This is a genomic window from Aeromonas sp. MR7 (genome assembly GCF_963899385.1).
GTDB lineage: Bacteria > Pseudomonadota > Gammaproteobacteria > Enterobacterales > Aeromonadaceae > Aeromonas > Aeromonas bestiarum.
Genome location: NZ_CAWQXH010000011.1, coordinates 1258232 through 1315902, shown reverse-complemented (window position 1 = coordinate 1315902; position 57671 = coordinate 1258232). Strand labels below are relative to the sequence as shown.

Genomic DNA, 57671 nt, shown 5'->3' with positions numbered 1-57671 from the left:
GCGGGACAATCAGGGGGAGATCATCAAGCGCAACAAGCAGGCCAAACGGCTGGAGGCCCGTTATCTGGCCGAGCTCAGCCTGCCATCGTCCCAGGTGCAGGGGGCGGAAGGAACCTTGTCCCTCGGAGATCAGGTGTTCTCCTACGCCCAGATCCCGCTGCAACTGGGCAAGCAGACACAGGCCGGGGATCTGATCGCGCTGTCCGATATCAGCGCCCTGCGCGAGCGCACCCGCTTGCTGCGCCAGGCCGAGCGTCGCCTGCGTGCCCTCACCAATACGGTGCCCGGGGTCGTCATTCAGTTCATCCTGCAGCAGGGCGGTACAGCGCAGGTCGAGTTCATCAGCCGCGGCAGTTACGAGCTGCTGGGGCTGGCCAGCCAGCAGATCCGCCGCGATCCCGACAGCGCGCTCAGCCGGCTGCTGCATCAGGACAGGCGCGAGATGCGGCTGCCCATGCTGGCCATGTTGCAGGCGGGGCAGCCCTTCTCCTACGCGCTGCGCTATGCCCACCCGGACAAGGGGACGCGGTGGCTGCAGTTCTATGGTCGGGGTCGCAGCCAGCCGGAAGGGGGGTGGCGCGTTTACGGTGTGGTGCAGGATGTGACCGCCCGAGTCGAGCAGGAACATGCCTTGCAGGCTTCCCATGAGCGGGCCGAGCAGGCCGTGCTGGCCAAGGGGCGCTTTCTTGCGGCGGTGAGCCACGAGATCCGTACCCCCATGAATGCCATCCTGGGGCTGCTGGAGTGGCTCGATCACACCCCACTGTCGGCGGAGCAGCGCTCTGCGCTCTCCCATGTCAGACAGGCGGGGGACGAGCTGCTCGGCCTGCTCAACGATGTGCTCGATTTCAGTCGCAACGAGAACCGGCAGCTGGCGCTCTCTCCCCAGCCGACCGATCTGGTGGATTTGTGCGAGCACGTGGCGGCGGTGCACTGGTCCAAGGCCCGCTCCAAGCGGTTGCAACTGCGGCTGGATATCGATCATCGCCTGCCCGCACAGGTGGAGCTGGATCCCCACAGGGTGCAGCAGGTGCTGCATAACCTGCTCGCCAACGCCATCAAGTTCAGCCCCGTCGGTGAGGTGGTGCTGTGGGCCCGCCGTGAAGATAACCGCCTGCTGTGCGGTGTGGATGATGAAGGGCCCGGCATCAGTAACGATCTGCTGCCTCGCCTGTTCCTGCCCTTCGAACAGGGAGGAGAGGAGGGCCAGCCCAGGGCTCAGGGCACAGGACTGGGGCTGGCCATCAGCCGTCAGCTGATGGAGCAGATGGGCGGCGAGATCCGGGTCGAGCCGCGTCCCCTCGGGGGCAGCCGCTTCACCTGCACCTTGCCGTTGGTGCTGCTGCACGAGGCGCCGCGCTGGCAACCGAGAGTGACCAGCGTCAACATCCAGTTGAACGATACGGAGCGTGCCTATCTCATGCCCTGGCTTGGCGAGCTCGGCCTGAGGGAGGATCCCGCCGGTCCCCTGCTGCGCGCCGCCGAAGATGAACAGGGCCTGCGTTACTGGGACTGGCAGGGCGAGCCCTGGGTGCCAGGCGCTGTGGTCAGCCTGTTGCAGCCCAGGCTGGTGTCCTCTGCCGAGGAGGCGATGAGCCTGCCGGGACAGGGGATGCGGGTGCTGCTGGTCGAAGATCACGAGGTGAATCGGGTGTTGATCAGCATGCAACTGACCCAGCTAGGTGCCCAGGTACTGAGTGCGGCCAATGGCCAGCTGGCGCTCGACATCTTGCAGCACGAGACGGTGGATCTGGTGTTGACCGATCTGCAGATGCCGGTGATGGATGGGGCCCAGCTGTGTCAGCAGTTGCGTGATTCGGCGCGCTGGCAGCATCTGCCGGCCTACGTGATCACCGCCGATCTCAGCGAGCAGGCGGCGCAGCGACTGGCCAGCTGCGGTTGCCGGGGACATCTGGACAAGCCCCTGCTGCTTAAGGATCTGGCCAACTTGCTGCGCAGCCTGCCGACCTCAGCTGACACACTCACCTCGCAGCCCAAGGCACCAGAGGAGAGCCTGGCGCCGGAATGGCTGGACCAGATGCTGCCGCTGCTGAGCGCTGAGCTTGTCACCCTCTATCTGGAGGCCACTCGCCAGGATCTGGCCGACATTGAGCACTGCATCACACAAGGGGATGAGATGGCGCTCGATGCGGCTTTACACAAGGTGAAGGGGGCCGCCAAAATGGTGGGGGCCACCCCGCTTATCCAGGTGATCGAGCAGTGGCAACGGGATCCACGGCAACCCCTGATATCCCCGCTGCGGCACGCTCTGGATGAAGTGTGCCGGCGATTGGGTGAGAGAGTCTGACATGATCATCACAGATGAAGAGTTATTGGCGTTGCTGGATCCGGAAGAGACGCAAGAGCGTTTCTTCTACCCAGTGACCATCTATGCGCTGGATGGGGTCGCCTATCGGGCGGCCCAGGCGGTCAGCCTGCCCGAATTTGCGACCCTGCGCCGCACCAAACCCGATGCCTGCTGGCACTGGGAGGGGTTGTTTGCCGCCGGTGCCATTGCCCTGTTTGATCCTGCCTCGCACGCTGGCGCCGACTATCTGCCGCAACTGATGGCGCAGGGGGAGGGCATCTATCGGCTCTCGGATGACTGGCTGGCTGGCGTGCATGGCCGTTACCAGCAGTGGCAACACTGGCTGGCCGGGATGCGGATCTTGTTGCTGGAGGACCATCCGTTTCAGGGGGCCCACATTCAGCAGGAGATCCAGGGATTGGGGCTCTCCTGTCAATGGGTGCAGGATGGCAATACCTGTATCCAGGCGCTGGCGGAGGGGAAGGTCACACTGCTCATCAGCGATCTCAGTCTGGTGGAGCAGGATGCCATCAGCCTGTTGATGAGCCAGCCCCAGTACCAGCAAAGCGGCTTGCCCATCATATTGCTGTCGGCGCACGATCAGACCCTGATAGACGGTGCCCGGCGCCTGCTGCATGACGCCGGTTTCAACGTGGTGGCGGCCCTGGCCAAGCCCCTGTTGACCGACGATCTGCTGCGCTTGCTCAAGGTGCTTTATCTGGGGCCCCAGCGGCAACAGCGGCTCAGTGGCCAGCGCCGTACCATTCGTACCTGGCAGGGGGAGGAGAAGGGGCTGCTGGGGCTTATCTCGGATCCCCCCTCCAGGCTGCCCGTCTGGCTGGCGGTGACCGGTTTGCCACCACGCTGGGAGCTGGTACGGGAGTGGCTGGGCAGGCAGGGGCGAGACGCCGGCGAGCTGACCCTGGTCATTCACCGTCGCGACCATCTGCTCAGTCAGGCGGAGCGGTTTGCCCTGGTGTTGCAGGCCAGTCTGGCCGGCGCCAGGCTCGCCTTGCTGCTCGACAGCGATCAGCATATGCCGTTCGATCTGCTGGAGCGGATGCCCCTGCAGCACCTGCTGCTGGGGCAGAGTCTGCTGCCCGGGCTGGAGGCCATGACGCCGGACTCCCTGCTGGGGCGCTTCATCAACCGGGCCAGGGAGCTCGGCATCGCCCTCTATCTGGATGACCCCTTCAACCTGCTCGATAACGAGTTGTGGCGCGATCGCGGCATGACGGGGCGCTGGTAACCCGTGCCTCGCTATCTCTGCTGGCCTCCCGACGAGGCGCGCTTGCGCCGCAGTCTGGCCGGCTGGCTGCATCCCACCTCGCGGGCATCCTTGCCGCTGATGATGGAAGTGGGGGGCGTTCCCTGCCGGCTGCAAGAGCTGGCGGGGGCCGATCCCGAATCTATCAAGGCGGCTTATGAGGCGTTGAGCGAGCAGAGCATTTACTTGCGTTTCATGCGGGCCAAGCAGCCCCCCACCGCCGATCAGCTCGCCTTCTTTCTCGATTACCCCAGAGCGTCCCAGATAGGCTTGCTGCTCACCGATGGTCTGGGGCGGCCGCTGGCCCAGGCCCAGTCCATCCGGCGGCGGCTGCACCCGGATCGGGCCGAGTTCTCCTGCCTGGTAGCGGATCACTTCCAGCACAGGGGGGCGGGGCGGCGCATCCTGCTGGCACTGGCGCTGCTGGCGCGCGCCGAAGGCATTCGGGAGTGGACGGCCGAGGTGCTGGCCCAGAATCGCCCCATGCTGGCACTCCTGCGCGGGCTGGGGCTGCCGCTCACCCTGGTGACGGGGCGGGAGCTGGTGTTTGTCCGGCTCGATCTGAGCGTGCTCGATACCCTGTGACGGGGGTATCCTAATAAGACCAAGGGCGAATAGGCCTGTTTTTCACCCTGTGCTAAGGTCAGCCTTGTATGCGGACAGAGGGAATCCATCATGGTGCAGTCAGCTAAACACATCGTCATCCTTACCGGCGCCGGGATCTCTGCCGAATCCGGCATCAAGACCTTCCGGGCCTGCGACGGTCTGTGGGAAGAGCACAAGGTGGAGGATGTGGCGACCCCGGAAGGGTACGCGCGGGATCCCGCCCTGGTGCAAGGCTTCTACAACTCGCGCCGCCATCAGCTGCAACAACCGCAGATCCACCCCAACCCGGCCCACTATGCGCTGGCTCGCCTCGAACGCCTGCTGCCGGGCACAGTCACCCTGGTGACCCAGAATATCGACAACCTGCACGAGTGTGCGGGCAGCAAGAACCTCATCCACATGCACGGGGAGCTGCTCAAGGCCCGCTGTCCCGAGTCGGGCCAGGTGATCGAGTGGCGCGGCGATCTGCATCAGGATGAGCTCTGCTCCTGCTGCCAGTTTCCCCAGCCACTGCGCCCGCATGTAGTCTGGTTTGGCGAGATGCCGCTGGGGCTGGATCGCATCTACGGCGCACTGGCCCAGTGCGACCTCTTCATCTCCATCGGTACCTCGGGTGCCGTCTATCCCGCCGCCGGTTTCGTGCATGAGGCCGGGTTGAACGGTGCTCATACCATAGAGCTCAATCTGGAACCGAGCGAGGTGGGCAGCCAGTTTGACGAGAAACGCTATGGACCTGCCTCCCTGCTGGTGCCCGCCTTCGTTGACGAGTTGCTGCAACGCTGCGGTGTGCATCAACCCAAACAGATAGACGGTCACAACTGGATGGAGATGCGCGGATCCTGAGCAACTGTGCCATGTCACAGTTGCAATGACTTGGTGAAATCGCCACACTGGCAACCCAAATATGGGACGCAGTTGGCGCAAATCATCATGACCACAGTGAAGCAATGGATCGCTTTTTTCCTCCTGATGCTGGCCAGCGCCAGCACATTGGCATCTCCCCCCCTGATGACGCTGGTGCTGCCCAACGGCAAGCAGCTCATGCTCGATGACGCGGCGCTGGCCGCCCTGCCACAAACCGAGTTCACCACCACCACGCCCTGGACTCAGGGCTCGCACCATTATCGTGGTCCGACCCTGGCGGCCGTACTCGCGGCGCAGGGAATTCTGAGTGCCAGCAAGATTGCCGTCTCGGCCCTCAACGGCTATCAGCAGGTGGTGGACCTGGCCCTGTTTGACGGTGTGCCCCTGACTCTGGTGCGCCACGAGGATGACAAGCCGCTGACCCGGCGCAACAAGGGGCCGCTCTGGCTGCTGATCCCGTTTTCCAGCCACCCCAAGCTGGACATTCCCCCCATTCATAACTGCATGGTCTGGCAGGTGACCCGCATCGAGATCATCGACTGATGGGTCGTCAGCGCCATAACCTGCTGCTGGTCTCGATCACCTTGCTGTTTCTGTTCTCCTCGGGTTGCGGGCTCTATCTGCAACACCGCCAGGAGCAGCTGGTCGATACCTTCTATCGCAACATCCACTGGAACATCAGCCAGGTGATGCTGGAGTCCCAGCGTTTCCTCTATGAGTTGCGTCTCTATCGGGCCGGGCAACTGGAGATGGAGACCCTGAGCCTCAATTACGATCTGTTGTGGAACCGGCTGGATATCTTCCTTATCAGCAGTGAAACCGCCGAGGCGCGTGAGCGTCACGGGCTGGGCAAGGCGTTGGCCGGGCTGTTCGAACAGATAAAGCGGCTCGAACCCCAGATACAGGCCGGGCAACTGCGAGAAGGGGCCGAGCTCGAACAACTGCAGAGCCAGATTGCCGAGCAGACCCACCAGATTGAGCAGATTGGCGATCAGATCCTCTCCGGCCAGGAGCGGGAAGCTTCGGTCAACCAGATCCGCAGCAGCCTGTTCTGGCTGCAGATCTGGCAACTGATCCTGCTGGTGACCGGTGGTGTGCTGGTGTTTGCCCTCATTCGTGCCAACTTGCAGAACCGGCGTCTCTCCCTGCTCGATCCCCTGACCCGGCTCGGCAATCGCCGCGCCTTGCAGGAACAGTTGGCACGCTCGCTGGACTCTTCCCATGCCCTGGCGCTGGTGGTGCTCGATCTGAAACGCTTCAAACAGGTCAACGATCTGCTCGGCTATCAGGTGGGAGACAGATTGCTGCAAACGGTGGCGGACAAACTGCAGCAAGCCCATGGTGGTCATGCCTACCGGTTGGGTGGGGATGAGTTTGCGGTGATCCTGACCGCCGGGCGGGAGAGCATGGCGGCGCAGATCCAGGCGTTGATGAGCCTGCTTCATTTCGAGTTTGTGACCCGGGAGAGCAGTTTCGAACTGGCGTGCCGGTTGGGGGTTGCCCAGGTGCAGGAGGAACCGGATCCCAAACGGCTGCTGGATCAGGCCATTTTGGCTCTCAATCAGGCCAAGCGCGATGCCGATGGGGATCTCGCCTGGTTCGAGCCCGGGATGCAGCTGCAGTTGCAACTGACCCAGCGTCAGCTGCACCAGTTGCGGGACTGGCTGGCAAACGTGGCGCCTTCCCCTCTGGTGGTCGATACCCATCGGTTCGGCAGCGAGAGCGGCGCTGCGGTGACAGGTTTGTCATTGCGCTGGCAGGAGACGCTGACGCCCTGCGAGATGGGCTGGTTGCAGGAGGGCGGCATACTGGGGCCCGTGATCGCGCGGCTGCTGCAAGAGCATGATCAGCCTGCCGGCGGTGAGCCGCAGCCACTGCTGATCGCGCTCACGCATCAGGCTCAGCTGGCCCATGTGCTGGCCTATCTGCCCGCGTTGGCCCATGTCGAACCCATACTGCTGCTGCCAAGCCTGCAGCAGGATGCCGCCCTGCTGGCCAAGCTGAACCAGTGCGCCTGTACCCTGGCGCTCCGAGACATTGGCAGCAGTACGCCGGACTTGCTGGCGGCGGGCTGGCCACTGCGTTATTGGCTGCCGGTGGCGTCGGCGCACGCCGGTCTGCTGGCGCCGCTGGCGCAGCGACTGGGCGTGATACGCCTGGCCCCGATTGCGCAGGCTGAGCGGCAGCAGGCCTGACTGGCAGCAATAAAAAGGGCGACCCAGGGGTCGCCCTTTTTGCATGATGTGTTTAGAAAATCAGGGAGCGGGGAAGGGGGCGCAGGATTGTCTGATCACCAAGTCAGGATCGACAGTGATCAGGTGATTATCCACCGCCACACCGTTGATCCGCGCCAGCAGCCGGGTGACGGCGAGGCGACCCAGCTCCTCCTTGGGCTGATTGATGGTGGTGAGCGGCGGTGACAGGTATTGCGCCAGCGCCACATTGTCATAGCCGACGATGGAGAGATCCTGCGGTATGTTCAAGCCCGCCTGATGGGCGGCACTGATGGCCCCCATGGCCATCATGTCGTTGAAGATGAAGAGGGCGCTCGGCCGTTTGGGTTGGGCCAGCAGCCGCTGCATGGCACTGAAACCACTGGCGCAGTCAAAGTCGCCCTCCTGGATCCAGGCCGGATTGATGGGCAGCCCCGCTTCCTGCATCGCCTGTTCGAAGCCGGACTGGCGCTGATTGGCGGGGGCGCGGCTGTGGGGACCCGTGATGCAGCCTATGTCGGTGTGACCTAGCGCCAGCAGGTGGCGAGTGGCCAGGTAGCCGCCGCGATGGGAGTTGTCGGCGATGAGATCCACGTCCTTGCTCTCCATGCCCCAGTCCATCACCACCACCGGCAGGCTCTTGAGCCAGTCGAGCTGGTTGAACACCTCCTGCTGCCCCTCGCTGCACATGATAAGCAGGCCGTCGACCCGCTTGCGCAGCATCATCTTGAGGTAGGAGAGGGCGGTTTCGGCCTGCCCCTCTGTGTTGCCCAGCATCAGGTTGTAGCCCTGCTCGAAGCAGTAGCGCTCCACCCCGCGCACCACCTCGGCGAAGAAGGGGTTGCTGGAGGTGGTGACCAGCATGCCGATGCTGTTGGTCTCCTTCACCTTGAGGCTGCGGGCCACCAGGCTGGGGGCATAGTTGAGATCGCGCATGGCGGCGAAGACCCGCTCCCGGGTCTCCTCGGCCACGAAGCGGGTCTCGTTGATGACGTGGGAAACTGTGGTGGTAGAGACCTGGGCCCGCGCCGCCACCTCCTTGATATTGGCCATCAGTGCCCCTGCGCAGTCTGGGCTAGCAGGAAGGTCTCGACCTCCTGCTTGCTCGGGATCGAGCTCTGGGCGCCGAACTTGGTGACAGAGAGCGCGGCCGCACCGTGGGCAAAGCGCACCGCGGCCTTGAAATCGGCGCCGGCCAGCTCGGCGGCCAGCAGGGCACCGTTGAAGGTGTCGCCTGCGGCCGTGGTGTCCACTGCCTCGACCCGAAAGCCCGGGATCAGTTGCTGCTGCCGGGCGTTGCTGCAATAGACCCCTTGGGAGCCCAGGGTGATCATCACATCGCTGATCCCCATCTGGTGGAAGCGGGCCGCCGCCTGAGCCGCGCTGGCCTCGTCGGTCACCTTGACGCCGGTCAGCAGCTCGGCTTCGGTCTGGTTGGGGGTGATGAGATCCACCAGCGCCAGCAGTTCGCTAGAGAGCGGCTGGGCGGGCGCCGGATTGAGCACCACCCGGGTGCCGTGGGCACGAGCCAGTCTGGCGGCTTCAAACACGCTCTCCAGCGGCACTTCCAGCTGCAACAGCAGGGTGTGGGCATCGGTAATCAGGGTTTCATGGCGCTTGACCATGGCAGGGGAGAGGGCGCCATTGGCTTCGGCGGAGATGCCTATGCTGTTCTCCCCCTCGTCGCTCACATAGATGATGGCGATGCCGGTGGGAAGCTGCTCGTCGAGCTCCACCGCGCTGACGTCTATGCCGTCCTGGGCAAAGCCCTGGCGCATCTGCTGGCCGATGGCGTCATCGCCGATGCGGGCGATAAAGGCGACGGGGGCGCCGAGGCGCGCGGCGGCAACCGCCTGATTGGCGCCTTTGCCACCGGGGACGACTTGATAGCTGTGGCCGGTCAGGGTTTCACCGGGGCGAGGAAAGTGGGGAACGCGCAGCACATGGTCTGCATTGACACTGCCCAGAACAACGAGACGATTCATTCTTATCACCCTTGATTTGGAACATCTTGGCTTGAGTGGGCCCAAGCCAAGCGGCACGATTAATCGAAGACAGGAGGTAAAGGGGGAGGCGAACCTCCCCCCGTCAGCTTACTTGCTGACCACTTGCAGCGGGACCGGAATGGATTTTTCCACCGGCTGGCCCTTGAGCACCTTGTCGGCGGTTTCCACGCCGATGGCACCGATCAGCGCCGGCTGCTGGGCCACGGTGGCGGCCAGTTTACCCTTGGCCACGGCGGCCTTGCCATCGTCAGTGCCGTCGAAACCGACGATCATCACCTCTTTGCCGGCGGCTTGCACGGCGCGGATGGCACCCAGCGCCATCTCGTCGTTCTGGGCGAACACGGCCTGCACGGTCGGGTGGGCGGCCAGCAGGTTCTCCATGACGTTCAGACCCTTGGTGCGGTCAAAGTCGGCGGGCTGGGAGGCCAGCACTTCCAGCTTGTTGGCGGCCACGGCCAGGGCGAAACCTTCGCCACGGTCGCGGGCAGCCGAGGTACCGGCGATCCCTTCCAGCTGAATGACCTTGGCACCTGCCCCCAGTTTCTGGGTGATGAAATCACCGGCCAGCTTGCCGCCGGCCACGTTGTCGGAGGCGATGTGGGCCTTGACGTCACCCTGGGCCGCGCCGCGGTCCAGGGTCAGCACTGGGATGTTGGCCTTGTTGGCCAGGCGGATGGCGTTGCCCACTGCCTCGGAATCGGTCGGGTTGATCAGGATGGCATTGACCTTGCGTACGGTGAGATCTTCCATGTTGGAGAGCTCCTTGGCCGGGTCATTCTGGGAGTCCAGCACCACCAGCTCGTAGCCAAGCTCCTTGGCCTTGGCTTCGGCCCCCTCTTTCATGGTGACGAAGAAGGGGTTGTTGAGGGTGGAGACCACCATGGCCAGAGTGTGATCGGCGGCCTGGGCGGTGCCCAGCACGGACATGATGGCGGCAGCGAGCAGGGTATTGAGCTTTTTCATCATTTCATTCCTTGTGTGTGCTTACTTGCTTTTGTTATCGATCATCACGGCGAGCAAGATCACGCTGGCCTTGGCGATCATCTGGTAATAGGACGAGACGTCGAGCAGGTTGAGGGCATTGTTGAGGAAGCCGATGATGAGAGCCCCGATCAGGGTTCCCATGATGCGGCCCTTGCCCCCCATCAGACTGGTACCCCCCAGCACCACGGCGGCGATGGCATCCAGCTCGTACCCCATGCCGGCGGTCGGCTGGGCCGAGGAGAGGCGGGAGGTGACGATGAGCCCGGCCAGTGCCGACAGCATGCCGCACAGACCATACACCGCCAGCTTCACCCTGGCCACATTGATGCCGGAGAGGCGGGTGGCCGACTCGTTGCCGCCCAGGGCGTAGATGTAACGGCCGAGGCGGGTGTGGTTGAGCATGAACCAGGCCAGCAGGAAGACGATGGCCATCAGCCAGATGGGCACAGGCAGGCCGAGCAGGTAGCCGGTACCCAGCCAGGCGAAGTGATCGGCGCCGTCACTGAAACCGGTGGAGATGGGACGTCCCTCGGTATAGACCATGGTCACGCCGCGCAGGGCCGTCATGGTCACCAGGGTGGCGATGAAGGCCTGTACCTTGCCCTTGGCGATGATGAGACCGCTGACGCCGCCGAGCAGGGCACCGGCTCCCAGGGTGAGGGGCACCACCAGCCAGATGGGCAGCTCCATGGCCACCATGGTTGCCGCCAGGGCGCCGCACAGGGCCAGCACGGAGCCGACCGAGAGATCGATGCCGGCGGTGAGGATGACCAGCGTCATGCCGACCGCAATTATGGCGTTGACCGAGGTCTGGCGCAGTATGTTGAGCAGGTTGTCGGCGGTGAAGAAGTTGGGGCTTAAGGCCGAGACCACGCCGATCAGCACCAGGAGGGCGACCAGGGATTTGTTCTCGATCCACCAGGCCTTGCTCATGATGCCGCGGCGGGGAAGGGTTTGGGTTGTCATTGGGAGGCCTCTTGCTCTGATTGCCACTGTTTACCGACTGCCGCCGCCATCAGTTTCTCCTGATTGGCGTCTGCGGACATGAATTCTGCGCTGATGCGCCCTTCGTGCATCACCATGATGCGATCGCTCATGCCGAGCACTTCCGGCATCTCGGAGGAGACCAGGATGATGCTCATCCCCTCCTTCTTGAACTGGTTGATGAGCTGGTAGATCTCCTTCTTGGCCCCCACGTCGACGCCGCGGGTCGGCTCATCCAGGATCAACACCTTGGGCCGTGTTAGCAGTCCCTTGGCGATGGCGACCTTCTGTTGGTTGCCGCCGGAGAGCAGTTTTATCAGCTGATCCTGACTCGGGGTCTTGATGTTGAACAGCCGCACATAGTCGCTCACCGCCTGACGTTCGGCCTTGCCGTCAATCTTGCCGTGGCGGATGAACTCGCCGAGGGCGCACAGACTCATGTTTTCGCGCACCGACAGCTCCAGCACTAGGCCATCGCCCTTGCGATCCTCTGAGATGTAGGCGATACCGGATGCCAGCCCATCGGCGGGGCTGCGCGGCACCATGACCTTGCCATCGACTTCGACCGCACCTGCGCTGATGGGGCTGGCGCCGTAGATAAGCTTCATCAGCTCGGTACGGCCGGAACCCATCAGGCCGCTGAAACCCAGAATTTCCCCCTGACGCAGGGAGAAGCTCACCCCGCGCACGCCGGGGCCGGCCAGATCTTTCACTTGCAGGCTGACGGGGCCGAGCTCTCGTTGCAGACGGGGATACTGCTCTTCCAGCCGCCGACCCACCATCATTTCGATGATCCTGTCTTCATCGAGCTCGTTCACCGCCTTCTCGCCGATCCACTTGCCATCGCGCAGCACGGTAACCCGGTCGCAGATCTGGAAGATCTCCTTGAGACGGTGGGAGATGTAGACGATGCCGCAGCCCTGCTGACGCAGCTCACGGATCACCACAAACAGCTGTTCGGTTTCGGTGTCGGTCAGTGCATCCGTGGGTTCATCCATGATGATGACGCTGGCATCGAACGACAGTGCCTTGGCGATCTCCACCATCTGCTGTTCGCCAATGGAGAGATCCCCGAGCCTTGTATCCGGCCCGTGTTTGACGCCGAGACGGGCCAGCAGGCCGCTGGCGCGCTCGCGCAGCTGGCGGTGGTCTATGCTGCCAAAACGGGTACGCGGTTCGCGGCCGAGGAAGATATTGGCGGCAATCGACAACTCAGGCAGCAGGTTCAGCTCCTGGTGGATGATGCTGATCCCCTGATCCTGGGAGTCGCGCGGGCCCTTGAAGTGGACCGGCTGGCCGCGATAACTGACGCTGCCCGCATCGGCCTGATAGATGCCGGTCAGCACCTTCATCAGGGTGGACTTGCCGGCGCCATTTTCGCCGAGCAGGGCCATCACCTGACCCGGATAGACCTTGAGGCCAGCCTCATCGAGGGCGCGTACACCGGGGAAGGTCTTGACGATCCCGGTGAGCTCCAGAATGGGCGAAATGGGCGAGGAGGAGGTTGTGCTCATTTGCAGCTTCCTTGAAGAGGCTTAAAACGCCACACCGGCGCAGAGAATAATGTTGGCGTAGGGGGTGACCTCGCCGCTGCGCACGATCGCCTTGCTCTGGCGGGAGCGGGTCTTGAACGCCTCGTGCAGGCAGTATTCGATGGTGATGGGCTTGCCTTGGGCAGCGGCGTGCGCCTCCAGCTGATCGACCAGCGCCTGATGGGCGGCGGGGCTGATCAGTTTTATCTCGCTCGCCATGATCACCTTCTCCACCACCAGATCGGTGAGCAGGGCGGTCAGCACGGTTGTAAGGCTGGGGGTGCCCGCCATCAGCGCCAGATCGATGCGCTCCGGCCCCGCCGCAATGGGCAGGCCCGCGTCGCAGACGGTGATCTCGTCGGTGTGACCCATCCGTGCCACCAGGGCACTCAGGGGAGCATTGAGCAGCTTGCCTCGTTTCATACAGCACCTCGGCAGACTCGCGTCCGCATATCTGATGTTCATCTAGGCAACCGGTTACGCAACCGGTTGCGTCATGTGGGAAAGATAGGCCCTAAGGCCCGCGCGATCCACAGTGAGATGGCAGAAATGTGAAAACGATCTCAATGCGGGGGATGGAGAGAGGGAAAAGGGTGCCAGACAGAGCACTGGCACCCGCAGATACCGGGCTAGAGGGCGAGGGCTTGCTGCACGCCGGGGCGTGCCAGCATCTGTTGATAGTGGGCCGCTACCCTGGGGAACTCGCCGATGGCCACGCCATCGCTCTCGAGCCAGCTGGCCACTACGAACAGATAGATGTCGGCCAGGCTGAAACACTCTCCCAGCATCCAGGGGCCGACCAGATAGTGACGTTCAATCTCGGCAAAGCCATCGCGCATGTTCTGGGGCATCTTGGCCTTCATGGCGGCGATGGCCTGCTCGTCATCGGCCCAGCGACTGCCACGGCGACCGTGGGCATGGGAGACGTGCACCGTGGAGGCGAGGAAGCTGTTCACCTCCTGCATGCGGGCCAGCAGGAAGGGATCGTCCAGCGGTGCAAGCCGGGCGTTAGGGAAGCGCTGCGCCACATAGAGCAGCAAGGCCGGGGTTTCGGTCAGCACGCCGCGCTCGGTGACAAGAGCCGGCACCCGGCCTTTGGGATTGATGGCGAGGTAGGCGGCGGAGCGCTGCTCCCCGGCCGTCAGGTCGAGCACCTTGATGTTATGGTGGGCCTTGGCCTCGGTCAGGGCTATGTGCACTGCCATGGCACAGGTGCCGGGGGCGAGATACAGGGTCAAATCAGACATGCAATTCTCCTTGTGAAGCGGTCGCCGCCGGACAATCCGGATGGGGGAGGTGGCGGCGAGCAGAAACGGGTGACGCCTTCTGGCATCCTACGCGCATAGCCGCGGCGGGCCAAGGCAGGGAGATCCGCCCCGCGGGGACGCCCGACGGCAGATGCGGATGGGCGGCAAGATCCTGGCGTGGATAATCTGTTCCGGACGGAAGCGGCGCCGACTGCGATGGCGGGCCCTTATGAAATCAAAGACTTTTTGGTCAGCAGATAAGGGGAAAAACGGCTACGCATGCCGGGTCAAATCGCTATAATGTGCTCCCTGAATAGTGGTTTCTCTGATGTTGGATAGTCAATTGAGTAATAAAATGCGGATCGGTGGTTCCCTCGAACAATCCCTGAGTCAGGGATATAGTCTCGACCTCAAGGGGGTATTGCAGGAGAGTTGGCAACAGACGCGGCGCACTGGTTTCGGCCTGTTGCTGGCCATCGTCGGTGTCACGGCCATCTGGATATTGCTGAGCAATACCCTGCTGGCACCCTACCTCAATCAGGAGGGGGGAATGGACATAGCCCTGGTGCTGAGCCTGCTTATCACCATCATGATGTCGCCCATGACCTCGTCCCTCGACATGCTGGGATTGCAGCAGTCGGTCGGTGTGCGTGCCCGCCCGAGCCAGGTATTCGATTTCTTTCGCCACTTCCTGCGTCTGGGCAGCCTGAGTCTGCTGGGCAGCATGCTCACCAGCCTGTTCGGCCCCCTGTTTGAACTGGTGGGCTTGCCGGTGGTGCTGGCCTTCATCCCGTCTGCGTTGATCGGCATGGGACTGGTGTTCTCGGTGCCGCTGGTACTGGAGCGCGGACTGTCGCCGGTGCAAGCCATTCTGGTATCGCTCAAGCTGTTTGCCCGCGGCTGGCCCAGCATAGTGCTGCTGCACGGCGTCATGCTGGCGCTGTTTTTCCTGGCGCTGATCCCCATGGGATTGGGCCTTGTCTGGGTGGCCCCTCTCTACTTCAACTGCAAGGGGATCCTCTATCGGGATCTGTGCGGGGTCGCGGTCGAAGTGACGGAAGTGAGCGAAGGCCCAAATCATTTCAACGCATAACAAGCTTGCAGCCAGACGCTTGACGCAGGCGCATTTCAGCGCATAGCTAGCGTGATGTCAGGTGATGTCAGGTGATGTCAGGTGATGTCAGGTGATGGCACAGGCACATTTCACCGCATAGCGAGTCTGAGGCCAGACGATGGCGCAGGCATATTTCAGCGTATGACGAGTGCGCGATGCAAAAGGACGGCATATGAAGAGGACTCGACATGGCGTGGCGGCAGGCTTGCTGCTGTTGCCTACCCTGGGGTTGGCGCAACCTTCACTGGATCTGCAGTACAGTACCTTCTACAGCCAGATGAAGACCTTCGCCAAGGGGGAGTTTGGTCACGCCAGGCTGGGGTTTTACCTGACCGATCCGCAAAATGGCCAGCGCTGCCTGCTCACCTCGGCCCGGGTCTCAACCCTGGATCGGGACGTGGCCGCCGAGGTGACGGTAGACAGCGAGCTGCGGCTGCCCTACGACGATGATCTCAATCTGGACAAGGCGACCGTGGTGGTGGGCTTGACCGAAGCGCACAGGGCCTGCGATCTGTCGGTGCAGGTGATGGCCGATGTGCAGCCGGTGTCAGGCAGCCAGTGGGATCTCAAGGTGGCCGAGGTAGCCGGGCGTCAGCAGGATATGCAGGCCCTGCTGAGCAAGCTGGCCGGCATGGTCGGCAAGTATTTCCTGCCCGAGATGGCGGGTGTGCGGGTGACCCTGGTACAACCGACGGGCACCGCCTATCTGGTCGATGGTGCCCGCCAGCAACCGCTCTCCTGGCAGGGGGGGCAACTGCTGCTGAGCAACACCCAGCTGGCGGATTTCGCCGCGGGCAAGCTGCAACTGCAGGGGGAGATACTGCGACTGACCCCCTGGCTGCACAAGGAGTGAGCCATCCGCTTGCCAGTGAGATAAAAAAAGGAGCGCCAGGCGCTCCTTTTTTGTTGCTGTGGGCCTGTGTCTATCGTGCTTAGCGCACTTCAATCACATCCAGCATGTCCATCTCGTCGATGTCCAGCAGCGGCGCCTTGGGCAGTTCAGGCGGATCAAATGCCTTGTCACCGCCATCTATGATGCCGGAGTCGCGGTTGATGCTCTTGAAGTCAAACAGCTTGTGATCGAGCAAATGGCTCGGGATCACGTCCTGAATGGCGGTGAACATGGTCTCGATACGACCCGGGAAGCGGCGATCCCAATCCTGCATCATCTGCTTGATGGCCTGACGCTGCAGGTTCTCCTGCGAACCGCACAGGTTGCACGGGATGATGGGGAAGGCCTTGACCTCGGCGTAACGCACGAGATCCTTCTCCTTGCAGTAGGCCAGCGGGCGGATCACCACGTTCTTGCCATCGTCGCTCACCAGCTTGGGCGGCATGGATTTGAGCTTGCCACCGTAGAACATGTTGAGGAACAGGGTCTCGAGAATGTCGTCCCTGTGATGGCCGAGGGCAATCTTGGTGCAGCCCAGCTCCTGGGCGGTGCGATAGAGAATGCCACGGCGCAGACGGGAGCAGAGGGCGCAGGTAGTCTTGCCTTCCGGCACCTTGTCCTTGACGATGGAGTAGGTGTCTTCCTCGACGATCTTGAAGTCGACGCCCAGAGTGGCCAGGTATTCCGGCAGCACGTGCTCGGGGAAACCGGGTTGCTTCTGATCCAGGTTGACGGCCACCAGATCGAAATGGATGGGGGCGCTTGCCTTGAGGCTCATCAGGATGTCGAGCATGGCGAAGCTGTCCTTGCCACCGGACAGGCACACCATGATCTTGTCGCCCTCTTCAATCATGTTGAAGTCGGCGATGGCCTGACCTACGTTGCGCCGCAGGCGCTTCTGCAGTTTGTTGAAACTGTATTTATCTTTGGCGTTCAGCTCTTCTAGCATGCTCGTAAAACCCGGGACACAAATAAGCGCGTTATTATAGCCATGTCCCGGGGGAGGGCAAGATGCCAGGATGAAAGCCGTCTTATGATTGGTTGCGTCGGCTGTCTACCGGGCAGCTGTAATCGGCGGGTTTGAGGATCAGCATATCGCAGGCGAGTCTGTCCACCACGTGTTCGGCGGTATTGCCGAGCAGGGCGGCGGAGAGGCCGGTGCGACCGACGCAGCCCATGATCATCAGGGTGGCTTGCAGATCTTCGGCCAGATCGGGCAACACCTCTTCCGGCAGGCCTTCCGCCACCCGGGTCCACAGATGACTGATGCCAAATTTGTCGGCATGGCTCAGCAGCAGGCTCTCATGGTGTTTGCGAATGGCATCGTTGTAGGCGTTGGGATCAAACTCCGGCAGCTCGATGGCCACGTTGACCGGGGTGCCGGGATAGGTGTTGACCAGGTAGAGGTTGGAGCCGAGCAGCTCGGCGATGGCAATCCCTTCCTCCGTGATCCGCTCGTTCAGCAGCTTCTGATCCTGGTCGTCGCTGGAACAATTGATGGCGGCTATGATGTTGCCGCCTCGTTGCCAATGACCCTCCTTGACCAGCAGGACGGGGCAGGGACACTTGCGCAGCAGGTGCCAGTCGGTCGGGGTAAAGATGAAGGTTTGCAGAAACGAGTGATGGTGAGTCGCCTTGACCACCAGATCGTGGCGGTTTTCCAGCACTTCCTGAATGACGCATTCGAAGGGCCGATTGTGCCAGACCACCTTGATCTCGCAGTCCAGCCCCTTGGCTCGGTAGGGTTTCAGAATATCGTCGAGCCATTCACGGCGCTGGGCGATCACGCCGTGGCGCATCTCTTCCCGTTCGTCCACCGACAGCATGGCGGTCATCTCGTACGAGAAGTCGTAAATGGTGAGCAACAGGGTCAGTTGAGCGCCTTCATCCAGCTCAGCCACCTTGACCGCACGTTCGAGGGCAATTTGCCGCTCTTCTTCCGGGTTGATAACGACCAGGATCTTTCGGTACTTGACCATGTTCTCCTCCTCCTTGGCAAAAATACCAATGATGGCAGACCTTTAGCCATTACAGCTTAGCTCAGGAGGAGGTGGGGAGACGTGTGCCGGATCAAATTTCAGTGTAAACCGATCCGGCAACAGAGGAGGATTAGCCGCAGGGAGGACGGGTCGCGCCAGCCATGACGCCGAGGGCCACGTGATCCAACACTGTGATGTACTTGCCCTTGACGCTGATGAGCTCGGACTTCTGGAAGCGGCCAAGCAGGCGGCTGATGGTCTCGACGGTGAGGCCGAGGTAGTTGCCGATGTCACCGCGGGTCATGGAGAGGCGGAACTCCTTGGCGGAGAAGCCGCGTTCGGAGAAACGCACCGACAGATTGTGCAGGAAGGCGGCGAGGCGCTCTTCGGCATTCTTCTTGGAGAGCAGCAGTATCATCTCCTGATCGCCCATGATTTCGTTGCTCATCAGTCGCATGATCTGCTGGCGCAGCTTGGGCATCTTGCCGGAGAGATCGTCGAGCACGTCAAACGGGATCTCGCACACCATGGCCGTTTCCAGCGCCTGGGCGAAGGAGGGGTGAGCCTGCTTGTGAATGGCATCGAAACCAACCAGATCACCGGCGAGGTGGAAGGCGGTGATCTGCTCATCCCCTTGTTCCGTGATGGTGTATGACTTGATGGTCCCGGAACGGATCGCGTAGAGCGATTTCAGCTCATCGCCGGCTTTGAACAGCTCCTCACCCTTCTGGATCGGCTTCTTTCGCTCGATGATGCTGTCGAGCTGATCGAGTTCGCTGTCGTTCAGGGTGAAGGGAATGCAGAGCTGGCTGATGCTGCAATCCTGGCAATGAATTGCACAGCCACCGCTCTGAATACGTCTGCCAGGTTTCTTTTCCGGGATCATAGGCTCATACGAATAATTGATTTATATCAAACAAGTTTACCATCAACTCATCCGTTTTGGATAGGGTTTCAAAAGGACGCTATCCCGATCCAGAGAGTATGAAGCCCATACGCGATGAGCAAGACAGCCCCGCCCTGGCGCAAACTGCGCAGGGTCAGCCAGTAACGCAGGCGGTCTGCCAGTCCTCCCAGTGCAAACAGTGTCGGCAGGGTCCCTATGCCGAAACTGAGCATAATGAGCGCACCGCCTCCTGCGGAACCCGCCGCCGCACTCCAGGTCAGCATGGAGTAAACCAGACCGCAGGGCAGCCAGCCCCACACCATACCAAAGGGAAGGGCCTGCCAGGCCGAGGTGAAGGGGAGAAACTTGCCTGCCAGCGGCTTGATGCGAGGCCAGAGTCGGGCACCGATGCGTTCGAGCAGCAATATGCCCTGCCACCAGCCGGCAAGATAGAGACCGAGCGCTATCATCAAGAGCGCCGCCAGCAGCCGCAAGCCGGCGATGGCGTGCTTGCCGGCGCCCAGCTCGCTGGTGGTGGCCAGCAGGCCCCCGACCAGAGCACCGGCTACCACGTAGCTGAGGATCCGGCCCAGGTTGTAGTTGAGCAGATAACCGAGCCGGCCCCAGAAGTGCTGCTTCTCGGGAGGAATGGCCATGGAGAGGGCGGCCGAGACGCCGCCACACATGCCGATGCAGTGGCCTGAGCCCGCGAGCCCCACCAACAGGGCCCCGACCAGATCAAGGCTGGCGGTCATCGGAGGTATGCTCGCTGGGTTTCTGGGCGGGTTTGTCTTCATCGAACAGGATATTGGAGCCCTGGCGGTCGAGATCTTCAAACTGCTCGGAGCGAATGGCCCAGAAGAAGACGGCGCCGGCGATGATGACAAACAGGATGGCGATGGGGATCAGGACGAAGATGATGTTCATGGTGCAAGCCTTGCAATGAGAGTAGTCATGGTACACCCGTTGGTGACCAGGGGCCCGGCGATTCTGTGGTGCGGGGAGCCCGGCAAACGCGGGCTCCCTTTATCGTGCGCGTATATGCGGCCATGGCTCAGCGGTTCAGCCGCATGGAGTTGGTGACGACTATGAGGGAACTCAGAGACATGCCCGCTGCCGCCACATAGGGTGGCAACCAGCCGCTGGCCGCCAGCGGCAGCACCAGCAGGTTGTAGCCGATGGACCAGGCGAAGTTCTCCTGGATGATCTTGCGGGTACGAATGGCCAGGGTGCGCGCCTCCAGCAGACGGGAGAGATCGTCGGCCAGCAATATGGCATCGGCGCTGTTTTTGGCCAGATCCGTGCCGCCCGCCATGGCGAAGGAGGCATGGGCACCGGCCAGCACGGGGGCATCGTTGATGCCATCCCCTACCATGATGCTGATATCGCCGCGGGCCTCATGCTCCTTGAGATAGGCCAGCTTGCCATCCGGCGTTACCCCTTTCACCAGTTCGTCCACTCCGATCTCGCGAGCCACCTCGTCGGCCTGGGCCGAGCTGTCACCCGTGAGTATGGTGGTCTTGAGACCGGCGGCCTTGAAGGCCTGGATCAGCGCCCTGGCATCCGGGCGCAAGGTATCTGCCAGGATGAAGCGGGCCAGCAGCCTGGACTCATCGGCCAGATAGATGGCAAGGCCCTGGCTGGCAGTCTGCCCGGCGGGCAGTGCCAGCCAGCGGGCGCTGCCGATACGGTAATGCCGGCCTGCGATCGTGCCCTGAATGCCGTGACCTATGACGGGGGTCACCTCGCTTGCTGCCAGCAACAGGGCATCGTCTGCCGCCTTGCTGCGAAAGGCACGGGCGATGGGATGCTCCGAGTAGGCTTCCAGCGCGCGGGCGATGGCGAGGCACTGGGTCTCGCTCAGCTCGGCCAGCGCCGTGGTGCTGATCAGGCTGATGTTGCCCGTGGTCAGGGTGCCTGTCTTGTCCATCACGATCCGGTTGGCCTTGGTCAGCACGTCCAGCACATGGCCACGGCGCAGCAGAATGCCGGATCGGGTCAGGCGGGCGGTGGCCGAGGTGAGCGCGGTCGGTGTGGCCAGCGACAGGGCGCAGGGGCAGGTGGCAACCAGCACGGCCAGGGTGACCCAGAAGGCCTGCTCCGGCTGATGGAAGTGCCAGAAGGTCCACACAGCCGCGGCAATGATCAGCAGCACCAGGATGAAGTGGCGGGAGAGCACGTCCGCCATCTGGGCGATGGCCGGCTTGTCGTCCAGCGCGTGATCCTGCAGCCGCATGATCTGGGCGATGCGCGACTCCTCGATGCGGTGGCTGACCCGGATCTGGAGCGGTGCATCCGTGTTGATGGTCCCGGCATAGACGCTGTCACCCAGCTGCTTGAGCAGCGGCAACTGCTCACCGGTCAGCATGGATTCGTTGAGGCTGGCCTGCCCCTCGACGATGAGGCCATCGGCCGGCAGGGTGGCACCGGCCAGTACTCGTATCCTGTCTCCCACCTGCAGCATCTTGGCTGCCACCTCATGCTCGCCATCGTCATCGATGCGTGTGGCCATGATGGGCACCAGCCGCGCCAGATTGGAGCTGGACTCTGACGCCTTGCGTCTGGCCCGCAACTCCAGAAAACGCCCCAGCAGCAGGAAGAAGACGAACATGGTGATGGAGTCGTAATAGACCTCACCGGTATTGAAGACGGTGGCCCACATGGAGGCGACGAAGGCGCCGATCAGTGCCAGCGATACCGACACGTCCATGGAGAGATGGCCCTGTTTCAGGCTGCGCCAGGCGCCCACGTAAAACGGCTGGGCCGAGTAGATCATGATGGGGGTCGAGAGCAGCAGGCTTATCCACTTGAAGTAGACCATGAACTCATCCTCGACGCTGATGAAGAGATCCATGTAGAGCGCCACGGCGCACATCATCACCTGCATTGACCCCAGGCCCGCCAGTGCCAGCCGGAACATGTAGCTGCGCACTTCTTTGGCGTAGATAGCTTCCTGGTTGTGGGTCTGGAACGGGTAGGCTCGATAGCCTATTTTGGCGAACCCCTTGAGGATGTCGCTCAAGGCAAGCCGGTCCGGATCCCACTTGATGCGGGCGCGGTGAGTGGTGGTATTGACGTTGATGTAGTGCAGGCCGGCAAGGCCGGTCAGATGACGCTCGATGAGCCAGGCGCAGGCGGCGCAGGTCAGCCCTTCCACGCTGAGCAGGATCTCGCGCTGCCTGTGGCTGCCCGTGCCGCTGTCGGTGACAAAATCCTGCTGCACCTCGGCCAGATCGTAGTGGGTGAGGGCGGCCAGCTCTTCCGGGACCAGTTCCCCCTTGATGCCGGGCGCTGTGCGGTGCTCGTAATAGCTGGAGAGACCGCACTCCATGATGGTTTCTGCCACGGCCTGACAGCCGGGGCAGCACATGGGTTGCACTATGCCCTTGATCTCGAGCGCATAACGACTGCCAGCGGGAACCGGCTCACCACAATGGAAACAAGCCTTCATGGCGTCTTGCCCCGGGAGGTAAAGTAAACGAGCGGGGCATGGGGCGTGCTGGCGAGAAGCTGCTCGCCAGGGTGAAAACCGCCTGTCATGGCTTAACGTCCTTTGGGATCGAGTTCGACGGGCGCCTTGGTCGGGAGTTGGACTGTCTCTTGCAGACGCCATTCGTGATTGAAGGCATCGACCCGGATATGCCATTTCCCGTTCAATGGTTTGTCGAGCAGCAGACGATAGATGCCGCTGGCGTCGGCCGTCACCATGTGTTCGCTGTCCATGCCGGCCAGGGTCGGGTGGAACAGGGAGAGGTAGAGGGCCTGACCGGGGGGGATATCTCCCGACAGGGGCTTGAGGGTCAGCTCCTTGCCATTCACTTCCAGCGCTATGCGAATGTTGAGGGCCTCGGATCGATCGAACTTGCTCAAGTCCTGATTGATCTCTTTGCCTTGTTTGTAATAGTCCTCGGCGACCAGATTGACGCCATCCTTGCTGGCGATGATGGCCGTGCCGATGCTGGCGATCACGGCGGCGGCCGGGAGGGCGATGATGAACCAGGGCCAAAATTGGCGATACCAGGGTTGGGACATAATGAGTGCTACCGAAACGAATGATTAACAGAATGGAGGCTTTTCAGCCAACACAAGATAACAAAAAGCCTCGAAGAGTCGAGGCTTTTTGCTGAGTAATCACGTGCTTATCACATGTTACTGCTTATTTTACTTGTTGTTGTGGGACAAACTATAAACGTAGGAGGCGAGCAGGTGCACCTTGTCTTCACCCAGAATATCCTTCCAGGCCGGCATGACGCCGTGACGACCGTGGGTGATGGTCTGCTCGACCACCTGACGGGAACCGCCATACAGCCAGGTGTTGTTGGTCAGGTCAGGTGCCCCGAAGGCGATACCGCCCTTGGCATCCGGGCCATGACAGGCGGCGCAGATGGTGAAGCGCGCTTCGCCCTTCTTGGCCTCGACCAGATCGACCTTGCGACCGGACAGGCTCAGCACGTAGGAGGCGACTTCTTTCACCCCATCCTGACCCAGGATCTCGCCCCAGGCCGCCATCACACCCTGACGACCGCCCATGATGGTGGTCTTGATCTGATCAGGCTGACCGCCCCATTGCCATTCGCTGTCGGTCAGGTTCGGGAAACCGCGACCGCCGCGGGCATCGGAACCGTGACACTGGGAGCAGTTCTGCAGGAACAGACGCTGACCCACCTTGCGTGCTTCCGGATCGGCGGCGATCTCTTCGATGGCGCGATAGGTCTTGCCATCGGCCTGATAGGCCAGCTCGCGGAACTTGGCGCCGTAGATCTCGTCAGCCTTGACCAGTTCGCGGTCGTACTCCACCGCCCGGCCTTCGGCCTTGGCGGAGGCCACCGCAGCCTTGGACTCGGCCAGCGAGCGGACGTCCTGGTTGGAGCTCTGCCAGCCCAGCAGACCCTTCCAGTTGCCCAGCCCCGGGAAGGCCAGCAGATAGACCAGACCGGTGACGATGAAGAAGAGGAACATGTAGGTCCACCACTTCGGCAGCGGGTTGTTGATCTCTTCGATACCGTCGAAGGCGTGTCCCATGGACTTGCCCTCTTCCACGCCCATCTTGTCGCGCAGGCACCACACCAGCAGCAAGAAGCAGCCGAGTATGGTCCCCAGGCTGATGACGGTCACAAAAATGCTAAACAAAGTGCTCATTATTGTTTCGCTCCTGCGTTCTTGTTATCAGCACCGGGTTGCTCGTCGTCGGCAAAAACCAGGTTGGCAGCCTCGTCGAAAGAGGCCTTGCGGCGCTTGCTGTATGCCCAGACGATGATGCCGATCATGATGGCCATCAACAGCAGGGTATAAAGGCCGCGAAATGTGCCGTAATCCATATCCTGACTCCTTTATTTCAGGGCATGACCCAGTGATTGCAGATAGGCTACCAGCGCATCCAGTTCGGTTTTGCCCTTGACGGCTTCACCTGCACCCTGGATGTCAGCGTCGCTGTAAGGCACGCCGAAGTGATCCCGGAACAGCGCCAGTTTCTTGCCGGTCAGTTCACCGGTCAGGACATTGGTGTCGAGCCAGGGGAAGGCCGGCATGTTGGACTCGGGCACCACATCGCGCGGATTGATCAGGTGAGCGCGGTGCCAGTCGTCTGAATAGCGACCGCCCACACGGGCCAGATCCGGACCGGTACGCTTGGAGCCCCACAGGAAGGGGTGCTCCCACACGCTCTCACCGGCGACCGAATAGTGGCCATAGCGCTCGGTTTCGGCGCGGAACGGACGGATCATCTGGCTGTGACAGACGGTGCAGCCTTCGCGGATGAAGATGTCGCGCCCTTCCATCTGCAGGGCGGTGTAGGGCTTGAGGCCCTCTACCGGCTCGGTAGTTTGCTTTTGGAAGAACAGCGGGGTGATTTCGACCAGGCCCCCCAGACTGATGGCAAATATGATGCCGACCACCAGCATGGGTACGCTCTTTTCAAAGATCTCGTGACGGTTATTGTTGCTCATGCTTTGACCTCTTCAATCATGCTGGCTGTGCGACAGGTTCCAGGGAACCCTTGGGCGCAGTGATGGTGCGATAGGCGTTGTAGGCCATCAGCAACATGCCGGTGACAAAGAAGCAGCCACCCAGGAAGCGCACGAAGTAGAAGGGATAAGAGGCCTGCAGCGCTTCCACGAAGCTGTAGGTCAGGGTGCCGTCGTCGTTGACCGCACGCCACATCAGACCCTGCATCACGCCGGAAATCCACATGGCGACTATGTAGAGCACTGTGCCCACGGTAGCCAGCCAGAAGTGCACGTTGATCAGGCGGATGCTGTACATGCGGCCCTGGTCGAACAGGTTCGGGATCAGGTGATACACGGCGCCGATGGATACCATGGCAACCCAGCCCAGTGCGCCTGAGTGGACGTGACCTATGGTCCAGTCGGTGTAGTGGGAGAGGGCGTTGACCGTCTTGATCGCCATCATGGGGCCTTCGAAGGTGGACATGCCGTAGAACGACAGGGACACGATCAGGAAGCGCAAGATGGGGTCATAACGCAGTTTGTGCCAGGCGCCGGAGAGGGTCATGATGCCGTTGATCATGCCGCCCCAGGAGGGGACGAACAGGATCAGGGACATCACCATGCCCAGCGACTGGGCCCAGTCAGGCAGCGCTGTATAGTGCAGGTGGTGCGGACCGGCCCAGATATAGAGGGAGATCAGCGCCCAGAAGTGGACGATGGAGAGGCGGTAGGAGTAAACCGGACGACCCGCCTGCTTGGGCACGAAGTAGTACATCATGCCGAGGAAGCCGGCGGTCAGCAGGAAGCCTACCGCGTTGTGGCCATACCACCACTGCACCATGGCATCCATGGCACCGGAATACATGGAGTAGGACTTCATGCCGGAGAGCGGCACTTCCATGTTGTTGACGATGTGCAGCACGGCCACCGTGATGATGAAGGCACCGAAGAACCAGTTCGCCACATAGATGTGGGAGGTGGTGCGTTTGACCAGGGTGCCGAAGAAGACCACGGCGTAGGCGACCCAGACGATGGTGATGGCGATATCGATCGGCCATTCCAGCTCTGCGTACTCCTTGGAGGTGGTGTATCCCAGCGGCAGCGAAATGGCGGCAGACAGGATGATCGCCTGCCAGCCCCAGAACACGAAGGAGGCAAGCTTGCCACCAAACAGTCGGGTTTGACAGGTGCGTTGCACCACATAGAAGGAGGTCGCCATCAGGGCGCTACAGCCAAATGCGAAGATGACCGCATTGGTGTGCAGAGGGCGAAGGCGACTGTAAGTCAGCCAGGGAGTATCAAAGTTGAGGGCAGGCCAGATCAACTGGGCTGCGATCAGTACGCCAACCGACATGCCGACAATTCCCCAGACAATCGTCATGACTGTGAACTGGCGAACAACGGTGTAGTTGTACTCAGGATGGTTAGTTGTATGGCTCATCGTTGTATTCCGCTTCCGATGCTGCTGTTGTTTGATTTTTTGTCCAGTGACATGGACCGACATCATTGGCTACTGCCTTACCCCTTGTTAACAACTGTTAATAAAAGGAAAAGCAAAAAGTAGCTAAATGAAAATTCAATGGGAATGATACTGAACTGACAGGTAAAATAACAGTATAAACAGTGATATATTTGGCTCCGTTGGGTCTCGCCTGCTCAATTATTTACCTTGCGCGAGATCACGAAAATGTCATTTTCAAGGCATCTTACAAGGTTGTTTTTTCATGAAAGAGAGACTCACTTCACGCAAAATTGTCCACTTGGCGATCGTCCTGGCCATTTTGCTCGGATTGGTTGCCTATCGAACCTGGTTTGACGGGGGCCAGGCGGCGGCGGTGGGCGCAGAAAAAGATCAGATTTGTGATCTGTCCCGCACCTCCTGCAGCCTGCTGCTGGGGGAGAAGCCGATGACCGTCAGCGTCGCCTCCTTGCCGGTGCGGGCCGAACATGACTTCGTGATACTGCTTCAGGGGGGGGATCCCGCCTTCAAACCGGTGAAAGCCTGGCTGGAGGGGCGGGACATGTTCATGGGCACCATACCGGTCAGTTTCGAGCCGGCAGAGCACGGCTGGCAGGGCTCAACTCTGGTGGGTTCCTGCACCTCGGCTGTGATGGTCTGGCTGCTCAATATCGAGTGGAGCAATGGCCAGCGCCAGCAGTTGGCGCTCTCCGTCAGTCGTTGAATCCCTGCCTATATGAACAAAAGGATGGGGGATAAGGTGAAAATAGATTTGAAATTTTCAGGCAGGGCGTTACCTTGCACAGATTATCAGGGAGTGAAGTTCATTTAATCATGATTGAAAAACAAGCATTTTATCGCGGTCTCAACCAGCAGGCACAGGCCTTGCTGGAAGGGGAACCGGATCTCATCGCCAACCTGGCCAACCTCTCCGCCTTGTTGGCGCTGGAGCTTGCCGACATCAACTGGGTGGGTTTCTACCTGTTGCAGGGGGATACCCTGGTGCTCGGTCCGTTCCAGGGCAAGCCGGCCTGCGTGCGCATTCCGGTCGGCCGCGGGGTCTGTGGCACGGCAGTGGCACAGGGCAAGACCCAGCTCATTGACGATGTCCACCAATTCGAAGGTCACATCGCCTGCGATGGCGCCAGCAATTCGGAAATCGTGATCCCGGTGCGCCGTGGTGGCGAGATCATTGGCGTACTGGATATCGATAGTCCAATCTTTAACCGTTTTGACGCAGAAGACCGGATTGGGCTGGAAGAAACGGTGCAAATTTTGGAAAGCATGCTCTAAGTCATTGCTTGATGGTTCGCAAAAGGCCCCAAGCTCTCTATAATGGGGCCTTTGTTGTGCTCGGGCGTGCCCGCGCGTTTATATGAAAGCCAAGGTTATACATGGAAAACACTGAGAAGCTGAAGAACAGTAAAGAGATCGTTGCCTACCTGGTCGAGAAATTCCCGGCCTGCTTCATCGCTGAAGGAGAGGCCAAGCCGCTCAAGATTGGCATCTTCCAGGATTTGGCCGAGCGTCTTGCTGACGACGCCAGAGTCTCCAAGACCATGCTGCGCTCTGCACTGCGTCAATACACCTCCAGCTGGCGTTACCTGCATGGCCTCAAAGCCGGCCAGGCCCGTGTCGATCTGGACGGTAACCCGGGCGAGCTGCTCACCGAAGAGCACATCGAGCACGCCAAGCAAGCCCTGAAAGAGAGCAAAGAGCGCGTCTTTGCCAGCCGTCGTACCAATACTAAAGAAGAGAAGGCCAAGCAGCCCCGTCGTCCTGCCCCGCGCAAGGCTGACGCTACCGCCAAATCTGACAAGCCCAAAGCCGCACCCAAGGCACCCGTTGCCGATGCGCCCTTGGTGAAGGTCGATGCTGCCAATCTGAAAGTGGATCAAGGCGTCCGGGTCGTGCTGGGCAAGTCTCCTGTACCGGCGACCATCAAGGAAGTGACCAAGGATGACGTTCAGGTCCAACTGCAGACCGGCATGATGCTGCGGGTCAAATTTGAGCATCTGGTTCTCTAAGGAGACAAATGTTGAAGCATGGCGTAATTCGTTTTTCCCTCGTTGCCTGTAGCCTGGCGCTTGCCGGGCTTGCACAGGCCATCGAGCCGGTGCTCAAGGAAAGTGATTTGCCTGTGTTGGCTCAAGAGAGCCAACATGCTACGGCTAGCAAGCGAATTGCCAATCTGTTTACCCGCTCGCATTACAAGCAGTTCAAGCTGGACGATGCCTTTTCCTCCGTGATTTACGACAAGTATCTGGAGAATCTGGACTACAGCAGAAACCTGTTTTTGGCCTCTGATATCAGCCGCTTTGAAAAGTACCGTAACGGCTTTGACACCGACCTCGAAAGAGGACGGCTGGCTCCCGCCTACGAGATGTTCAATCTGAGTCAGCAGCGGCGTTATGAGCGGTTCGAATACGCCCTCAAACTGCTCGATACTCCTTTCGATTTTACCCAGCCCGACAATTACATCTTTGATCGGGAAGGGGCGGCTTGGCCCAAAGACGAAGCAGAACTCAACGAGTTGTGGCGTCAGCGGGTCAAGTTCGATGCCCTGAGCCTCAAGCTCAGCGGCAAGGAGTGGCCCGAGATCAAGGAGCTGCTTGGCAAGCGTTACAACAACGCCATCAAGCGGATGTCCCAGACCGAGAGCGAGGACGTGTTCCAGCTCTTCATGAATTCCTTCGCCCGCGCCATCGAACCGCACACCAGTTATCTCTCCCCGCGCAGCGCCGATCGCTTCAACACCGAGATGAACCTCTCGCTGGAAGGCATAGGTGCCGTGTTGCAGGCGGAAGATGACTTCACCGTTATTCGTTCCCTGGTGCCGGGTGGCCCGGCCGCCAAGTCCAATCACCTCAAGCCCGATGACAAGATCACCGGGGTAGGGCAGGACGACGGCAAGATTGTCGATGTGATCGGCTGGCGTCTCGATGACGTGGTCGAACTCATCAAGGGGCCAAAGGGCAGCAAGGTGAAGCTGGAGATCCAGCGCGGCAAGGGCGCCACCGCCAAGACCGAGCAGATCGAGCTGACCCGCGACAAGGTGCGCCTGGAAGACAGGGCCGCCAAGTCCAAGGTGATCAACGCCGAAGGCAAGAAGATAGGGGTGCTCGAGATCCCGAGTTTCTACGTCAATCTGCACGACGACGTGATCAAGGAGCTCTCCAGCCTCAACAAGCAGAAGATCGAAGGCCTGATCGTCGATCTGCGCGGTAACGGCGGCGGTGCGCTGACCGAAGCCTCTGCCCTGAGCGGTCTGTTCTTCGCCAGCGGTCCCGTGGTGCAAATTCGTGATCACATGGGCCGTATCACGGTCAATGGCGATGACGATGGCAACGTCTACTACGGCGGCCCCATGTCGGTGATGATCGACCGCTACAGCGCCTCGGCCTCCGAGATCTTTGCCGCCGCCATGCAGGACTATGGTCGCGCCCTGATCCTGGGTGAGAACTCGTTCGGCAAGGGCACAGTGCAACAGCATCGCAGCCTCGCCAAGGTCTATGACTTCTACGAGCAGCCGCTGGGTCACGTGCAGTACACCATCGCCAAGTTCTACCGGATCAACGGTGGCAGCACCCAGAACAAGGGGGTTGCACCTGACATCGGCTTCCCCACTGCGGTCGCCCCGGAAGAGACGGGTGAGAGCCGTGAGTTCAACGCGCTGCCCTGGGACAAGATAGCCTCGGCCAAGTACGACAAGCTCGGCAATTTCGCCAGCCTGTTGCCCAAGCTGCAATCGGCCCACGAGGCACGGATCAACAAGGATCCGGAGTTTGCCTATGTGATGCAGGACATCGCCGACTACAAGGAGGAGAAGGACAAGAAGTCGGTCTCCCTCAACGAGGCGGAGCGTCTGGCTGATCAGGCCAAACAGGACGAGAAGGCGCTGGCGCGCACCAACGAGCGTCTGGCTCGCCTTGGCAAGCCGGCGGTGAAGAGCCTGGACGAGTTGCCGGCCGATTTTGAAGCCCCCGATGAGTATCTGGTCGAGGCTGCCAACATCACGGCGGATCTGGCCAGACTCAGCAAACAGGGCTGACATTGGTTGACGAACAACATGCATACAAGGGCGACTCAGGTCGCCCTTTCTTTTGGCTGAATGCAAACTATTTGACCCTGCCAACCGGTTGTGACAGCCTCTGACACGTCAATTACAAGCGTGGAAGCAAACAATAATGACCGATCACTCCCAGGCCATGACGGCCAAATATCGCCAGGATTATCAGGCTCCGCTCTACTGGATCGACAGCATCGATCTCGACTTTCAACTGCAGGAGCCGCTGACCCAGGTTACCGCCATCTCCCGTCTGCGGCGCAATGGCGAGCACAATGAACCGCTGGTGCTGGATGGAGAAGGGCTCTCCCTGCACAGCGTCAGCGTGGATGGCGTGCCCTTTGCCCAGTACGAGCTGGGGGAGAGCAGCCTGACCCTGTTCAACCTGCCGGCCGAGTGCGTGCTGACCGTTGTCACCCTGCTGGATCCCGCCGCCAACACGGCGCTGGAGGGGCTCTACAAGTCCGGCGATGCCTATTGCACCCAGTGTGAAGCCGAGGGTTTTCGCCGCATTACCTATTACCTGGACAGGCCCGACATCCTGGCCCGTTACAGCACCCGCATCACAGCCGATAAATCCCAGTTCCCTTTCCTGCTCTCCAACGGCAACAAGGTTGACAGCGGCGAGCTGGATGGCGGCCGTCACTTCGTGCAGTGGCAGGATCCCTTCCCCAAGCCCAGCTACCTGTTTGCGCTGGTGGCCGGGGACTTCGACGTGGAGCGCAGCCATTACGTCACCAAGAGCGGCCGCAAGGTGGCCCTCGAGATCTTCGTCGACAAGGGCAACCTGGATCGCGCCGGTTTCGCCATGGAGAGCCTCATCAACTCCATGCGCTGGGATGAGCAGCGCTTCGGCCTCGAGTACGACCTAGACATCTATATGATCGTGGCGGTGGACTTCTTCAACATGGGCGCCATGGAGAACAAGGGGCTCAACATCTTCAACTCCAAGTTCGTGCTGGCCAATCCGGCTACCGCCACTGACGGCGACTACCACGGCATCGAGCGGGTGATCGGCCACGAATACTTCCACAACTGGACCGGCAACCGCGTCACCTGCCGCGACTGGTTCCAGCTCAGCCTCAAAGAGGGGCTGACCGTGTTCCGGGATCAGGAGTTCTCTTCCGATCTGGGCTCACGCGGGGTCAATCGCATCAACAACGTGCGCACCGTGCGCGGCCCGCAGTTTGCCGAAGATGCCGGCCCCATGGCACATCCGATCCGCCCGGATGTGGTGATCGAGATGAACAACTTCTACACCCTGACCGTTTACGAGAAGGGCTCGGAAGTGATCCGCATGCTGCATACCCTGTTGGGTGAGACCGCCTTCCAGGCCGGCATGCGCCTCTATTTCGAGCGCTTTGACGGTCAGGCCGTCACCTGTGACGACTTCGTGCAGGCGATGGAGGATGCCTCCGGGGTGGATCTCGGTCGTTTCCGCCGTTGGTACAGCCAGTCCGGCACCCCCGAGCTCACTGTGACCGATGAGTACGATGCCGAAAGCGGTATCTATCGCCTCCATGTGAGTCAGCACACTCCGCCGACTCAGGATCAGCCGCAAAAACTGCCGCTGCATATTCCCCTCGACATCGAGTTGTATGACGAGAACGGCGCCGCCATCGCGCTGCAATATCAGGGCAAGCCGATCGGCAACGTGCTCGACGTGCTGGAAGCACAGCAGACCTTCGTGTTCGATCGGGTGCCGGTCAAGCCGGTTCCTTCCCTGCTGCGGGACTTCTCCGCGCCGGTCAAGCTGCATTTTGACTACAGCGACGAGGCGCTGGCCTTCCTGATGCGTTTTGCGCGCAACGAGTTCGCCCGTTGGGATGCCGCCCAGATGCTGATCAACAAGGCGGTGATCGACGGGGTGGCACGGGTCCAGCACGGGCAGGGAGTCGAACTCTCCCAGACCCTGCTGGCGGCCTTTGTCGCCATTCTGGACGATGCCGCACTCGATCCTGCCCTCAAGGCGGAGATCCTGGCGCTGCCGGGGGAGGCTACCCTGGCCGAGCTGTTCGAGGTGGCCGATATCGATGCCATCCATCAGGTGCGGGATATCATTCATGCCTCGCTGGCGCAGGCGTTCGGTGCCCGGCTGACGGCCACTTACGAGAGCCTGCGCTTGCAAGGTTATCAGGTGGTTCATGCCGACATGGCCAAGCGGGCCCTCAAAGGGGTGGTGCTGGGTTATCTGGCGGCACTGAATACCGAGCATGCCGATGCCTTGGTGCGGGAACAGTATCAGGGAGCCGACAATATGACCGATACCCTGGCGGCGCTGCAGGTGGCCAACGGCTATCTGTTGCCATGCCGGGCCGCCCTGCTGGCGGACTTCGAAGGCAAGTGGGCCAAGGATGGACTGGTGCTGGACAACTGGCTACGGCTGGTCGGCGCCAAGCCGGCGAGCGATGTACTGGTCGAGGTGCGCCAGGCGATGGCCCACCCCACCTTCAGCATTCGCAACCCAAACCGGCTGCGCGCCCTGGTAGCCAGTTTTGCCATGAACAACCAGGTGCAGTTCCACGCCGTCGACGGCAGTGGTTACCGCTTCCTGACCGATCTGCTGATCGAGCTCAACGAGGTCAATCCTCAGGTGGCTTCTCGCCTCATCACACCGCTGATCCAGTTCAAGCGACTGGATGAGGCGCGCAAGGCGCTGATCCGCGCAGAGCTGCTCCGGCTGTTCAACCTGGACGGGCTGGCGCGGGATCTGTTCGAGAAGATAAGCAAGGCGTTGCAGCAGTAATTAAGAGTGGTGCAGGGCAGGGGAGCCGGCTCTCCTGCCCTGTTTTATCGAGCACGAGGTCAAGGCACCGGCGTTATCTTTGTGGGGACGTCCACAAGCTGCCTTTTATCAGGAGTCACAGTGAAGCAGTTTACTTTCCGGCTGTCGCTCAACAGCGACGAGATCATGCTGATGTATCAGGGCCATGCCAGACGGCTGGTGGTGCGTACCGATCAGGGCCTGACCATAGAGCTGGCCTTGGAAAAAATCCGGCCATTTGTCGCTATCAATGGTGTATACGGCTATTTCCGGCTGAAAACCCAGGACGATTATCGCTTTATCAGCCTGGAACGCATAAATTAACAAAATCTGAACAGGATCCCGAGTAATTATCTGCTTTCAGTCACTATCTATCCGGTAAATCCGCAATCATCCAGTGGGATTTTCTGTTTTTTGCCAAATTGGCAAAATTTTTCACAGCTCAAGCCGTGATCTGCCCCTTGTTTTTAACATCTCGTTAGCACCTTTGCTCGCCTTCCTTGATCCAAGACATTACACTTCGCAGCAACTCTGTACCGGTGGGCATCCAGGGTGGATGTCTTTCCGTCGGTGGTTAATGTCGTCCGATAAGGAATATAGCAATGGCATTGAAAGACGCCCCTACCTCAGTTCTGCTCGAAAACGTTCTCAGCCTGATCCATCAGAAGTTGCCCAAGAAGAGTGCCTCCCTGGTCGAGTGCTTCGTTGCCAAGTTCTACGGCAACATGGCCAGCACAGATCTGCATGATCGCAATGACAGCGATCTCTACGGCGCCGCGCTCAGCCTGTGGAATGCGCTCAACCAGCGTACCAGCACGGAGCCCTACATCCGGGTCTACAATCCCGAGCTGACCCGCCACGGCTGGCAGTCTCCCCACACCATAGTCGAGATCATACTGCAGGATTCTCCCTTCCTGGTGGACTCCATCCGCATGACGCTCAAGCGTCTCAACATCACGGCTCACATGATGCTGCATCAGCCGCTGCACCTCATTCGCGGCAACGAAGGCAAGATCAGCGCCATTCTGGATCTCGACAACACGGCCGGGCAGACCTCGGTCGAAACCGCCTTCCTCATCGAGATCGATCACCTGACCGGTGACGATCAGATGGAGGCGCTGGCCGCCGAGCTCAACTCGGTCGCCGGTGAAGTGGCGCTGGCGGTGGGTGACTGGCAGCCCATGCTGGGCCGTCTGAACGAGATCATCGACGAGCTGCCCAAGCGCAAGAACCCGGTCAGCAAGGAGGAGGTCGCCTCCTGTGTCGCCTTCCTCAAGTGGGTGGCCGCCCACAACTTCACCCTGATGGGCTATCGCCGCTACGACGTCAAGGCGGTGGAGGGGGATCACGAGATCCTGCCGCTGCCGGACTCCAGCCTGGGGTTGATGAAGAACTCCATCAAGGATGAGGGGCAGCGCCTTGGCAACATGCCGGCCAGTGCCCGTCATGCGGCCCTGAGCTCCGACTTGCTGATCCTCACCAAGTCCAACAGCAAGTCCCGGGTCCACCGCCCGGCTTATGTGGATTACATCGGCATCAAGCGTTTCGACGAACATGGCAAGGTAGTGGGGGAGGATCGCTTCATCGGTCTCTACGCCTCTTCCATCTACAACACCAGTGCGACCCAGATCCCGCTCATCAGCCATCGCCTCGAGCGCATCATGGCCTCGTCCGGTCATGAGAAGGGCTCCCACGCCTATAAGGCCCTGCTCAACGTGCTGGAAACCTATCCCCGCGACGAGCTGATCCAGGCTCGCGAGGAGGAGCTGCTGGCCACCGGTCTCGGCGTGCTGGAGATGCAGGAGCGGGACATGCTGCGCCTGTTCGTGCGCCGCGATGTCTACGGCCGTTTCTTCTCCTGCATGGTCTATGTCACCAAGGAGCGCTACAACACGGCGCTGCGGGTCAAGACCCAACAGATACTGCAGAAATATTTCGGCAGCAGCGAAGAGGTGGAGTTCAACGTCTACTTCTCCGAAGGCGTGCTGGCGCGGACCCACTACATAGTGCGGGTCAACAATAACAACGTGGATGTGGACGTGAACGAAGTGCAGAACAACCTGATTGAAGCGGCCCGCAGCTGGGACGACCGGCTCGACTCAGTGCTGCTGACGCACTATGGCGAGGCCCGTGGCAATGCCCTGCGCCGTCGTTTCAGCACCGCCTTCCCCCGTGCCTACAAGGAAGATGTGCTGCCGGGCTCCGCCGTGGCCGACATCATGGAGCTGGACAATCTGAGCGAAACCCATCCCCTTGGCATGCTGTTCTACCGTGCCCAGGAGGAGGAGAACGATCGCCGGGTCCGCCTCAAGCTGTTCCACCGTACCGAACCCATTCACCTCTCAGACGTATTGCCCATGCTGGAAAACATGGGGCTGCGGGTGATAGGCGAGACCCCGTATCAGGTCCGCACCCCCTCGGGGGATGTGTTCTGGATCCTCGACTTCTCCATGCTGCTGCGTGGCGATCAGCCGTTTGATCTGGAACAGAGCCAGCAGCGCTTCCAGCAGGCGTTTGCGGCCGTCTGGAACCGGGAGCTGGAGGATGACGGTTTCAACCGTCTGGTACTGGGTGCCAGCCTCACCGGCCGTCAGGTCTCTGTGCTGCGTGCCTACGCCAAGTACATGCGCCAGACCGGCGTCTCCTTCAGCCAGTCTTACATAGAGGAGACGCTCACCCGTTATCCCGATATCGCCCAGCTGCTGTTCACCCTGTTCGAGCAGCGCCTCGACCCGGCTGGCAAACAGGATGCCAAGGTACAAGCCAAGCTGCACGAGCAACTGGCCGCCAAGCTGGATCAGGTAGCGAACCTGGATGACGATCGCATCATCCGCCGCTACGTGGAGATGATCGACGCCACCCTGCGCACCAACTACTACCAGCTGGACAAGGAGGGTCAGGTCAAGCCTTACGTCTCCTTCAAGCTGGCGCCCTCCAGCATCACCGACATGCCGCTGCCGCTGCCGAAATTCGAGATCTTCGTCTACTCGCCGCGAGTGGAAGGGGTGCATCTGCGCTGGGGCAAGGTGGCCCGTGGCGGTCTGCGCTGGTCCGATCGCAAGGAAGATTTCCGCACCGAGGTGCTGGGTCTGGTCAAGGCGCAGCAGGTGAAGAACACAGTGATAGTGCCGGTGGGGGCCAAGGGCGGCTTCTATTGCAAACAGATGCCGGTGGGGGCGACCCGCGCCGTCATCCAGGAGGAAGGCAAGGCCTGCTATCGCCTGTTCATCCGCGGTCTGCTCGATGTGACCGACAACATCATCCAGGGAGAGGTGATCCCGCCCAAATCCGTGGTACGCCACGACGAGGATGACTACTACCTGGTGGTGGCGGCCGACAAGGGCACGGCGACCTTCTCCGACATCGCCAACGAGATAAGCCAGGAATATGGCCATTGGCTCGGCGATGCGTTCGCCTCCGGTGGCTCGGTCGGTTATGACCACAAGAAGATGGGCATCACGGCGCGCGGCGCCTGGGAGTCGGTCAAACGACATTTTCGCGAGATCGGCATCAATTGCCAGACCACAGATTTCACCTGCGTAGGCATAGGTGACATGGCGGGCGACGTGTTCGGCAACGGCATGCTGCTCTCCGAGCACACCCAGCTGGTGGGCGCCTTCAACCACATGCACATCTTCATCGACCCGACGCCCCATGCGGCCAAGAGTTTCGTCGAGCGCAAGCGGCTGTTCGAATTGCCGGGTTCCAGCTGGGATGACTACAACCGTGATCTCATCTCGGCAGGGGGCGGCATCTTCCTGCGCTCGGCCAAGTCCATCAAGCTGAGCCCGCAGATCCAGACCCTGCTTGGTACCGACAAGGCCAGCATGGCGCCGAACGAACTGATCAAGGCGCTGCTCTGCCTGAACGTCGACCTGCTGTGGAACGGCGGTATCGGCACCTACGTGAAGAGCTCCCGCGAGAGCGATGCCGAAGTGGGGGATCGCAGCAACGACGTGCTGCGGGTCAATGGTCGTGATCTGCGTGCCCATATCGTCGGTGAGGGTGGCAACCTGGGCTTTACCCAGCTCGGCCGGGTGGAGTACGCCAGCCAGGGCGGTCGCATCAACACCGACTTCACCGACAACGTGGGCGGGGTGGATTGCTCCGACAACGAGGTCAACATCAAGATCCTGTTGAACCAGCTGGTGGCTGCCGGCGATCTGACCCTCAAGCAGCGCAACCAGATGCTGTACGAGATGACGGACGACGTGGCGCAGATCGTCATCACCAACGCCTACCGTCAGTCCCAGTCCATCTCGGTCACCAGTTTCCGGGGTACCGAGCAGCTCAAGGAGCAGCAGCGCTTCATTCAGGGGCTGGAGCGCGAAGGCAAGCTGGATCGGGGGCTGGAGTTCCTGCCCTCCGATGAGGAGCTGTCCGAGCGGATGGCGGCAGGGCAGGGCTTGACCCGTCCCGAGCTGGCGGTGCTGGTGGCTTACGGCAAGATGGTGCTGAAAGAGCAGCTCAACTGCCCGGAGATCACCGAAGAGCCCTTCCTGGCCAACATGCTGGTCACCAGCTTCCCGGCCAAGCTGCAGCAGCAGTTCGGTGCCCAGCTTGCCCAGCATCCGCTGCGTGGCGAGATCATCGCGACCCGGGTGGCCAACATGCTGGTCAACGACATGGGGCTCAACTTTGCCAGCCGGATGAAGGACGAGACAGGTGCCTCGGTGGCGGAAGTGGCTTGCTGCTTCGCCATGGCCCGCGAGGTGTTTGGTCTGGGGGCCCTGTGGCGCGACATCGAAGGGTGCGACAACCTGGTGGGTGCAGAGACCCAGCTCGAGCTGATGTTCTACAGCCGCCGCATAGTGCGCCGTGCCACCCGCTGGTTCCTGCGTGCCCGCAATCGCAGCTGGAGCATAGCTGAGAACATCGCCTTCTTCCGCCCGGCGTTCGAGACCCTGGGGACCCACCTCTACGAGGTGATGGACGAGAGCGAGGTGGCCGAGCACCAGCAGGCAGTGGCCGCGCTGGTGGCCAAGCAGGTGCCGGATGCCATCGCCCGTCAGGTGGCCCACATGAGCAGCCTCTTCTCCAGCCTGGATCTGGCGCAGATTGCCGCGGAGCACAAGACCGACATAGTGCGCGCCGCCAATGTCTACTATCGCCTCGGCGCCAAGCTGGATCTGCACTGGTTCCTCGACCAGATCAACCATCAACCGGTGGGCAACCACTGGCAGGCGATGGCACGGGCCTCCTTCCGCGAAGATCTGGACTGGCAGCAGCGCAGCCTCACATCTGTGGTACTGGAAGGGTGCAAAGAGCAGGGAGAATGCGCTACCATACTGGCCGACTGGATTTCGGAGCATGAGCAACTCTTGTCCCGTTGGACCCATATGTTGGCCGACTTCAAGACCACGAGCACCCACGAGTTCGCCAAGTTCTCGGTGGCCTTGCGAGAGTTGAACCTGCTCCAGTTGAATTGCCGAACCTCGGCATAACCCCTAAAGCCCCGGCCAGTTGCCGGGGCTTTTTTAAGGAGCAAAAATGTTGTACCCCCTCGCCAGGCATTTCTTGTTCAAGCTCAATCCTGAACAGGCACACGATCTCTCCATCAAATATTTGCCCCGCCTTCTCGGTACGCCACTTGATTGTTTCTTCCGCCATTCACTGCCCAAACGCCCCGTCACTGTCATGGGGCTTTATTTTGCCAATCCGGTCGGACTGGCTGCGGGTCTGGATAAGGACGGGGAGTGCATCGACGCATTTGGTGCCATGGGGTTTGGCTTTATTGAAGTAGGTACAGTGACCCCCAAGCCCCAGAGCGGCAATGACAAGCCTCGTCTGTTCCGGGTTATTCCGGCAGAGGGGATCATCAACCGGATGGGATTCAACAACAAGGGCGTCGACCATCTGGTTGCCCAGGTCAAGAAAGCCAAATACCAGGGTGTCATCGGCATCAATATCGGCAAGAACAAGGACACCCCCATAGAGCAGGGCAAGGATGATTATCTGATCTGCATGGACAAGGTTTATGATCATGCCGGTTATATTGCCGTCAATATTTCTTCCCCCAATACCCCGGGTCTGCGTCAGCTGCAATACGGTGACGCACTCGATGAGTTGCTGGCCGCGCTCAAGGTTCGTCAGCAGGAGCTGGCTGCCCAATATAAGAAGTACGTGCCGCTCGCCGTTAAAATTGCACCGGACTTGAGTCTGGATGAAATTAATCAGGTGGCCGCGTCCTTGATCAAAAACGGGATCGATGGCGTGATTGCCACCAATACCACCCTGGAGCGTGACATGATCTATGACATGCCCCACGCAGGTGAAGCGGGTGGCCTCAGTGGGCGTCCCTTGCAGCACAAGAGCACGGAGGTGATCCGCCAGCTGGCCAAGGCACTGGACGGCGCCCTGCCCATCATAGGGGTAGGGGGCATAGACAGCGCCATGGCGGCGCGGGAGAAGCTGGCAGCGGGAGCCAGTCTGGTCCAGATTTACAGCGGCTTTATTTATAAAGGCCCGAGTCTGGTCAAAGAGATTGTGACCCATATTTAAGAAATAAATGGGTGCCCTTTATTTAAAGTTGCTGAAATTCTCGACATGGAATAAAGTCGAGTAACGACTTCCAGTAAGGGCACCCCCATGTGTATCCAACCCAATGACAATTGGCAGTGGCATTATGATGCTCATGATGATCGTCTGATGCTGGATTTATCTGATCGCATGATATTCGCGACCGAATATAAAGGGCGACAGCTTGTCCCCTGTTCCTTCACCACCCAGCCTTTTTGCGTGGACGATGCCGCCCTCTATTATCAATTGATGGACAAGGCTGCCGAACTCGACTGGAGCACTCCCCATCAGGTTCAGTTGGTACTCAATGCCATCGCCGTCAGTCGCTTTTATAAACCCCTGATGCCGCAAAGCTGGTTCTTTGGTGAAGTTCATCCCTTCATTATTCCTGAGACCGGCGCCCTGGTGTGCATGAATACCCCTCATGGCAAGGGGGAGTTCATGGTGATCGAGGCGGGTGAACAGGCCAGCGTCAGTCTGAATCTGACGGATGATCTTATTTTGACCGCCAGCAAGATCCTGCCCCGTTTCGGGGTGATCAAGGTAATGAACAATCGCATGAGCGCCAGGGTGTCGACCCAGACACAATACCGTCAGGTGGGGTGATATTCTCAAATTTTTTGGTACGATATTTAGCTTGTTCTGGCTCGTCCGATATTTTCTGTCTCTTCATTTCACTCATGCCTATTGCTCCATTCTCACCCCCTTTTAACGCTCAAAAAACGCCCTCGCATCAAGAGGATGAGAGGGCGGCAAACACACACTACAGGAGGAATAAGCTGTTGTTCCAGCCACCCGGCTATTTTAAGACGTATGGTTGAGCCTGAAACCTGATAGATATGACAGTCTGACAGTTGATGGAATAGCGGGGCACGGCAAGTAAAAAAATAGCCCTCCTGTTTTCGGACGATAACGGGAGGGCAAAACACGGGGTAACGAAAGGACATGCTCTGTCGGAAGGATAATAACTCAGTGAGCCTTGTTTGACGCCTGTCAGATATGGCAATCATGATGTGTCGATATCCGCTGCGCCACGGATGTGGAATATGTTCAGCCTGCTGACAAGGGAGATATAACCCGGTTCAGATTGTCGCTATTTTGCGGTGATACCCTGTCACTTCATCGGGTGAGTTGGCGCAAGGCATCATCAAATACCTGGCTCGCTCATCCTGGTATCAAGGGGAATGGCAGAATGGGCGGGGAGGTGAGCCGGCCAACATGTAGAGAAACGCCCTGTTTCTGGCGTCATCACCAAGCTTTTGCTGCTCAGGATCGGCTCTTAAGGTATAATGCGGCACTATTTTTATGGCATCCCCGTGAGCGTGATGAAAGAATTTTTTGCAACCTGCCCCAAGGGGCTGGAAAACCTGTTGGCCGACGAGCTGACCACCCTGGGCGCAGAGCAGGTCCGTGAGACGGTCGCTGGTGTCCATTTCAAAGGCGAATTGGCCATTGGCTACAAGGCCTGCCTGTGGAGCCGTTTTGCCTCCCGCATCGTGCTGGTGCTGTCCGAATTCCAGATGAACGACGATCTGGATCTCTATCTCGGCGCCCACACCATCCCCTGGGAAGAGCATTTCTCCGGTACCTCCACCATAGCGGTGGACTTTACCGGTACCAACCCCGCCATTCGCAATACCCAGTACGGCGCGTTGAAGATCAAGGATGCCATCGTCGATCGCTTCACCAAGCGCGGTCACGTGCGCCCTGATGTGGACAAGAAATCGCCGGATATTCGTATCATGGCGCACCTGGGCAAAGGCAAGGCCAATATCACGCTGGACTTGTCAGGCCCGGCGCTGCACCAGCGTTTCTATCGTCAGGGCACAGGCGAGGCGCCGCTCAAGGAGAATCTGGCCTGCGCCATGATTGCCCGTAGCGGCTGGGCCTGTGAGCCCATGATGGACCCCATGTGTGGCTCCGGTACCTTGCTGATTGAAGCGGCCTTCATCGCCGCCGACATGGCGCCGGCCCTGCGCCGCGAACGCTTCGGCTTCGATCGCTGGTTGCAGCACGATGGCGAGCTGTGGCAGAGCCTGATGATGGAAGCCCAGGTGCGCGCCAAGCGTGGCATGCAGCGCTGCGAGGTTAAGCTGTTTGGCTGCGATGCCGACCCCCGTGTGCTGCTGAAGGCCCGCGACAACGCCAAGGCGGCCGGTGTGGCCCACCTCATCACCTTCAAGCAGGCCGATGTCACCGCGTTGGAAAACCCGTTGCCGATGCCGGCCCCTGTTGAAGGGGAAGAAGGTCAAGGGGAGGCCCGCCAAGTCGGCATGCTTATCTCCAACCCGCCCTATGGCGAGCGTCTTGGCGAGTTCCCGGCGCTCTTGGAAGTGCACCAGGCCCTCGGTGATGCCCTGCGTCGCAGCTTCCAAGGCTGGAGAGTCTCCATTCTCTCTGCCTCGCCTGAACTGCTCAGCTGTCTGCGCCTGCGCGCCGACAAGCAATATCGCCTGTTCAATGGGGCGCTGGAGTGCCAGCTGCGCAACTACCAGATAGCGCTCGATTCGGTGGCCTCCCAGAAAGAGGTGGCACAGGACTTTGCCAACCGTCTGCGCAAGAATCTGAAGACGCTGGAGAAGTGGGCCAACAAAGAGGGCATCGACTGCTATCGCCTCTATGATGCCGACTTGCCGGAATACAACGCCGCCATCGACCGCTATCAGGATTATCTGGTGGTGCAGGAGTACGCGGCGCCCAAGGACATCCCCGCCCAGAAGACCCGTCAGCGTCTGCTCGACATGGTTCAGGCCGCCATCAAGGTGACCGGCATGGACGGCGAGAAGGTGATCCTGAAGGTGCGCGAGCGCCAGGAGGGCAAACAGCAGTACCAGAAGCTCTCCGAAGAGCAGCACCGGATGGAGGTGCAGGAGTACGGTGCTCGTCTGTGGGTCAACCTCTACGACTATCTGGATACCGGCCTGTTCCTCGACCACCGTCAGACTCGCCGCATGCTGGGTCAGCTGGCCAGGGGCAAGCGCTTCCTGAACCTGTTTGCCTACACCGGCAGTGCTACCGTGCACGCGGGTCTTGGCGGGGCGAGCGAGACCACCACGGTCGACATGTCCCATACCTACCTGAACTGGGCACAGGACAACATGCGACTCAACTCGCTGGTGGGTCGTCAGCACAAGTTTGTGCAGGCCGACTGCCTGAAGTGGCTGTCGGAAGCGGACGATCAGTACGACCTCATCTTCATCGATCCGCCCACCTTCTCCAACTCCAAGCGGATGGACGAGAGTTTCGACGTGCAGCGCGATCACCTGTTGCTGATGCAGCACCTCAAGCGCCTGCTGGCGGTTGACGGCACCCTGGTGTTCTCCAACAACAAGCGCCACTTCAAGATGGATCTGGCCGGGCTCGAGGCCGCGGGTCTCAAGGCTCGCAACATCACCCAGCAGACCCGACCGAAGGACTTCGAGCGTAACCAGCATATCCACAACTGCTGGATCATCACCCACGCCGAGGCGCCAGCGCAGGCGTGATGCTGACCCTGTTTCACACCGACGGCTGCCATCTGTGCGAACAGGCATGGGGGCTGGTGGAGGAGGCCGGGCTGGCTGGCCAGACTCGCCAATGCGACATCATGGACGATGCGCAGTGGCTTGCCGCCTACCGGGTACGCATTCCGGTGCTGCGGGATGAGGCGGGCCGCGAACTGGGCTGGCCCTTCACGATGGTTGAGTTGAAAGCCTGGGTGGCACGTCAGGATGAATGCTGATTTGACGATGAAACGGGAGCAGACCCAGTCTGTCGCCCGTTTTTTCATATGAAATAAGGAACGAAAATGGCTCTTTTAACATTGCACGGCGCTTGCTTGTCGTTCAGTGATTTCCCGCTGCTCGACAATGCCGAGCTCAGCATAGAGCGCGGTGAGCGCCTCTGTCTGGTCGGGCGCAACGGGGCGGGCAAGTCCACCCTGATGAAGGTCATCGCCGGCGAACTGCCGCTCGATGACGGTCGCATGGTGCAACAGCAGGATCTGAAGGTGACTCGCCTCGAGCAGGATCCGCCCGCCTCCAGCGATCTAACCGTGTTCGACTACACGGCCGAGGGGCTGGCCGGCGTCGGCGAGCTGCTCAAGCAGTATCACCATATCTCCATGGAGCTGGCCCACGATCCGAGCGATGCCAACATTCGCATCATGAGCGAGCTGCAAGAACAGCTCGATTATCAGAATGGCTGGCAGTTCGAGACCCGTATCAGCCAGGTGCTGACCCTGCTGAACCTCGATCCCGACGCGACCCTGGATAGCCTCTCCGGTGGCTGGCTGCGCAAAGTCGCCCTGGCCCGGGCACTGGCCTGTGACCCGGATCTGTTGCTGCTGGATGAGCCGACCAACCACCTGGATATCGAAGCCATCAACTGGCTGGAAGAGTTCCTGAAAGATTTCCGTGGCGCCATCGTCTTCATCTCTCACGACCGGGAGTTCATCCACAAGCTGGCGACCCGGATCATCGATCTGGATCGCGGCGAGATCACCTCCTGGCCTGGCAACTACGATCAATACCTGCTGGGCAAAGAGGAGTGGCTGCGGGTCGAGGAGCTGAAAAACGCCGAGTTCGATCGCAAGCTAGCTCAGGAGGAGGTGTGGGTTCGCCAAGGGATCAAGGCCCGCCGCACCCGCAACGAAGGGCGCGTTCGTGCCCTCGAGGCGATGCGGATGGAGCGTTCCCAGCGTCGCGAGCTGCAGGGCAAGGCCAAGCTGCAGATGGACGATGTGAATCGTTCCGGCAAGCTGGTATTCGAGACCGAAGGGCTGGGGCTGGACTTTGGTGAGCGGACCCTGTTCCAGGGGCTGGATCTGCAGGTGCTGCGCGGCGACAAGATTGCCTTGGTGGGGCCCAACGGTTGCGGCAAATCCACCCTTATCAAGCTGTTGCTCGGTCAACTCGAACCCAGCCGTGGTCTGGTCAAAGGCGGCACCAAGCTGGAAGTGGCCTATTTTGACCAGTATCGTGATCAGCTCGATCCCGAGCAGACCGTGATGGACAACGTGGGGGAGGGCAAGCAGGAAGTGATGGTGCGCGGTCGCTCCCGTCACATTCTGGGTTACCTGCAGGACTTCCTGTTTGAACCCAAGCGGGCACGAACCCCGGTGAAAGCCTTGTCAGGAGGCGAAAAAAACCGTTTACTGTTGGCCAAATTGTTCTTGAAGCCCAGTAATTTACTGATCCTCGATGAACCAACCAACGACCTGGATGTCGAAACGCTGGAACTGCTGGAAGAGCTGCTGGCAGACTATCCTGGCACCCTGTTGCTGGTGAGCCATGACCGTCGTTTCATTGACAATACGGTCACCGGTTGCTGGCTGTTTGAAGGGGATGGCCGCATCAGCGATTATGTGGGCGGCTATGCCGACATGATGGCGACCCGTGCCTTGCAAAGCACGCAACAGGCGGCGAAAGTGGCGCAGGCCAAAACGCCAGAGCCTGTCGCTGTGGCGAGCCAGGCGGTCACAAAAACCAAAAAACTCTCTTACAAGTTGCAACTGGAGCTGGATAATCTGCCAGCCCGACTGGAACAGCTGGAGACTGAGCTTGATGCCCTGCAGGCCGAGGTAAACCATCCCGGTTTCTTCGCCCTGCCGAGCGATCAAACCCAGCTCAAACTGGATGCCCTGAATGCAGCAGAGGCTGCATTGGAACAAGCCTTCTCCCGTTGGGAGGAGTTGGAAGCGTTGAAACATCAGGACTAAGGAAGTAGATGAAAAAGCAATTATCCATGCTGGCCATTCTGGTCAGCGCCAGCCTGCATGCCCAGGCGGCACAAGACCCCTTTTTCAAAATCATTGATGATGAAGTCAAAGGCTATGCCAGCGGGATCAGTGCCGATGGCAACGGGCTCATCGGGATCAACACCAAAAACAACATGGCCGAACACTTTTCGACCGTGCAGTTTGCCGACTTCCTGGTCGATCGTTTCCGTTTTGAGCAGGGCTGCATGCTCTCCAACTCGGTCTGCAACTCCTTCTGGAACGACAAGAGCAACTTTGCTTATCAGTGGCGTGTCGACTTTCTGGCCAAAACAGATCAGCGCAGCAACGTAGGGTCTGTGGTCAGCAACGAAACCGATGGTCTGGTCACCGCTTTGGGCGACGTATCGGGCACCCGCGTCGGTTACAAGATGGATGGCAAGCTGCGCACCGCATTTGCCGTCGTCGAGGAAGGCAACAGCGTCAACCTCAAGGATGGCGCCAGCACCCACAGCCTGAGCGTGCCAACCAGCATCAAGAAGCTGGACAACGGCCAGTATCTGGTGACCGGCACCGCCGCCACCGGCAAGAACATCGCCGTCAATTCCGAGACCTACAACTGGTGCTTCGCCGGCAACGATGGCCAGTATGGTGACTATCGCTACTGCCCTGGCCTCAACACCCAGGCCAGTTTCTGGCTGCTCAACAGCACAGGCACCTTCAACAAGCTGGTCCAGGCCAATGAATATGCCCGCGCCCGCAACGAGGTGGTGCAGACCGCCTCCGCGCTCGGCGTTGGCAAATTCAACGGCAGCCTCTACGGGGTGGGTTATTCCTCCACCGGCGAGATAGGGACCAACTACCTGGATGGTCGCAACCTGGCGGCATACTGGACGCTGGACCTGGATAACAGCAAGGTGGGCACCACCCAAATCATACCGCTGGCCGAAGGCGAGCCGGGCAAGGATGACGCCAAGCTGCAACACAGCTGGGCTGTGGGGGTCAATGACAACGGTTATGTGATTGGCAACCAGCTTTATCGCATCAACAAGGGCCAGAACCGCCCGGTCGAGATGTTCGTGTTCAATCTCAACACCCCGACCACCAATGCTGTCGTTTCCCTGCAGGACAAGCCGCTGAGCGGTTCTGGTTCCGAGGCGGCCGCCATCAACAACCACAACATGGTGGTTGGCTGGCGTGATTCCCGTCATCAGACTCAGCCTGTGGTCAACGGTACCAATCGCATGCAGGAAGGTTTCCTGCTCAACGCGGCGACCGGCAACAACTGGTATCTGAACGACCTGATCTGCGGGCTGGATGATGCGGGTGCCAAGCAGTGTGCCCAGAACGGCTACTACTACCATATCGCTTATGCCAGTGGCATCAGCACGGATGGTACCGTGGCGGCGACGGCTTTCCGCTACAACAGCGAGAGCGATCTCAACAATCGCAGCAATGCCACCGTGGTCAGCGTGAAGCTGGCGCCGGTTGTGAAGGATTACAAAAACAATGAGCCTGCCAACTACGTGGTCGCCAATGCGCCGGTCAACAACCAGACCGGTCAGGATGGTGGCAGCGGTGGTGGCAGCCTGTTCTGGTTGACTCTGCTGGCCCTGCCGTTTACCTGGCTGCGCCGCTACCAACGATAAAAAGGCATGTCACTAAAAATTAATGCGGTTCAGTGTCTTGTGTCACAATGACCGGATAGCATGGAATTTTTTGTTTGACCCTGCCCACCCTGTGGGGTAAAGATGAAAGCGACCGATGAAAAATTGGTCGCTTTTTTTGTTCCACGAAGAGGGTCGTAGATGATGAAGAGACAGAAACGGGACCGTCTGGAAAGAGCTCGTGCTCGTGGTTATCAGGCTGGCGTGGTCGGCAAACAGAAAGAAGCGTGTCCGTATCAATGCCTGGATGCCCGAGGGCATTGGCTTGGTGGTTGGCGTGACGCCATGGAAGGGCGGGGCTCAGGCCTCTTCATGAAGTAATAGGTACTTCATCACTCATTACAAAAGGAAAGGGGCCATCGCGGCCCCTTTACGTTATCTCTGTCTTACCACGGGATCAGTCGATCAGAATGCGGTGGTATCTTTGAACAGGCCCACTTTCAGGTCGGTGGCGCTATAGATGGGACGGCCATCCACTTCCACTACACCATCGGCGATCCCCATGACCAGCTTGCGGTTGATCACGCGCTTGAAGGTGATCTTGTAGGTCACTTTCTTGGCGGTCGGCAGGATCTGGCCGGTGAATTTCACTTCGCCTACACCCAGTGCACGGCCTTTGCCCGGGCCACCCTTCCAGCCGAGGAAGAAGCCGACCAGTTGCCACATGGCATCCAGCCCCAGGCAGCCAGGCATCACGGGGTCACCCGGGAAGTGGCAATCGAAGAACCAGAGGTCCGGCGTAATGTCGAGCTCTGCCAGGATCTCGCCCTTGCCATGCTCGCCACCGTTATCGTTGATCTTGACGATGCGATCCATCATCAACATGTTGGGGGCGGGCAGCTGACTGTTACCCTCACCAAATAATTCGCCACGGCTGCAGGCAAGCAGCTCTTCACGGGTAAACGAGTCTTTGCCTTGTTCACACAGGGAAAGGCGGGCATCAATGGCGGTATTGTCTAGGGTCACGCTGTTTATCCTTCATATGGGTCAAAGCCGGGCCAATTTAGCGTACACTTGTGCGCTAAACAACTCCGATCTCTTCTTTTATTACAAGCTGAACAACCGGCCCAGCAGGCGACGGAGCAAGCCACCCTTGAACGCTGTGCCATTCAGTTCATCCAGACGCTGCTGAATTCGGCCGAACAGGGTATCCGGCATATCCGGTTCACCCGCCACGCAGCCGGTCAGCAACTCGATAGCCTCTTCCACATGATCCACCGGATGAATGTGGAACTGACCCGCCTCGACGGCGGCAATCACCTCGTCGGAGAGGTTGAGCTGCTGGGCATTGGTGCCAGGCAGCAGTATGCCTTGCTTGCCATTGAGGCCGTGGATCTTGCACACCCGGAAGAAGCCTTCAATTTTCTCGTTCACACCCCCCACCGCCTGCACATTGCCGAACTGATCGACGGCGCCGGTGACGGCAAAGTGCTGATAGATGGGCTGGCGGGCGAGGGCGGAGAGCAGGGCACACAGGCCGGTGAGGGAGGCGCTGTCACCATCGATCTCGTGGTAGGACTGCTCGAACACCAGATTGGCAGAAAGCGGCGAGGGGTTCTCGGCACCAAATTTGTTGGAGAGATAACCGTGGATGATCATCATCGCCTTGGCGTGGATATGACCAGCCAGCTCGGCCTTGCGCTCGATATCCGCCACGTCGCCATCGCCCAGATGCACGGTCGCGGTGAGGCGCACCGGTTCACCGAAATCATAGGGGTGGCCCGAGACCTGGATGACGGAGAGGCCGTTGATCTGGCCAATCTCTTCACCATCGGTCTGCAGCAGGATCTGACCATCGATGACGCCCTGATCGGATTGTTCCACCAGATAGTTAAGGCGGTAGTCCTGCTCTTCCAGGGCGAGCCGGATATGCTCATCGGTCACGGTCTCGGCTTCCATCTCGCGGGCCAGGCTGTCGGCCATGCGCATGATGGCACCAAGCTGGATCTCGGACAGAGAGAGCCACTCCTGATGATCACACAGGCGGCTGGCGTGACGGCAGATGGCCGCAATGGCGGCAGGGGTGAAGTCCAGCAGAGCCCAGCGTTCACGGATCCAGGCGAGATATTGCAGGAACTCTGGCAAGTCTTCCTCAATATTGACCTCTGACACCAGATCCGCGCGCAGGAAGATGCGCTCGGACATGTCTCTGTCCAGCATCTGGAACTCGGCCACTTCGAGGCGATCGCCAACCAGGATCAGCTTCAGCCGGATAGGGGTCGCTTCGGGGGTGAAGAAGGGGGTCAGGGTCTTGCCTTCCTGATAGGCGTTCCAGTCCAGCTCGCCTTTCTGGATGGCGTTCTTGAGCTTGAACCAGAGGTGGGGCTGATCCAGCAGCTCGTCGAGTTGCAGAATAAGGTAGCCACCGTTGGCCTGGCGCAACAGACCCGGCTCCAGCAGATGCTGGTTGGCATACACAGAGCCTTGCTCGGTCTGATAGTTGATGGAGCCGAACAGGGTATCCCAATTCAGATCCCGGCCATAAATCACGGGAGCTTCCTGCTCTTCATGATGGATCAGCAGGTTGATGAGCACGGGATGCTGGAACTCGAGTCCCTGGGCTACATGGGCCGCCAGATCGGAGAGGAAGTCATCGATCTTGGGATCGTTGTTCTGCTTGCGCATGATGCGGGTGACCAGGCGCTCGGCATCCAGATGGTGGCTCATCAGCTTGAGCAGCTCGCCAACCATTTCACAAAATTCGACGCCGCTGCCGGGCTGCAGACGCAACCAGATAGGTTTGAACGGGTTGTTCAGGTTTTCTGTGTAACAGAGATCGAACAGGTCACCATCCTTGCCATTGGAGGCGGCGATCAGCGTCTGGCACACACCTTCATAATCTGCACCGGGGAAGCCGTTGAGCAGCATGACCGGGCAGTCGCCATCAAAACTGGCGAGACGCTTGATGCCGGAAATGGCTCTGGGTTGCAAGGCGGCGAAGGGTATGGGTTCGATCTCGCTGAGGGCAGGGAACTGTTCAATCGCAAAAGCGGGTTTTAGTTGTTCTGATGTTAATTCAGCCACTTAAGACATCCGGTCGGAGATAGGATCAATTGTTTCCATTATACACAGTTCAATTAGTGGGAACAGGAAACAAGATATCATCTTTAACATAATATATATTATGCGCGGTTAGGTCATGCCCGTGACTAGGGGCCAGGAACAGTGCTGCCACAAGGGCTACAGCCGTGCCGGCGCCTTTGGTGTACTTGGCCAGGATCTCGTACCAGGCCTTTTTTAATTCGGGGTCCGTCTCCCTGACGGCGGCCAGACTTAACAGCACTTCATTGGCATCTAGGCCAATTTCCTCGGCAAGCTTTTTCGCAGTCGCATCAGTGAGTTGCGACTTTCCATGCTTGATTGCGGAAATGTAAGAGCTGGTAAATCCCAGGTCTGCGGCGACTTCCTGGAACTGGCTGTATTTTTTGGCCCTCATGTAGGCCTGGATCAGCGTTTTAGAGTCCATTTCTTTGTCTCCTGAGTGGTTAGACAATCAGCCCATCATACCCATTTTGGCGAAAATCGCCTCGTTTCTATTTAGGTACTTACATGATTGAATGCACTTAAGTAACTACTTGAACACATAACTCATGACCCACTCTAGCCCACAAAACCCAGATTTGCCTGCGCTGACTGAGCGCAAGGTCTATTGGCAGGCAGAACCGACCGGCGATCTCTCCGCCTGTGTGGCGGGTCAGGTTGAGATGTTCCGCGACCTGCACGAGATGCGGATCTACCTGTCCATGACCTACCCCGACACGGCCTTTGAGCTGGTCGAGGTGACCGAGGACACATGGCAAGGCTTCTATGACCAGGGAGTGTTTTTTGATGACTGGTCATGAATCCGTGATGCCGATAAATGGGGTTATCGGCGACAAGCTGGATGTGAGCGTCCAGCCCCTGGTTGTCGGCTTCGGTGTGCTCCTGGTTTTCTGCCTGCTGGTTACCCTGGTTAGCTGCGTGGTCACCTCCTGGAATAAGAAGATATGACCGGCCCCAAGACCCTGATCGACTATCTCTCCTTCACCTGGGCGCCGACCGAGTTACGCCAGATGGTCGAGTTGGCCAAGCAAGGTGCCCTCTTGAAGTCCATCCCCCGCTTCGATACCCAGAACAAGGCCATCCAGGCGGCATTGTCTGCCCCGCCGGTTGAGGGGCTGCGTTACCTGTGGAAGCGTCCGGTGGGGTTCGCTCCCCTCGCCCGCTTCGACAAGGTGACTGAGCGGCTCTATGACAAGGCTGAACGGTTGGGGGTTGCCCCTGCCCCTGCCTCTACCGTGGCACGGGTGTACGACAAGGCCACCGAGCGGTTGAGCCTCAAGGGCGTGGCCAAGTCCCCTGCCCCGGTCTTTACCCCTTCCATGACTGAGATGATGGAGCGGGCGTTGCACTCAAATTACAAATCCCGGGCCGACATGCGCAAAGAGCTCAAAGCCGTCTGTGCTGACCTGCTCAAGTTCTCCGAGTTTGAGGTGGTCGAGGGTGCCAAGTATTGGGAAGCGTACAACGACTTGATCGACAGCTATGGCGTCCAGTTCCTGGACACCCTCTGCTGCGCCGAGCTGGAGACATGGTTGGAAGAGTTGAACACCCGCATCGGTGTTCCCATTCCTGAGCCGCGCTTCACCATGCGCCCTCGCCGCTCCGGTCTGCATGGCTATGCCAACTCTGCCGACCTGCTGTGCGATGGGGAGCCCTGTGGCCTGATTGGTTGGGGTGCGGCTAACCACGGCTGCATGGTGAGTTTTTCCGGCGTGGGTTGTGCGGCCCTCGACTTGCCCGCTCTGCACTCTGTTATCTCTCACATTCCATCGGTGCGGATCACCCGCGTGGATTTGGCCCTGGACGATTACAGCGGCGAACACATCAGTTACCAGGGCGCGATTGCTGCCGCTGAGGCTGGCGAGTTTCACCCGCAACGGGGCCGTGCGCCCTCCTGGATGAAAATTGAATCCGGTGAGTTCGTGATCGCCGAAATATCCAAGGGCATTGCCAAGCGGTTTGGCATGGCGCCGACCAAGGGATGCTCCTTTTATGTGGGCAGCCGGATAAACGGTAAATGCGCTCGTATATATGAGAAGGGAAAACAGATGCAATCGGCGGACTGCCCGAACTGGGTACGCGCCGAAGGCGAATTACACAACAAGGATAGAATTATTCCGCTGGATGTCCTGGTAAACCCAGACCCCTATTTTGCGGGTATGTATCCGCAATTTGCCAAATGGCTGGATGCGGTTTGCCAGGAAGAAATAGCACCGGTTCGCGTGACCACCTTTAAGAACAAGTTCAAAACGTCCAGGGACAATGCCGTATTTAATATGTCCAGGATGGCGGGTCGCCTTGTCAATTGGTTAGCAAGCATTGAGGGGCTATCCCCTGAGAAGATTGTTAACCAATTAACAGCGCACCTGGGAGAAGATGATATTCCCGCGCGGTTAAGAATGCCGTTACCACCTGAAATATTATCAGGTGCACATAATTTGGTATCGACCTAAAAATCAGGTTCTTCAAAGAAAGGTAAATAATATGTCTCTGCTTACTGGTGTTCTGGTCACTCGCGTGACTCATGGTTATGGTGTTTCCCGTAAATCTGGCGCGCCTGTGCCTTATGACTTCGCCCAGGTGGAATATCTGGCGGTTGCCAATAACGTGAACAAGCCCGAGTGCAATATCACCTCCTGGGGCTATGAGGTTCGCCAGTTGGCCCTGCGTAATGACGCGCCGACTATTAAGGAGCTGGCCGACTGCCCGAAATTAGTGGCGGTGGATCTTGTCCTGGAAGCGGATCCCCAGAATCCGACCCGTAACGTTGTTGTTGGCTTCCAGCCAACTAAAAAGCCGGTATAACCGCCGCGCAACGAGGAGGAGGAGCGAGAGCGCGCAGCGAGCGACGACGAGGGCGCGATAATGCTTTGTCTAAATATTACCTCTGAGGGATATGCCCGCCTTGCTGAGGGGGATGCCTGTCAATACGTGCTCCTGACTGTCCAGGAGCACGCCAAATTAACGGATATATCGAGCTGGTTTGCATTCGATACGTCCATGGTAACGATGGCCTTTGGCTTTGGATTAATCATCTGGGTCGCTGGCCTCAAATTGGGCGCTATTGCCCGTGTCATCGTAGGTGCAAAAAGAGGATAACCAAATGCATAAAATCAATGTTCTGTTCCGTAATGGCTGTATCGCCGCTGTCGCTTCCCTGTCTGCCGCTGGTGCTGCTCACGCTGCTGGTGAAGGCTCTGCCGCTGCGGCGGGTGCCGCGCTGGATACCGCGCTGGCTGACGTTAACACCACCTCTCCCAAGGTCATGATGGTGGTGGCCACCGTGGTGGGTGTCGGCATCCTGATCAGCCTGATGCGCAAAGCCTAAGCCGTGTCCCTGCTGATCGGGACACTGTGGTTTTTGTTCTTTGTCGAGGGATGGCGAACATCCTTCTCAATCTAAGGCGGCTTCGGTCGCCTTTTTTCATATTGGGGGTTGTGTGCGCATAGGCTTGTTTTTACTGCTGTTTCCTTCGCTGGCGTTCGCCATTGGGGGCTGTCCGGTGGGGGTGCAGTTGGGCAACGTGACCATGGCCACGGGCTTGCCGGTCTGCCTGAAGTTTGAAGCCTCTGAGCATGGCGGCTGCCTTGTTGACTGTAAGAGCGTGTGTGTCGAGTTGCCCTTGGCGAATACCAAGGGGCCGGTCGAGACGACAGGGACCACCTGTAGCTGGTCTGACTCCAACGGTAGCGGGAACGGGGATGCCGATGGCAGTGGCAATACGCCAGGTGAAGGGGACCATTCTGGCAATGGTGGTTTGCCCAAGGATTGGGATTTCTTTTCGCCAGTTATCGGTGATGCCACTGGTACGTCTGTGTCTGGCTCTATCGCCAAGATAAACAAGAACTTGGGGAGCGCACTCGGGACGCTGATGGGGACGGCTGATCGTACTTATCACTCGCTTAATGAAATGCGTGGTCTTGCGCAACGTGAGACGAATGCCACGGAGAAAGCCGTTAGCGTATTAGAGGAAATTCGGGAATACAATAAAAAGGCCAGCAGCAATACCGAGGGGACTAATTTATATTTGTCTCGCATAGAGCAGGCCCAGGAAGAGGCCAATATTCATTTGAAAAAACTGGCGGAATCGTCAGGCGTTCCTGGAACGGGCTCTGAGGGTGGTTCTGGCGACAATGCAAAAATATATAATGAATTAAAGCAGCTTAATCTAAATATGTTCGGCCCCGATTTTACCCAGACTTATGGCGGTTATCATATGTATGCGTTGATGAAGTCAATGCAATATGACTTGCCCGATATTAAAGGGCACCTTCAAGACATTAATAGCATGTTCAAAAGCTTTCATTGGAATACATCGCAGGACTTGCTAAACAATAGCATTGAAACAAATCGCAATATTAAGGCCATTGCCGAGGCTATCAAGAATAACGGCGGTACGGGTGGCACCGGGGGTACTGGTGGCGGTGAGGGGGCCGGTGGTGCTGATATTGATTATTCAAAAATGCCAGGTGCCGATGGAAATCCCCTCTCCGTCCAAGAAGGTAAATATAGTTCTTCGTGCCAGGGAAAAGACTGTTTCTTTGATGTGCCTGCGATGCAAAAGAAACTCGATGATGCCAATAAATCACTGACCGACAAGTACACGGCTATTTCTGGCGATGTGCAGAAGGTATTTACCTTTAGCCTGTCCGGTTCCGCTGACCCGATGGAGTGTCTTGATTTATTCAGTCACCAGGGCAAGGCCTATTCGGTTTGTCCGCCCACGGGGGCGTATTGGCAGACACTCGCCGCGATAATGATGTTCGTGTTCTATTTCATTGCGCTGATGATCATATTTAAGAGGTAAACTATGGAATGGCTTGGGGAGTTCTTTAATTCGTTCTTTGCCGATATTTATCAATTGGCGGTTGAGTTTGGCGCTTGGCTGGCCATTCGTATGGCGGTGCAGTGGGTAGAGTTCAAGGTCTTTTTGCTGACCTTTACCTGGGACGTTGCCAAGGAAATATTGGTGAACGTTCACTTTAGTGAATTGCTGTCGTCTTCCTTTAATTCGCTGCCACCGACCATGCGCGGGATACTGCTATATATTCACCTGGACAAAGGGTTAACTATCCTCACCCAGGCGTTTGTCACTCGTTTCATACTCAATATGATGGGGTGGTAAATGTCTATCAAGATCCATCACGGCGCGCCTGGTTCCTATAAGTCGTCAGGGGCTATTCATACCGATGTGATACCCGCCATCAAGGCCGGTCGTCATATCGTCACCAACGTGCGCGGCTTTACGGCTGAACGGTGTCGAGAGGTATTGGGCAAGGCCGTGCCCGATGACTTCCAGGTAACGTATATTGAAACCGAATCCCAGGAGGGACGGGATCATTTCGCGCGCTTCTATCACTGGGCACCCAAAGGGGTTTTCTTCCTGGTCGATGAAGTGCAACGGATATTCCCGCCTTCCTGGCGCCAAAGCGATTTAGACCGGCTGGATTATCCAGGTGGGCCGGATGTGGCTAAAAATGATGGGCGACCGGAAACCATAGACGTGGCCTTTGATATGCACCGTCATCATAACTGGGATTTTGTATTTACGACTCCGAACATCAAAAAGGTGCACCAGGTAATCCGGGCTGCTGCCGAAACGGCGATCCGCCATACCAATATGGCGATATTGGGGATTGGTGGCCGTTACAAGACGGTATTACACCTCTCGGATAACTCCGGCTCGTCCATGTCTGATGTATTGCAAGCCAAGCCATTTAATAAGGTGCCCAAGTATGTTTTCAAACTGTATGACTCGACTACAACCGGTAAAGTCTCGGATACAATCGCAGGCAGCTCGGTATTACGAGATCCTAAAATTCTGTTTTTTCTGGCGGTGTGGGGGTTTTGTGTATTCTTTGGCTTCATCAAGCCTGAGTATATTGATGCTCCTGCTAAGGCCTCTCAGGCTGCTGCTGACGCCGATTCGGTTCCTGGGGCGGTGGATGGTACTCCCGCTGATGGGGTACGTCCTGGCGGCGCTCCTGCTGCGCCTCCTGGCGGGATTCTTTCTGTAGGGCCGTTCGCTGGGTATCAGCTCATCATTAGCTGTCATGTCCTGGTAAAGGATCCGCGGGGTGAGTATCGAGTCGAGTATTGCTTCTCGCTGCGCAAGGGTAACGATGTGCAAGCCCTCTATAGCGATGACTGGCCGGATGAACTCGCTAGTGTGGATGCGGTGAGCGGTTGCCATGCGGTGATTAAGTACCAGGGCAAGCCGGTAGACGTGTATTGTGACCCCGAGGGGGATGCCCTGCGCCGGAAATACAATGCTGCCCTCTTCGCCGGCGGCGATACCAAAAAAGCGCCATCGGATGACCGGTCATAGTTATAAAGGTGAACGGGTATAAAAAGTATAATCGCGACACTGCATTTCTTATGTTAAATACAGAGGTTTCAGAATGAATATGATGCTGGGTGTTATGGCTGTTTGCCTGGATATAGCCATCCTGGTCGCCTTGGGAACGAACCCATATTATTCCGCCGAGGTGCGTTGGGCCTGCTTTGCCCTGGTGGCCCTGTTTTCACTGCCTCCAGTGCTCTGGTTGTTTGAGGGGCATCTTATGGCGTTGGAGGTCAAATGGAGGCACCATTGCCGTGCCAAACGCCGTGCCCTGGCTGCTGCCAGTAGGCTTAAGGTTGGCAACTGAACACCAGGGGCGTCAGCCCCTATAAGCCGCGCTCTGCTGTCGATTAAGCATCCAGGCGTCTCGCGGCGAAACATGCCCATCTAGCCCTGAGCCTGGGTCTCCCCCCTTCCCTGCTAAACCCGTCTTTAATGCCCCAGTCAGAGCGACCAGCCGTAGGCTATGGGGCGCGGGTGGTGACTGCCTGGGCCTCCTGTCGTAGACACGCCGCTATAACGGTCTTCCTGTCATCTTTTCCTATACCTTTTATGGTATAGGACGATTCTTGCCGACAATCAGTGTCGTCCTGTGTCATTCCTGTTTTGGCCTCACCTGCGCCTCGTGGCACAATACTCATTTTGAGCCGGTTAGGGTATGGCATGACTCCAGAGCAAATGAAGCAGTACGGCAAGGGATTAGGGCTGTGGCAGGATAAAGGTCAGGCTGTAGGTGAACCGATATCGTATATCAGGAACGATGGGCCTGGCTTGGTAGAGCGGATTAGTAAGTCCATAGGTGAATGGTTGGATACGGGGAGTCAGTGTCTGGCTCCTATTAATCCGCTGGCTAATGGTGTCTTTATATGGACAGAAATAAAAGGTGCCGGACATGCATTTATTTCTGTCCATGAGGATAATAGCCCTTACGTGTATACATATGGTCGTTTTGGACGGGTAGGCAATCCACGTGGTGTTGTTGGAGATGGTGTACTAAATTTCTTCAAGTTTGAAGATGCTCGGTCATATTATGCAGAGGAGTTATACGCAAAAGAGGCTCGAGTTTTCATTATTAACGATGCTGATATCACTATTGCCAAGAAGTATTTTGAGCGCTTATGGAAAAGTGGGGTGCCAGCAATTCAAACACCAGATATGGGTGAAAGAACCAAGAAAAATGGCCATACAATTGACCAATATGATGTGACAGGAAAAAACTGTACAACCCATGCTGCTGACGGCATCAAGATGGCCGGTTCGAGTGTTTTTAAAGGCGGCTATACAACCA

Annotated in this window: 53 protein-coding genes (2 of these 53 running past the window's edge); 32 read left to right on the top strand and 21 right to left on the bottom strand. The window is 59.1% G+C overall.

Translation table 11 applies throughout. From position 1 onward, the window contains the following. The 6 genes from AACW87_RS10900 to AACW87_RS10875 form a co-directional block, all read left to right on the top strand. Window positions 1–2308: the 3' portion of an ATP-binding protein gene (locus AACW87_RS10900; RefSeq protein WP_241325000.1), read on the top strand. It extends 1661 nt beyond the left edge of the window; 2308 of the gene's 3969 nt are visible here — the last part of the coding sequence; its start codon lies beyond the left edge, outside the window; the stop codon is at window positions 2306–2308. A gap of 1 nt (window position 2309) precedes the next feature. Next, a complete protein-coding gene (locus AACW87_RS10895; RefSeq protein ID WP_241324999.1) occupies window positions 2310–3557 on the top strand; it encodes a response regulator in 1248 nt (415 codons plus the stop codon). A 3-nt stretch (window positions 3558–3560) separates the two neighbouring features. Further along, complete coding sequence (locus AACW87_RS10890; protein WP_098984018.1) at window positions 3561–4160, top strand: GNAT family N-acetyltransferase; 600 nt, start codon at window positions 3561–3563, stop codon at window positions 4158–4160. Window positions 4161–4250: 90 nt separating this feature from the next. Further along, window positions 4251–5024 (top strand): Sir2 family NAD+-dependent deacetylase, encoded by a 774-nt coding sequence (gene cobB / locus AACW87_RS10885; RefSeq protein WP_241324998.1) that lies wholly within the window; start codon window positions 4251–4253, stop codon window positions 5022–5024. Between the two features lie 87 nt (window positions 5025–5111). Beyond that, window positions 5112–5588: a hypothetical protein gene (locus AACW87_RS10880; RefSeq protein ID WP_103470890.1), complete on the top strand. Its 477-nt coding sequence runs from the start codon at window positions 5112–5114 to the stop codon at window positions 5586–5588. Beyond that, a complete protein-coding gene (locus AACW87_RS10875) occupies window positions 5588–7240 on the top strand; it encodes a GGDEF domain-containing protein (protein WP_241324997.1) in 1653 nt (550 codons plus the stop codon). The genes AACW87_RS10880 and AACW87_RS10875 overlap by 1 nt, the downstream gene beginning before the upstream one ends. A gap of 60 nt (window positions 7241–7300) precedes the next feature. On the opposite strand, the gene AACW87_RS10870 is transcribed toward AACW87_RS10875, so the two are convergent. The 7 genes from AACW87_RS10870 to AACW87_RS10840 form a co-directional block, all read right to left on the bottom strand. Continuing rightward, window positions 7301–8311, bottom strand: coding sequence for a substrate-binding domain-containing protein (locus AACW87_RS10870; protein WP_241324996.1), 1011 nt, complete (start codon window positions 8309–8311; stop codon window positions 7301–7303). Then, the gene (gene rbsK / locus AACW87_RS10865; protein WP_241324995.1) at window positions 8311–9243 is read right to left on the bottom strand and encodes a ribokinase; all 933 of its coding nucleotides are present in this window, start codon (window positions 9241–9243) and stop codon (window positions 8311–8313) included. The genes AACW87_RS10870 and rbsK overlap by 1 nt, the downstream gene beginning before the upstream one ends. A 108-nt stretch (window positions 9244–9351) precedes the next feature. After that, window positions 9352–10227, bottom strand: a complete 876-nt coding sequence (rbsB, locus tag AACW87_RS10860) for a ribose ABC transporter substrate-binding protein RbsB (protein ID WP_043555794.1) — start codon at window positions 10225–10227, stop codon at window positions 9352–9354. Window positions 10228–10248: 21 nt separating this feature from the next. Then, entirely contained in the window at window positions 10249–11214 is a 966-nt protein-coding gene (gene rbsC, locus AACW87_RS10855) for a ribose ABC transporter permease (RefSeq protein ID WP_241324994.1), read from the bottom strand. Next, the gene (gene rbsA / locus AACW87_RS10850; protein ID WP_241324993.1) at window positions 11211–12746 is read right to left on the bottom strand and encodes a ribose ABC transporter ATP-binding protein RbsA; all 1536 of its coding nucleotides are present in this window, start codon (window positions 12744–12746) and stop codon (window positions 11211–11213) included. The genes rbsC and rbsA overlap by 4 nt, the downstream gene beginning before the upstream one ends. Window positions 12747–12767: 21 nt before the next feature. After that, the gene (rbsD, locus tag AACW87_RS10845) at window positions 12768–13187 is read right to left on the bottom strand and encodes a D-ribose pyranase (protein ID WP_098984023.1); all 420 of its coding nucleotides are present in this window, start codon (window positions 13185–13187) and stop codon (window positions 12768–12770) included. 206 nt (window positions 13188–13393) lie between these two features. Next, entirely contained in the window at window positions 13394–14011 is a 618-nt protein-coding gene (locus tag AACW87_RS10840; RefSeq protein ID WP_241324992.1) for a glutathione S-transferase family protein, read from the bottom strand. Between the two features lie 355 nt (window positions 14012–14366). On the opposite strand from AACW87_RS10840, the gene AACW87_RS10835 reads away from it, so the two are divergent. Continuing rightward, window positions 14367–15104, top strand: coding sequence for a hypothetical protein (locus tag AACW87_RS10835; protein ID WP_241325032.1), 738 nt, complete (start codon window positions 14367–14369; stop codon window positions 15102–15104). Between the two features lie 193 nt (window positions 15105–15297). After that, complete coding sequence (locus AACW87_RS10830) at window positions 15298–15978, top strand: DUF2987 domain-containing protein (protein ID WP_241324991.1); 681 nt, start codon at window positions 15298–15300, stop codon at window positions 15976–15978. 79 nt (window positions 15979–16057) lie between these two features. On the opposite strand, the gene ttcA is transcribed toward AACW87_RS10830, so the two are convergent. The 11 genes from ttcA to ccoN all read right to left on the bottom strand — a co-directional run bounded on the left by ttcA (window position 16058) and on the right by ccoN (window position 26268). After that, complete coding sequence (gene ttcA, locus AACW87_RS10825) at window positions 16058–16966, bottom strand: tRNA 2-thiocytidine(32) synthetase TtcA (RefSeq protein WP_042037821.1); 909 nt, start codon at window positions 16964–16966, stop codon at window positions 16058–16060. Between the two features lie 82 nt (window positions 16967–17048). Beyond that, window positions 17049–17996, bottom strand: a complete 948-nt coding sequence (gene uspE, locus AACW87_RS10820; RefSeq protein WP_241324990.1) for a universal stress protein UspE — start codon at window positions 17994–17996, stop codon at window positions 17049–17051. A gap of 130 nt (window positions 17997–18126) precedes the next feature. Next, window positions 18127–18882, bottom strand: a complete 756-nt coding sequence (locus AACW87_RS10815) for an FNR family transcription factor (protein WP_042866440.1) — start codon at window positions 18880–18882, stop codon at window positions 18127–18129. A 68-nt stretch (window positions 18883–18950) separates the two neighbouring features. Then, window positions 18951–19637, bottom strand: a complete 687-nt coding sequence (locus AACW87_RS10810; protein ID WP_241324989.1) for a sulfite exporter TauE/SafE family protein — start codon at window positions 19635–19637, stop codon at window positions 18951–18953. Then, the gene (gene ccoS, locus AACW87_RS10805) at window positions 19621–19809 is read right to left on the bottom strand and encodes a cbb3-type cytochrome oxidase assembly protein CcoS (RefSeq protein ID WP_043135361.1); all 189 of its coding nucleotides are present in this window, start codon (window positions 19807–19809) and stop codon (window positions 19621–19623) included. Before ccoS ends, AACW87_RS10810 begins: the two co-directional genes overlap by 17 nt. A 127-nt stretch (window positions 19810–19936) precedes the next feature. Then, complete coding sequence (locus AACW87_RS10800; protein ID WP_241324988.1) at window positions 19937–22333, bottom strand: heavy metal translocating P-type ATPase; 2397 nt, start codon at window positions 22331–22333, stop codon at window positions 19937–19939. A gap of 92 nt (window positions 22334–22425) precedes the next feature. Beyond that, a complete protein-coding gene (locus AACW87_RS10795) occupies window positions 22426–22914 on the bottom strand; it encodes a FixH family protein (RefSeq protein ID WP_241324987.1) in 489 nt (162 codons plus the stop codon). A 129-nt stretch (window positions 22915–23043) separates the two neighbouring features. Continuing rightward, on the bottom strand, window positions 23044–24021 hold the full coding sequence (gene ccoP, locus AACW87_RS10790) for a cytochrome-c oxidase, cbb3-type subunit III (RefSeq protein ID WP_043135358.1): 978 nt from the start codon (window positions 24019–24021) through the stop codon (window positions 23044–23046). Then, entirely contained in the window at window positions 24021–24200 is a 180-nt protein-coding gene (locus AACW87_RS10785) for a CcoQ/FixQ family Cbb3-type cytochrome c oxidase assembly chaperone (protein WP_005315611.1), read from the bottom strand. The genes ccoP and AACW87_RS10785 overlap by 1 nt, the downstream gene beginning before the upstream one ends. A 12-nt stretch (window positions 24201–24212) precedes the next feature. Beyond that, on the bottom strand, window positions 24213–24827 hold the full coding sequence (gene ccoO, locus AACW87_RS10780; protein WP_042866433.1) for a cytochrome-c oxidase, cbb3-type subunit II: 615 nt from the start codon (window positions 24825–24827) through the stop codon (window positions 24213–24215). A 16-nt stretch (window positions 24828–24843) separates the two neighbouring features. Further along, entirely contained in the window at window positions 24844–26268 is a 1425-nt protein-coding gene (gene ccoN / locus AACW87_RS10775; protein ID WP_043135357.1) for a cytochrome-c oxidase, cbb3-type subunit I, read from the bottom strand. A gap of 283 nt (window positions 26269–26551) precedes the next feature. Here ccoN and AACW87_RS10770 point away from each other — a divergent pair, with 283 nt between their 5' ends. The 14 genes from AACW87_RS10770 (at window position 26552) to rmf (ending at window position 47318) form a co-directional block, all read left to right on the top strand. After that, window positions 26552–27010: a hypothetical protein gene (locus AACW87_RS10770; RefSeq protein WP_241324986.1), complete on the top strand. Its 459-nt coding sequence runs from the start codon at window positions 26552–26554 to the stop codon at window positions 27008–27010. Between the two features lie 110 nt (window positions 27011–27120). After that, complete coding sequence (locus AACW87_RS10765; protein ID WP_098984030.1) at window positions 27121–27579, top strand: GAF domain-containing protein; 459 nt, start codon at window positions 27121–27123, stop codon at window positions 27577–27579. 101 nt (window positions 27580–27680) lie between these two features. Beyond that, window positions 27681–28313 (top strand): RNA chaperone ProQ, encoded by a 633-nt coding sequence (gene proQ / locus AACW87_RS10760; protein WP_241324985.1) that lies wholly within the window; start codon window positions 27681–27683, stop codon window positions 28311–28313. Window positions 28314–28321: 8 nt separating this feature from the next. Further along, a complete protein-coding gene (prc, locus tag AACW87_RS10755; protein ID WP_042866428.1) occupies window positions 28322–30337 on the top strand; it encodes a carboxy terminal-processing peptidase in 2016 nt (671 codons plus the stop codon). Window positions 30338–30473: 136 nt separating this feature from the next. Beyond that, the gene (pepN, locus tag AACW87_RS10750; protein WP_241324984.1) at window positions 30474–33098 is read left to right on the top strand and encodes an aminopeptidase N; all 2625 of its coding nucleotides are present in this window, start codon (window positions 30474–30476) and stop codon (window positions 33096–33098) included. 120 nt (window positions 33099–33218) lie between these two features. Continuing rightward, window positions 33219–33440 (top strand): DUF2835 family protein, encoded by a 222-nt coding sequence (locus AACW87_RS10745; protein ID WP_043135350.1) that lies wholly within the window; start codon window positions 33219–33221, stop codon window positions 33438–33440. Window positions 33441–33718: 278 nt separating this feature from the next. Continuing rightward, window positions 33719–38560 (top strand): NAD-glutamate dehydrogenase, encoded by a 4842-nt coding sequence (locus AACW87_RS10740; RefSeq protein ID WP_241324983.1) that lies wholly within the window; start codon window positions 33719–33721, stop codon window positions 38558–38560. Window positions 38561–38606: 46 nt separating this feature from the next. Further along, the gene (gene pyrD / locus AACW87_RS10735) at window positions 38607–39617 is read left to right on the top strand and encodes a quinone-dependent dihydroorotate dehydrogenase (protein WP_042866424.1); all 1011 of its coding nucleotides are present in this window, start codon (window positions 38607–38609) and stop codon (window positions 39615–39617) included. A gap of 87 nt (window positions 39618–39704) precedes the next feature. Further along, a complete protein-coding gene (locus AACW87_RS10730) occupies window positions 39705–40241 on the top strand; it encodes a cell division protein ZapC (RefSeq protein WP_241324982.1) in 537 nt (178 codons plus the stop codon). 683 nt (window positions 40242–40924) lie between these two features. Next, the gene (gene rlmKL / locus AACW87_RS10725) at window positions 40925–43120 is read left to right on the top strand and encodes a bifunctional 23S rRNA (guanine(2069)-N(7))-methyltransferase RlmK/23S rRNA (guanine(2445)-N(2))-methyltransferase RlmL (protein WP_241324981.1); all 2196 of its coding nucleotides are present in this window, start codon (window positions 40925–40927) and stop codon (window positions 43118–43120) included. Further along, entirely contained in the window at window positions 43120–43356 is a 237-nt protein-coding gene (locus AACW87_RS10720) for a glutaredoxin family protein (protein WP_241324980.1), read from the top strand. Before rlmKL ends, AACW87_RS10720 begins: the two co-directional genes overlap by 1 nt. Window positions 43357–43422: 66 nt before the next feature. Continuing rightward, window positions 43423–45333: an ATP-binding cassette ATPase Uup gene (gene uup / locus AACW87_RS10715; RefSeq protein WP_241324979.1), complete on the top strand. Its 1911-nt coding sequence runs from the start codon at window positions 43423–43425 to the stop codon at window positions 45331–45333. 8 nt (window positions 45334–45341) lie between these two features. After that, a complete protein-coding gene (locus tag AACW87_RS10710) occupies window positions 45342–46979 on the top strand; it encodes a DUF3466 family protein (protein WP_241324978.1) in 1638 nt (545 codons plus the stop codon). Window positions 46980–47138: 159 nt separating this feature from the next. After that, on the top strand, window positions 47139–47318 hold the full coding sequence (gene rmf, locus AACW87_RS10705) for a ribosome modulation factor (RefSeq protein WP_005315693.1): 180 nt from the start codon (window positions 47139–47141) through the stop codon (window positions 47316–47318). An 84-nt stretch (window positions 47319–47402) separates the two neighbouring features. On the opposite strand, the gene fabA is transcribed toward rmf, so the two are convergent. The 3 genes from fabA to AACW87_RS10690 form a co-directional block, all read right to left on the bottom strand. Continuing rightward, window positions 47403–47963 (bottom strand): 3-hydroxyacyl-[acyl-carrier-protein] dehydratase FabA, encoded by a 561-nt coding sequence (gene fabA / locus AACW87_RS10700; RefSeq protein WP_042037785.1) that lies wholly within the window; start codon window positions 47961–47963, stop codon window positions 47403–47405. 81 nt (window positions 47964–48044) lie between these two features. Next, window positions 48045–50021 (bottom strand): Lon protease family protein, encoded by a 1977-nt coding sequence (locus AACW87_RS10695; protein WP_241324977.1) that lies wholly within the window; start codon window positions 50019–50021, stop codon window positions 48045–48047. A gap of 49 nt (window positions 50022–50070) precedes the next feature. Then, window positions 50071–50463, bottom strand: coding sequence for a helix-turn-helix domain-containing protein (locus AACW87_RS10690; protein ID WP_241324976.1), 393 nt, complete (start codon window positions 50461–50463; stop codon window positions 50071–50073). A gap of 124 nt (window positions 50464–50587) precedes the next feature. Here AACW87_RS10690 and AACW87_RS10685 point away from each other — a divergent pair, with 124 nt between their 5' ends. From AACW87_RS10685 to AACW87_RS10640, 10 genes are all read left to right on the top strand, one after another. Beyond that, window positions 50588–50839 (top strand): hypothetical protein, encoded by a 252-nt coding sequence (locus AACW87_RS10685; protein ID WP_227291522.1) that lies wholly within the window; start codon window positions 50588–50590, stop codon window positions 50837–50839. After that, the gene (locus AACW87_RS10680) at window positions 50826–50987 is read left to right on the top strand and encodes a hypothetical protein (RefSeq protein ID WP_241324975.1); all 162 of its coding nucleotides are present in this window, start codon (window positions 50826–50828) and stop codon (window positions 50985–50987) included. The genes AACW87_RS10685 and AACW87_RS10680 overlap by 14 nt, the downstream gene beginning before the upstream one ends. Next, window positions 50984–52492 carry a replication initiation factor domain-containing protein gene (locus AACW87_RS10675; protein WP_241324974.1) on the top strand — a complete coding sequence of 503 codons (1509 nt, stop codon included), beginning with the start codon at window positions 50984–50986 and terminating at the stop codon, window positions 52490–52492. The genes AACW87_RS10680 and AACW87_RS10675 overlap by 4 nt, the downstream gene beginning before the upstream one ends. Window positions 52493–52523: 31 nt before the next feature. Next, a complete protein-coding gene (locus AACW87_RS10670; protein ID WP_241278726.1) occupies window positions 52524–52844 on the top strand; it encodes a hypothetical protein in 321 nt (106 codons plus the stop codon). A gap of 298 nt (window positions 52845–53142) precedes the next feature. Continuing rightward, on the top strand, window positions 53143–53367 hold the full coding sequence (locus AACW87_RS10665) for a Flexible pilin (protein ID WP_264480983.1): 225 nt from the start codon (window positions 53143–53145) through the stop codon (window positions 53365–53367). A 112-nt stretch (window positions 53368–53479) separates the two neighbouring features. Then, window positions 53480–54847 (top strand): hypothetical protein, encoded by a 1368-nt coding sequence (locus tag AACW87_RS10660; RefSeq protein WP_241324973.1) that lies wholly within the window; start codon window positions 53480–53482, stop codon window positions 54845–54847. Window positions 54848–54850: 3 nt separating this feature from the next. Next, complete coding sequence (locus AACW87_RS10655; protein WP_241324972.1) at window positions 54851–55165, top strand: DUF2523 family protein; 315 nt, start codon at window positions 54851–54853, stop codon at window positions 55163–55165. Next, the gene (locus tag AACW87_RS10650; protein WP_241324971.1) at window positions 55166–56368 is read left to right on the top strand and encodes a zonular occludens toxin family protein; all 1203 of its coding nucleotides are present in this window, start codon (window positions 55166–55168) and stop codon (window positions 56366–56368) included. Window positions 56369–56441: 73 nt separating this feature from the next. Next, complete coding sequence (locus AACW87_RS10645; RefSeq protein WP_241324970.1) at window positions 56442–56690, top strand: hypothetical protein; 249 nt, start codon at window positions 56442–56444, stop codon at window positions 56688–56690. Between the two features lie 356 nt (window positions 56691–57046). Beyond that, window positions 57047–57671: the 5' portion of a hypothetical protein gene (locus AACW87_RS10640; RefSeq protein ID WP_241324969.1), read on the top strand. It continues 290 nt past the right edge of the window; only the first 625 of its 915 coding nucleotides appear in the window; it begins with the start codon at window positions 57047–57049; its stop codon lies off the right edge, out of view.

Coding starts and splice junctions, on each gene's coding strand:
- AACW87_RS10840 (WP_241324992.1), bottom strand. CDS start 14,011: ATGTCTGATTTGACCCTGTATCTCGCCCCCGGCACCTGTGCCATGGCA.
- rmf (WP_005315693.1), top strand. CDS start 47,139: ATGATGAAGAGACAGAAACGGGACCGTCTGGAAAGAGCTCGTGCTCGT.
- AACW87_RS10765 (WP_098984030.1), top strand. CDS start 27,121: ATGATTGAAAAACAAGCATTTTATCGCGGTCTCAACCAGCAGGCACAG.
- AACW87_RS10720 (WP_241324980.1), top strand. CDS start 43,120: ATGCTGACCCTGTTTCACACCGACGGCTGCCATCTGTGCGAACAGGCA.
- AACW87_RS10655 (WP_241324972.1), top strand. CDS start 54,851: ATGGAATGGCTTGGGGAGTTCTTTAATTCGTTCTTTGCCGATATTTAT.
- uspE (WP_241324990.1), bottom strand. CDS start 17,996: ATGGTCAAGTACCGAAAGATCCTGGTCGTTATCAACCCGGAAGAAGAG.
- AACW87_RS10650 (WP_241324971.1), top strand. CDS start 55,166: ATGTCTATCAAGATCCATCACGGCGCGCCTGGTTCCTATAAGTCGTCA.
- pepN (WP_241324984.1), top strand. CDS start 30,474: ATGACCGATCACTCCCAGGCCATGACGGCCAAATATCGCCAGGATTAT.
- AACW87_RS10675 (WP_241324974.1), top strand. CDS start 50,984: ATGACCGGCCCCAAGACCCTGATCGACTATCTCTCCTTCACCTGGGCG.
- AACW87_RS10740 (WP_241324983.1), top strand. CDS start 33,719: ATGGCATTGAAAGACGCCCCTACCTCAGTTCTGCTCGAAAACGTTCTC.
- ttcA (WP_042037821.1), bottom strand. CDS start 16,966: ATGCTAGAAGAGCTGAACGCCAAAGATAAATACAGTTTCAACAAACTG.
- AACW87_RS10835 (WP_241325032.1), top strand. CDS start 14,367: ATGCGGATCGGTGGTTCCCTCGAACAATCCCTGAGTCAGGGATATAGT.
- AACW87_RS10830 (WP_241324991.1), top strand. CDS start 15,298: ATGAAGAGGACTCGACATGGCGTGGCGGCAGGCTTGCTGCTGTTGCCT.
- AACW87_RS10685 (WP_227291522.1), top strand. CDS start 50,588: ATGACCCACTCTAGCCCACAAAACCCAGATTTGCCTGCGCTGACTGAG.
- rlmKL (WP_241324981.1), top strand. CDS start 40,925: ATGCGGCACTATTTTTATGGCATCCCCGTGAGCGTGATGAAAGAATTT.
- AACW87_RS10870 (WP_241324996.1), bottom strand. CDS start 8,311: ATGGCCAATATCAAGGAGGTGGCGGCGCGGGCCCAGGTCTCTACCACC.
- rbsD (WP_098984023.1), bottom strand. CDS start 13,187: ATGAAACGAGGCAAGCTGCTCAATGCTCCCCTGAGTGCCCTGGTGGCA.
- AACW87_RS10730 (WP_241324982.1), top strand. CDS start 39,705: ATGTGTATCCAACCCAATGACAATTGGCAGTGGCATTATGATGCTCAT.
- AACW87_RS10895 (WP_241324999.1), top strand. CDS start 2,310: ATGATCATCACAGATGAAGAGTTATTGGCGTTGCTGGATCCGGAAGAG.
- ccoS (WP_043135361.1), bottom strand. CDS start 19,809: ATGAACATCATCTTCGTCCTGATCCCCATCGCCATCCTGTTTGTCATC.
- AACW87_RS10710 (WP_241324978.1), top strand. CDS start 45,342: ATGAAAAAGCAATTATCCATGCTGGCCATTCTGGTCAGCGCCAGCCTG.
- AACW87_RS10810 (WP_241324989.1), bottom strand. CDS start 19,637: ATGACCGCCAGCCTTGATCTGGTCGGGGCCCTGTTGGTGGGGCTCGCG.
- ccoN (WP_043135357.1), bottom strand. CDS start 26,268: ATGAGCCATACAACTAACCATCCTGAGTACAACTACACCGTTGTTCGC.
- proQ (WP_241324985.1), top strand. CDS start 27,681: ATGGAAAACACTGAGAAGCTGAAGAACAGTAAAGAGATCGTTGCCTAC.
- AACW87_RS10800 (WP_241324988.1), bottom strand. CDS start 22,333: ATGAAGGCTTGTTTCCATTGTGGTGAGCCGGTTCCCGCTGGCAGTCGT.
- AACW87_RS10670 (WP_241278726.1), top strand. CDS start 52,524: ATGTCTCTGCTTACTGGTGTTCTGGTCACTCGCGTGACTCATGGTTAT.
- rbsK (WP_241324995.1), bottom strand. CDS start 9,243: ATGAATCGTCTCGTTGTTCTGGGCAGTGTCAATGCAGACCATGTGCTG.
- cobB (WP_241324998.1), top strand. CDS start 4,251: ATGGTGCAGTCAGCTAAACACATCGTCATCCTTACCGGCGCCGGGATC.
- AACW87_RS10785 (WP_005315611.1), bottom strand. CDS start 24,200: ATGGATTACGGCACATTTCGCGGCCTTTATACCCTGCTGTTGATGGCC.
- AACW87_RS10880 (WP_103470890.1), top strand. CDS start 5,112: ATGACCACAGTGAAGCAATGGATCGCTTTTTTCCTCCTGATGCTGGCC.
- AACW87_RS10795 (WP_241324987.1), bottom strand. CDS start 22,914: ATGTCCCAACCCTGGTATCGCCAATTTTGGCCCTGGTTCATCATCGCC.
- AACW87_RS10665 (WP_264480983.1), top strand. CDS start 53,143: ATGCATAAAATCAATGTTCTGTTCCGTAATGGCTGTATCGCCGCTGTC.
- prc (WP_042866428.1), top strand. CDS start 28,322: ATGTTGAAGCATGGCGTAATTCGTTTTTCCCTCGTTGCCTGTAGCCTG.
- rbsC (WP_241324994.1), bottom strand. CDS start 11,214: ATGACAACCCAAACCCTTCCCCGCCGCGGCATCATGAGCAAGGCCTGG.
- rbsB (WP_043555794.1), bottom strand. CDS start 10,227: ATGAAAAAGCTCAATACCCTGCTCGCTGCCGCCATCATGTCCGTGCTG.
- ccoO (WP_042866433.1), bottom strand. CDS start 24,827: ATGAGCAACAATAACCGTCACGAGATCTTTGAAAAGAGCGTACCCATG.
- AACW87_RS10680 (WP_241324975.1), top strand. CDS start 50,826: ATGACTGGTCATGAATCCGTGATGCCGATAAATGGGGTTATCGGCGAC.
- AACW87_RS10875 (WP_241324997.1), top strand. CDS start 5,588: ATGGGTCGTCAGCGCCATAACCTGCTGCTGGTCTCGATCACCTTGCTG.
- rbsA (WP_241324993.1), bottom strand. CDS start 12,746: ATGAGCACAACCTCCTCCTCGCCCATTTCGCCCATTCTGGAGCTCACC.
- pyrD (WP_042866424.1), top strand. CDS start 38,607: ATGTTGTACCCCCTCGCCAGGCATTTCTTGTTCAAGCTCAATCCTGAA.
- uup (WP_241324979.1), top strand. CDS start 43,423: ATGGCTCTTTTAACATTGCACGGCGCTTGCTTGTCGTTCAGTGATTTC.
- AACW87_RS10770 (WP_241324986.1), top strand. CDS start 26,552: ATGAAAGAGAGACTCACTTCACGCAAAATTGTCCACTTGGCGATCGTC.
- AACW87_RS10815 (WP_042866440.1), bottom strand. CDS start 18,882: ATGATCCCGGAAAAGAAACCTGGCAGACGTATTCAGAGCGGTGGCTGT.
- ccoP (WP_043135358.1), bottom strand. CDS start 24,021: ATGAGCACTTTGTTTAGCATTTTTGTGACCGTCATCAGCCTGGGGACC.
- AACW87_RS10690 (WP_241324976.1), bottom strand. CDS start 50,463: ATGGACTCTAAAACGCTGATCCAGGCCTACATGAGGGCCAAAAAATAC.
- AACW87_RS10645 (WP_241324970.1), top strand. CDS start 56,442: ATGAATATGATGCTGGGTGTTATGGCTGTTTGCCTGGATATAGCCATC.